At 74.8% G+C, this 45,887-nt stretch carries 34 protein-coding genes, 1 tRNA gene and 2 pseudogenes; 17 read left to right on the top strand and 20 right to left on the bottom strand.

Annotated features, from left to right (window positions below):
* Window positions 1-294: 294 nt before the first annotated feature.
* A tRNA-Met gene (locus D450_RS0127390) sits at window positions 295-371 on the bottom strand.
* Between the two features lie 126 nt (window positions 372-497).
* Window positions 498-3,518, bottom strand: a complete 3,021-nt coding sequence (locus D450_RS0127385) for a UPF0182 family membrane protein (protein ID WP_051063672.1) — start codon at window positions 3,516-3,518, stop codon at window positions 498-500.
* Window positions 3,519-3,770: 252 nt separating this feature from the next.
* Between D450_RS0127385 and D450_RS0127380 the strand changes: the two genes are divergently transcribed.
* Window positions 3,771-4,304: a PPA1309 family protein gene (locus D450_RS0127380; RefSeq protein WP_239647299.1), complete on the top strand. Its 534-nt coding sequence runs from the start codon at window positions 3,771-3,773 to the stop codon at window positions 4,302-4,304.
* Window positions 4,305-4,678: 374 nt separating this feature from the next.
* Here D450_RS0127380 and D450_RS0127375 read toward each other — a convergent pair whose 3' ends face one another.
* The 3 genes from D450_RS0127375 to D450_RS0127365 form a co-directional block, all read right to left on the bottom strand.
* On the bottom strand, window positions 4,679-5,740 hold the full coding sequence (locus D450_RS0127375; protein ID WP_026128798.1) for a YlbL family protein: 1,062 nt from the start codon (window positions 5,738-5,740) through the stop codon (window positions 4,679-4,681).
* Window positions 5,741-5,862: 122 nt separating this feature from the next.
* Window positions 5,863-6,306 carry a molybdenum cofactor biosynthesis protein MoaE gene (locus tag D450_RS0127370; protein WP_017541818.1) on the bottom strand — a complete coding sequence of 148 codons (444 nt, stop codon included), beginning with the start codon at window positions 6,304-6,306 and terminating at the stop codon, window positions 5,863-5,865.
* A 768-nt stretch (window positions 6,307-7,074) separates the two neighbouring features.
* Window positions 7,075-8,187, bottom strand: a complete 1,113-nt coding sequence (locus D450_RS0127365) for an NAD-dependent epimerase/dehydratase family protein (RefSeq protein WP_017541817.1) — start codon at window positions 8,185-8,187, stop codon at window positions 7,075-7,077.
* A gap of 145 nt (window positions 8,188-8,332) precedes the next feature.
* On the opposite strand from D450_RS0127365, the gene D450_RS0127360 reads away from it, so the two are divergent.
* Together D450_RS0127360 and D450_RS0127355 are read left to right on the top strand one after the other, a co-directional pair.
* A complete protein-coding gene (locus D450_RS0127360) occupies window positions 8,333-9,760 on the top strand; it encodes a zinc-dependent metalloprotease (protein WP_017541816.1) in 1,428 nt (475 codons plus the stop codon).
* Window positions 9,757-10,308, top strand: coding sequence for an NUDIX domain-containing protein (locus D450_RS0127355; protein WP_017541815.1), 552 nt, complete (start codon window positions 9,757-9,759; stop codon window positions 10,306-10,308). The genes D450_RS0127360 and D450_RS0127355 overlap by 4 nt, the downstream gene beginning before the upstream one ends.
* 171 nt (window positions 10,309-10,479) lie before the next feature.
* Here D450_RS0127355 and D450_RS0127350 read toward each other — a convergent pair whose 3' ends face one another.
* The 4 genes from D450_RS0127350 to D450_RS0127335 form a co-directional block, all read right to left on the bottom strand.
* The gene (locus D450_RS0127350; protein ID WP_017541814.1) at window positions 10,480-10,953 is read right to left on the bottom strand and encodes a hypothetical protein; all 474 of its coding nucleotides are present in this window, start codon (window positions 10,951-10,953) and stop codon (window positions 10,480-10,482) included.
* A 655-nt stretch (window positions 10,954-11,608) separates the two neighbouring features.
* On the bottom strand, window positions 11,609-12,169 hold the full coding sequence (locus D450_RS0127345; protein ID WP_204366448.1) for a M48 metallopeptidase family protein: 561 nt from the start codon (window positions 12,167-12,169) through the stop codon (window positions 11,609-11,611).
* Window positions 12,170-12,346: 177 nt separating this feature from the next.
* Window positions 12,347-12,517 carry a hypothetical protein gene (locus D450_RS34090; RefSeq protein WP_017541812.1) on the bottom strand — a complete coding sequence of 57 codons (171 nt, stop codon included), beginning with the start codon at window positions 12,515-12,517 and terminating at the stop codon, window positions 12,347-12,349.
* 75 nt (window positions 12,518-12,592) lie between these two features.
* Window positions 12,593-12,871 (bottom strand): WhiB family transcriptional regulator, encoded by a 279-nt coding sequence (locus D450_RS0127335; RefSeq protein WP_017541811.1) that lies wholly within the window; start codon window positions 12,869-12,871, stop codon window positions 12,593-12,595.
* A 245-nt stretch (window positions 12,872-13,116) separates the two neighbouring features.
* Between D450_RS0127335 and D450_RS34225 the strand changes: the two genes are divergently transcribed.
* Complete coding sequence (locus tag D450_RS34225) at window positions 13,117-13,506, top strand: hypothetical protein (RefSeq protein ID WP_193789697.1); 390 nt, start codon at window positions 13,117-13,119, stop codon at window positions 13,504-13,506.
* Between the two features lie 103 nt (window positions 13,507-13,609).
* Here D450_RS34225 and tesB read toward each other — a convergent pair whose 3' ends face one another.
* Window positions 13,610-14,530, bottom strand: a complete 921-nt coding sequence (gene tesB / locus D450_RS0127325; protein WP_017541809.1) for an acyl-CoA thioesterase II — start codon at window positions 14,528-14,530, stop codon at window positions 13,610-13,612.
* Window positions 14,520-16,709 carry an ATP-dependent DNA helicase UvrD2 gene (locus D450_RS0127320; protein ID WP_017541808.1) on the bottom strand — a complete coding sequence of 730 codons (2,190 nt, stop codon included), beginning with the start codon at window positions 16,707-16,709 and terminating at the stop codon, window positions 14,520-14,522. The genes tesB and D450_RS0127320 overlap by 11 nt, the downstream gene beginning before the upstream one ends.
* 392 nt (window positions 16,710-17,101) lie before the next feature.
* Here D450_RS0127320 and D450_RS0127315 point away from each other — a divergent pair, with 392 nt between their 5' ends.
* Both D450_RS0127315 and D450_RS0127310 read left to right on the top strand, forming a co-directional pair.
* Window positions 17,102-17,362 (top strand): mycoredoxin, encoded by a 261-nt coding sequence (locus D450_RS0127315; protein ID WP_017541807.1) that lies wholly within the window; start codon window positions 17,102-17,104, stop codon window positions 17,360-17,362.
* Between the two features lie 99 nt (window positions 17,363-17,461).
* Complete coding sequence (locus D450_RS0127310) at window positions 17,462-17,944, top strand: ANTAR domain-containing protein (protein ID WP_017541806.1); 483 nt, start codon at window positions 17,462-17,464, stop codon at window positions 17,942-17,944.
* A gap of 56 nt (window positions 17,945-18,000) precedes the next feature.
* Here D450_RS0127310 and nudC read toward each other — a convergent pair whose 3' ends face one another.
* Both nudC and D450_RS0127300 read right to left on the bottom strand, forming a co-directional pair.
* Window positions 18,001-18,981 carry an NAD(+) diphosphatase gene (gene nudC, locus D450_RS0127305; RefSeq protein WP_017541805.1) on the bottom strand — a complete coding sequence of 327 codons (981 nt, stop codon included), beginning with the start codon at window positions 18,979-18,981 and terminating at the stop codon, window positions 18,001-18,003.
* Window positions 18,982-19,032: 51 nt separating this feature from the next.
* On the bottom strand, window positions 19,033-20,409 hold the full coding sequence (locus D450_RS0127300; protein WP_017541804.1) for a dipeptidase: 1,377 nt from the start codon (window positions 20,407-20,409) through the stop codon (window positions 19,033-19,035).
* A gap of 665 nt (window positions 20,410-21,074) precedes the next feature.
* On the opposite strand from D450_RS0127300, the pseudogene D450_RS35800 reads away from it, so the two are divergent.
* The 4 genes and pseudogenes from D450_RS35800 to D450_RS0127285 form a co-directional block, all read left to right on the top strand.
* A pseudogene (locus D450_RS35800) lies at window positions 21,075-22,064 on the top strand (hypothetical protein); the annotation flags it as partial.
* Between the two features lie 560 nt (window positions 22,065-22,624).
* Entirely contained in the window at window positions 22,625-23,344 is a 720-nt protein-coding gene (locus D450_RS35035; protein WP_017541802.1) for a histidine kinase, read from the top strand.
* 9 nt (window positions 23,345-23,353) lie between these two features.
* Window positions 23,354-24,022: a response regulator gene (locus D450_RS0127290; protein WP_083932817.1), complete on the top strand. Its 669-nt coding sequence runs from the start codon at window positions 23,354-23,356 to the stop codon at window positions 24,020-24,022.
* Between the two features lie 2,104 nt (window positions 24,023-26,126).
* Complete coding sequence (locus tag D450_RS0127285; protein WP_017541800.1) at window positions 26,127-27,410, top strand: acyltransferase family protein; 1,284 nt, start codon at window positions 26,127-26,129, stop codon at window positions 27,408-27,410.
* A gap of 24 nt (window positions 27,411-27,434) precedes the next feature.
* Here D450_RS0127285 and D450_RS0127280 read toward each other — a convergent pair whose 3' ends face one another.
* Window positions 27,435-28,127: a GntR family transcriptional regulator gene (locus tag D450_RS0127280; protein ID WP_017541799.1), complete on the bottom strand. Its 693-nt coding sequence runs from the start codon at window positions 28,125-28,127 to the stop codon at window positions 27,435-27,437.
* Window positions 28,128-28,252: 125 nt separating this feature from the next.
* Here D450_RS0127280 and D450_RS0127275 point away from each other — a divergent pair, with 125 nt between their 5' ends.
* The 7 genes from D450_RS0127275 (at window position 28,253) to D450_RS0127245 (ending at window position 34,928) form a co-directional block, all read left to right on the top strand.
* Complete coding sequence (locus tag D450_RS0127275) at window positions 28,253-29,026, top strand: HpcH/HpaI aldolase family protein (RefSeq protein WP_017541798.1); 774 nt, start codon at window positions 28,253-28,255, stop codon at window positions 29,024-29,026.
* The gene (locus tag D450_RS0127270; RefSeq protein WP_017541797.1) at window positions 29,026-29,826 is read left to right on the top strand and encodes a carbon-nitrogen hydrolase family protein; all 801 of its coding nucleotides are present in this window, start codon (window positions 29,026-29,028) and stop codon (window positions 29,824-29,826) included. Before D450_RS0127275 ends, D450_RS0127270 begins: the two co-directional genes overlap by 1 nt.
* 2 nt (window positions 29,827-29,828) lie before the next feature.
* Complete coding sequence (locus D450_RS0127265; RefSeq protein WP_017541796.1) at window positions 29,829-30,941, top strand: C4-dicarboxylate TRAP transporter substrate-binding protein; 1,113 nt, start codon at window positions 29,829-29,831, stop codon at window positions 30,939-30,941.
* The gene (locus D450_RS0127260; RefSeq protein ID WP_017541795.1) at window positions 30,938-31,543 is read left to right on the top strand and encodes a TRAP transporter small permease subunit; all 606 of its coding nucleotides are present in this window, start codon (window positions 30,938-30,940) and stop codon (window positions 31,541-31,543) included. The genes D450_RS0127265 and D450_RS0127260 overlap by 4 nt, the downstream gene beginning before the upstream one ends.
* Window positions 31,540-32,955, top strand: coding sequence for a TRAP transporter large permease (locus D450_RS0127255; RefSeq protein WP_017541794.1), 1,416 nt, complete (start codon window positions 31,540-31,542; stop codon window positions 32,953-32,955). Before D450_RS0127260 ends, D450_RS0127255 begins: the two co-directional genes overlap by 4 nt.
* Before the next feature lie 55 nt (window positions 32,956-33,010).
* Entirely contained in the window at window positions 33,011-33,658 is a 648-nt protein-coding gene (locus D450_RS0127250) for an RraA family protein (RefSeq protein ID WP_017541793.1), read from the top strand.
* A 145-nt stretch (window positions 33,659-33,803) separates the two neighbouring features.
* Window positions 33,804-34,928, top strand: coding sequence for a type III PLP-dependent enzyme domain-containing protein (locus tag D450_RS0127245; RefSeq protein ID WP_017541792.1), 1,125 nt, complete (start codon window positions 33,804-33,806; stop codon window positions 34,926-34,928).
* 498 nt (window positions 34,929-35,426) lie between these two features.
* Here D450_RS0127245 and D450_RS0127240 read toward each other — a convergent pair whose 3' ends face one another.
* The 6 genes and pseudogenes from D450_RS0127240 to D450_RS31460 form a co-directional block, all read right to left on the bottom strand.
* Window positions 35,427-38,870 (bottom strand): ATP-dependent helicase, encoded by a 3,444-nt coding sequence (locus tag D450_RS0127240; protein ID WP_017541791.1) that lies wholly within the window; start codon window positions 38,868-38,870, stop codon window positions 35,427-35,429.
* 502 nt (window positions 38,871-39,372) lie between these two features.
* Window positions 39,373-42,514: pseudogene (locus tag D450_RS31465) on the bottom strand (ATP-dependent helicase).
* Between the two features lie 160 nt (window positions 42,515-42,674).
* Window positions 42,675-43,004 (bottom strand): MGMT family protein, encoded by a 330-nt coding sequence (locus D450_RS0127230; protein ID WP_017541787.1) that lies wholly within the window; start codon window positions 43,002-43,004, stop codon window positions 42,675-42,677.
* A gap of 97 nt (window positions 43,005-43,101) precedes the next feature.
* Window positions 43,102-43,497: an SPW repeat domain-containing protein gene (locus D450_RS0127225; protein ID WP_239647297.1), complete on the bottom strand. Its 396-nt coding sequence runs from the start codon at window positions 43,495-43,497 to the stop codon at window positions 43,102-43,104.
* Between the two features lie 172 nt (window positions 43,498-43,669).
* Window positions 43,670-44,848 carry an adenylyltransferase/sulfurtransferase MoeZ gene (gene moeZ, locus D450_RS0127220; protein ID WP_017541785.1) on the bottom strand — a complete coding sequence of 393 codons (1,179 nt, stop codon included), beginning with the start codon at window positions 44,846-44,848 and terminating at the stop codon, window positions 43,670-43,672.
* A gap of 241 nt (window positions 44,849-45,089) precedes the next feature.
* Window positions 45,090-45,851, bottom strand: a complete 762-nt coding sequence (locus D450_RS31460) for an alpha/beta fold hydrolase (protein WP_017541784.1) — start codon at window positions 45,849-45,851, stop codon at window positions 45,090-45,092.
* Window positions 45,852-45,887 lie beyond the last annotated feature (36 nt).

The following is a 45,887-nucleotide window of genomic DNA, read 5'->3' as shown; positions in this document are numbered from 1 at the left end:
GGGTGTCGGTGCGGGCGGCAGGCAGTGCCCCCCGGGGGGGGGCGACCGGGGCCGACGATCGACAGCGGCGGAATCGCCACCATCGGCGGCCTGGCGCGGTTCCCCACCGCTCTCGATGCACACAGGGTCGCCCGACCTGCCGACGGCCCCGCACGGCCGACGCAAAGCCCGGCAGGCGCCCGAGGCGCCCAGTCGAACGCGCGGGGCCGGCCACGGGTCGGCCGGCGCACCACGCCCCGCTCAGGGGACACGAAAAAGGCCCGGTACTCGATCGAGTACCGGGCCCCTTCGTTCTGGTAGCGGGGACAGGATTTGAACCTGCGACCTCTGGGTTATGAGCCCAGCGAGCTACCGAACTGCTCCACCCCGCGTCGGTGTGGTCCCCACGTTAGCGCGGATTCCGACAGGGACCAAATCGGAGGCGCTCCGGCGGCCGGGCCGCTTCCCGAGGGCGGTGCCCTCGGGACGGCGCACGGCCGCCGGAGCCCCGGGCGGGGCTAGTCCCCCTCCTCCTGCTCGTTGCGGGCCTCCTCGGCGCGCTCCAGCGCGTCGGCCAGCTCCTCCTGGGCCTTGCCGTAGGCCTCCCAGTCGCCGTCCTGCAGCGCCTGCTGGCTGTCCTCGTAGGCCTTCGCGGCGTCGTCCAGGGCCTGGGACAGCGCGTCGCTGCCCCCACCGCCACCGCCGCCTTCGCCGGCGTCCTCGTCGGCGTCCTCGGCGCCCTCCTCCAGCGGCGCCTCTTCGCCCTCGAACAGGTTGTTCAGGGCCTGCTGGAGGTTCTCGCCGATGGCCACCTCGTCACCGAAGGCCACCATCACCTGCTGCAGCAGCGGGTAGCTGGCCTCGCCCTGGGCCTGCACGTAGAGCGGCTCCACGTACAGCATCCCGTCGCCGAACGGCAGGGTGAGCAGGTTGCCGTAGGTGACCGTCGTCGAATCGCTCTGCTCCAGCGGCAGCAGCACCTCACGGACGCTGGCCTCGGACTGGAAGGCGTTCTGCACCTGCCCCGGCCCGAGGATCACCTTGCTGCGCGGCAGCTCCAGCATCCGGATCCTGCCGTACTCCTCCGAGGCCGGATCGCTGACCACCGACATGAACGCCGCCAGGTTCTCCCTGCCCCGCGGGACGAACGTGGAGGTGAGGGAGAAGTGCGCGTCCTCGTCGCCGGGGTACCGGATGGTCTGCCGGTACGGCGGCTCGGGGTTGTCGCCCTCCTTGGTCGGGTCCGCCGGGATGTCCCAGAAGTCCTGCCCGCCGTAGAAGGCGTCGGCGTCGGTCACGTGGTACTGCTTCAGGATCTCCCGCTGGACCTTGAACAGGTCGTCCGGGTAGCGCAGGTGGCCTTCGAGCTCATCGCCGATGTCCGACCTGTTCGTCACCACGCCGGGGAACGCGTCCGACCAGGTCTCCAGGACCGGGTCGTCCTCGTCCCAGCCGTAGACGGTGACCGAGCCGTCGTAGGCGTCCACGGTCGCCTTCACCGAGTTGCGGATGTAGTTCACCTGGTTGCCCGGCAGCGCGGTGGCGTTGTTGCCGCCCTCGCTGAAGGTGTCCTCGGTGGCCTGGGAGAAGTCGATCGGCGTGGAGTAGGGGTAGCCGGAGCTGGTCGTGTAGGCGTCCACGATCCACTGCACGCGCCCGTCCACGATGGCCGGGTAGGGCTTGCCGTCCACGGTGAGGAACGGCGCGACCTTCTCCACGCGCTGCGACGGGTCCCGGTCGTACATGATCTTGGACTCGTCGGTGATGGCCGTGTTCAGCAGGATGTCCGGCTCGCGGTACTTCATCGCGTACAGGATCCGGTCGAAGAACGAGCCGAGCTGCACGCCCCCCTCGCCGTCGTAGTGGTTGGTGGCCTGGCTGCCGGGGTCCTCGCCGCCCTGGCCGCCGCCCTCGGTGGCCTCGGGCGAGGACTCCGGCGACTGCTCGGCGCCCTCACCGGAGCCCTCCTCCTGTCCGTCGGCGGGGGCGCGGGCCTCGTCGGCCCCGGCGCCCTCGCCGGAGCCCTCGCCCTCCACGTCCTCGGAGGTGGTGATGTCCTCGGTGCTCTCGTCGGCGTCGAGCGGGTAGTCGTACTCCGGCTCGGCGTTGACGATCGCGTAGTCGGCGCCCTGCTGGCCGTAGTAGATCCGCGGCTCGTACTCGCCGGTGACCTCGGAGAGCTCACCGGTCGGCGGGATGTTGTACTGCGTGAAGACCGGGCGGCCCTCGCCGTCGACCTGATTGCCGGCCGCCGCCACGACGCCGAAGCCGTGGGTGTAGACCGTGTGCCGGGTCAGCCAGTTGTCCTGCCCCTCGGGCGGGCCGTCGAGCTCGCGCGCGGCGATGACGGTGTCCACCGAGTTGCCCTCGGCGTCCTCGTAGCGGTCCACGTCCAGCACGTCGGGGAACTGGTAGAAACCGCGGACCTGCTGCATCTGCTGGAAGGTCTGCGAGACGACGGAGGGGTCGACCAGGCGGACGCTGGGGATGGTGGAGGCCTCTTCGGAGAGCTGCTCGGGGGTGAGCTCGGTCTCCGCGTCGTAGGTCTGCGTCTCGGCGTCGGTGATGCCGTAGGCGTCCCGGGTGGCCTCGATGTTGCGGGTGATGTAGGGGTTCTCCGCCCGCTGCTCGTTCGGGCTGACCTGGAACTGCTGGACCGCCGCCGGGTAGACGCCGCCGATCAGCACCGCGGACAGCACCAGCAGGCCGAGGCTGACCAGCGGCACCATCGCGTTCTTGAAGTAGATGTTGGCGAAGAACAGCGCCGCGCACACCACCGCGATGATCGCCAGCACCACCTTGGCGGTGAGCACCGCGTTCACATCGGTGTAGGAGGCGCCGTAGGTATAGCCGCGGTCGGAGAAGACCAGGCCGTACTGGTCCAGCCAGTAGGCGCCCGCCTTCAGCAGCACGAACACGCCCAGCAGCACCGACAGGTGCACCCGCGCGGCCGGCGTGGCCCGCTGGCCCTGGGTCTGCAGGCGGACCCCGCCGTACAGGTAGTGCACGATCACCGCGGCGATGAACGCCAGGACCACCGCGGCGAACAGGTACCCCAGCACCACGCGGAGGAAGGGGTAGGTGAAGGCGAAGAAGGAGATGTCGATCCCGAACTGCGGGTCGGTCTCACCGAAGGGGTTGCGGTTGGCGTACTGGAGGAAGGTGCCCCACTCCGCGCTGGCCGAGGCGCCGGTGAGCAGCCCCAGGCCGCCGGCGATCAGCCAGAAGAACAGCTTGCGGTGCGGGTCGATCGCCATCCGGTAGCGGTCCAGCCCCTGCTGCTCCAGGCTGGCGGGGCGGGTCAGCGGGCGGCTCCGGTAGGCGAAGTACACGCTCGCGCCGACGAAAGCGGTCATCAGGACGGCCGCGCCCACGAAGAGCAGCGCGCGGGTGCGGATCTCGGTCCAGAAGACCGAGGTGTAGCCGACCGAGGCGAACCACTTGTAGTCGGTTACGAAATTGGCGGCGACGAGCAACCCCGCGACTATCACGACGACGGCCACCGCGACAGGCGCGAGCAGCCGGTTTCGTCGAGGCATGCGCGCGGAAGGTGCGCCGGGCGTTCGGAAGCTCACGCCTCCCCCTCGTCATGTTCGTCATTGGACGGCGAGGGGCGGGGCCCCTCTGTATCGGCAACTTATTGTGTGCGCGCCGGGTTCCCGAAACCCCGCGCCGGAGGGATGACAACATCACATCGGCGCGGCATCGGCGGTGTATCGGTGCGTGGTGCCCCCTGACCCTACTCGGCGGGAGCGGGGGCGTCAGGGGGCCCGATCGGGCACCATGGACGGGTGACTCTCAATATCCGCGAAGCCGTCATGGACCTGGAGCGCCACGCCTCGGATCAGGGGTGGGACCAGCCGCCCCGGGTCTACGCCCTGGTGCCCACCGCCGAGCTGGCCCGGCGCGAGCCCGCGCTGGCCTCGATGCTGGGGCTGGACGCCTCGGCCGACCCGGCCGAGCTGACCCCGGTCGAGCAGGAGCCGCTGCCCGAGGGGGTGCCGCTGGAGGAGGCGCTGGGCCGGATGGCCTGGCCCGAGGCGGTCGCGGGGTGCGCGCTGGTGATGGAGCGCCTGGTGGTCAAGGGGTCCGACGAGACCCTGGACCCGCCGCGTGGCGACGGCGGCGCGGCCGCCGGCTCCCAGGAGAGCGCCGAGGAGGTCCGCATGGTGGCGGGGGTGCTCCGCGACGGCGGCCGCCACGCGGCCCTGCGGATGCGCGCCCATGACACCGAGGACCAGGTGCTGAACGGGCCCGACCTGGTGCCCGCCCTGACGTCGGCGCTGGAGCTGACCCTCCAGGAGGAGGACGAGGACCAGGGCTGACCCGTCCGGCGCGTGCGCGCCGGACGGGTGCGGCACCGCGGGCGCGGGGCCGCGGGCGCGGGGCCGATGCGGGCCGATGCGGCTGCAAGACGGGCGCCGGCCCGGTCTCCGGGCGCCCCAGGAAGAGGGTCCGGACCCGTCCGGCCCCTCGGTGCGGACCGCCTCTCCGGCGGCACACCCGCGCCAGGGAGCGGCCTTCGCCGCTGGATCGCCGTCCCCTGAAGCCCTCCTCACGCGGTCCTCTGCAGCCGGTCCTCTGCAGCGGTCCCTGAAGAGGGGCGTTGACGTGTTCCGGGGACGGTCGGCCGCGCAGAGGACCCGTGCCGGGCCGGCGGGCGGCCGGACCGCCCGGGCGCCGCGGTTCCGGCGGTGGTTCAGGCTCCGGGCTCGCATCGCGGCAGGTCGGACAGGCCCTCTCCGGTCTTGATGGCCTCCAGGGCGGCCACCGCGTCGCCCAGCTCCTCGACCTTGAAGACCTCCATGTCGCCGGTGGCCGCCGACTCGAAGGTCTGGGAGCAGCTCTCGTCGGCCACCAGGAAGTACTCGGCGCCCTCGTCCCGGGCGCTGACCATCTTCTGGGCCACCCCGCTCACGCCGCCGACCTTGCCCTCGGCGTCGATGGTGCCGGTTCCGGCCACGTCGTGGCCGCCGGTCAGCCCGTCGGGGTCCAGGCGGTCCATGATCCCGAGCGCGAACATCATCCCGGCGCTGGGGCCGCCCACGTCCTCGATCTGGAAGTCCACGTCGAAGGGGAAGTCGGGGTCGTCGGCGATCATGATGCCCACGACCGCGCCGCCCTCGTCGTCCTCCTCGGTGGTGACCTCGACCGTCTCCTGCTCGCCGTCGCGCTCGACGGTCAGCTCCACCGCGTCGCCCGGGTCCCGGTCGCCTACCCGCTCGGCGGCCTCGCCCTTGTCGGCGACCTGTTCGCCGTCCACCTCCAGGACCACGTCCCCGGCCTCGAGCACGCCGTCGGCCGGGGCGCCCTCGGTGACCCCGGCTACGACGGGCCGCAGGTCGTAGTCGACGCCCATCTCGGTGAGCGCGGCCGCCACCGCCGAGGTCTGCGACTCGTCCATGGCCAGCGTCTGGGACTCGCTGACCTCCTCCACGCTGTGGTCGGGCGGGAAGAGTGCGGCCTCGGGAAGCACCGCCTGGGTGGGCGAGAGCCAGGCGCTGATCACGGTGAGGATGTTCATCCGCCGCCCCGGGCCCCCGGCGTACTGGACCGTGACCATCGAGAGATCGCCTTCGTGGCGGTAGCTCTCCCGCCCCTCGACCTCGATGACCGGGTCCCCGTCGGCGTCGTCGCCGATGGTGTTCAGTGTGATGCCCGGTGATGCCACGAGGTAGGGCACCGGCAGGAATGCCGAGCCCACCGCGAGACCGACCAGCAGGATGACCGCGGTGATGAGCGTCTTGGCGCGACGGAGCATGGGCACCAGACTACGACCCCGGAACGTGCGCCCGTTTCCGGCATGCCGCACGCCCGGGGGCGCGCCGCCCAGCCGCCCCGCAGGCCGGACGGATCACGCGCGGGTCCCCCCGGGGAAGGGGATCAGCAGGCGCCGACCCATTCGGCGTCGCCCTCGGTGAAGCGCTGGTGCTTCCAGATGGGGACCTCGGCCTTGATGTCGTCGATGAGCCTGCGGCAGGCGTCGAAGGCCTCGGCACGGTGCGCCGCGGCGGCGGCGACCACCACCGCGTTGTCGCCGACCCGCAGGTCGCCGACGCGGTGCAGTGCGGCCACCCGCCACACCGGACGCCCGTCGCGGGAGGTGTCGGCCACGACCTTCTCCATGACGCGCCGCATCTCGGCCTCCGCGCTCGGGTGCGCCGAGTAGGCCAGCTCGGTGACGCCGCGGCCGTGGTCGTGGTCGCGCACGGTGCCGACGAAGAAGGCGGTGCCGCCCGCCTTGGGGTCGGCGACGGCCGAGACGACCTCGTCGACGGTGATGGAGGTGTCGCGCAGTCCTACGAGAGTGATGGCTTCCACATGCATGACCGTATCAACGCCCTACGACGGCGGGAGGAACGTCCAAGCAGCTCAGGGACGGCACGCCGGGCGCTTGGAGACCTCTACGACCCGGTCGGCCACGCCCCGTCGCCTCCTGCTGTCCCCTCCCGCGACCCGGTGGTGGCTGTGTTCCCGCATTAGACCACTGCACGAGCATGTGGTCCATGCCGTTGCACGTTCTGACGCATGTTCCGGACCGAACCGGCCCGAAATGGGCGGGCCACGCCTCTCGGCCTTCCTTCCTAGAGGAACGACCGGCCCGCACACCGGGCAAGTGGGGCGGGGCCCTCTGGCCGACACCGGCCAGGCACCGGTTCCGACCGCGCCCCCGGCACGTCCCCGGTCATGCCGGGGCCCACGCCCGCTGAAGCGGCGGGTGAAGGGGCGGAACGTCCGTCCACCTCGATCATCGAAGGGGTCGACCGAATCGCACTGACGGGGGTTTTCTGACGTGCCGCCGGGGGCGACGGTGGGCGTCCATGGCCGGTGGGCCGCTGCAGGCCCGAATGCCCGTCCGCGCTCCGTCTCCATCCGCAGGTCGAAGGGCTCCCTCGCACCCCGGACCCGCGCCGAGGAGGCCGCCCCCGCCCCCTCCGGTGCCGAGACCCGGCACGACCGGACGAGCGGCCCCCGACCGCCGACGTCCACCGTTCCCAGGTCGCCCGCCTGCCACCGGCGAGGCCGTCCCGCGGGATACGAGTGACGGGCGCGGTACGACGGCCCCGCCCCTCAGCCCCCGGCTCAAGGCCGCCCTCAGCCCTTCCGGCGCTTGCGCAGGTGGCGGACGGCGGCGGCCGTGCCGATCGCGGCGACGGCCGCGCCCGCTGCGCCGGCCGCGGTGACCGCGGCCTCCTTCTTGCCCAGGCGGCGGCCGACGATCGCGGTCGACTCCCCGCCCGCCTCCAGCAGCGCCCGCAGCGCCCCGGCGTTGTCGTAGGAGGGCTTCCACCCCGCCCCGCGCAGCGTCGCGCAGTCCACAACGCACGGGTACACCAGGTGCTTCAGGTCCCCGGCCGCGGCGGGGGTGACCCCCGCGCGGTGCAGCCGGCCGGTGGCGCCGAACGCGATGCCCGCGGGCACCTCGAACCGGCGCATCTGCGCGATCTCCTCGGCCTCCTCCTGGCCGAGCGAGCCCTCGCAGCCCACGGCCAGGGCGGTGTCGCCGCCGCCCGCGCCGCCCAGCGCCACCAGCTCCAGCGCCGAGGCCAGGTCCTCCACGTGGCAGAACTGCCAGCGCTGCTCCACGCCCTTGACCGAGATCAGCCGGGGCGCGGCGAAGTGCCGTCCGACCACGGTGTCCAGGTCCGGACCGACCAGCGGCGCCGGACGCACCACCGCCACCGACAGCCCGGGGTGGGCGCGGCGCGCCCGCTCCCCCAGCTCCTCGACCTCGGCGAAGTCCCCGGCCAGCCCGTCGGCGCCCTCGGTGCGCACCGGGGCGTCCTCGTGGAGCGGGACCGGGTTGTCCGGGGCGGCGCCGTAGACCGCGGTCCCGGTGACCAGGACCACCTGCGGCACCCGCTCGGCGGCGGCCGCGGTGAGCACGGTCTGGGCGGCCCGGACCGCGCGGGCGCGGCGCTCCCGGCGGGGGGTGTCGGCCGAGCGGTCGGTGTCGGCGTGCACCAGCACGTCGACCCCGCGCAGCCGGGAGGCCAGGGCCGGGTCGCACACGTCGGCCGAGCGCCAGTCCAGGCCGGGGGTTCCGGCGAGGCCGGCCAGGTCCTCGGGGGCCGGGCCGTCGTCGACGGCGACGACACGCGCGGGCGCCGCGCACCCCTGGACCGGGGCCCCGGAACCCGCGGCGGCCGCCAGTCGTTGCACCAGCAGCCGGCCGATGCCGGAGGCGGCCCCTGTCACGGCCACCACCGGCCCGTCACCCTGCGGACTGTGCTCAGGGCGAACCTGGCTGTTTCGGGTACTCACTCCGGCCTGCTCCCAGCTAACGTGACAGTGGAGACATTCCTATCCTGCCTGAGGTCTGATCGTGAGCGACCTGCCATTTGGTTTCAGCATGCCCAACGACCCCGACGACGAGTCGGGTCGCGGCTCGGGCGACACCGGCTCCGGGAGCGGCGGCCCAGGCGGGCAGACCCCGGGGATGCCCGGCGGATTCCCGCTCGGCGACCCGCAGCAGATGGCGCAGATGCTGCGCCAGTTCGCCGACATGATGGCCGCCCAGCCCGCACCCGGCTCCCAGGAGACGTCGCAGAGCGGCGTCAACTGGGACATGGCCAAGAACATCGCCCGGCACACCGTGTCCGAGAAGGGCGACGCCAGCGTCGGGCCCGTCGAGGGCGCCAAGGTCGAGGAGGCGCTGCGCCTGGCCGACCTGTGGCTGGACGGCGCCACCCCGCTCCCCTCCGGCGCGCAGACCGCGCAGGCCTGGAGCCGCTCGGAGTGGGTGGAGCGCACCATGCCCACCTGGACCCGCCTGTGCGACCCGCTGACCTCCCGCATCGTGGAGTCGATGGGCGCCAACATGCCCGAGGAGATGCAGTCGGTCGCCGGCCCGCTGATGGGCATGGTCCGGCAGATGGGCGGCATGCTGGTGGGCCAGCAGGCCGGGCAGGCCATCGGTGAGCTGGCCGGCGAGGTCGTCGGCTCCACCGACATCGGCCTGCCCCTGGCCGGCGAGGGGCGCGCGGCGCTCATCCCGGCCGGCGTCGAGAGCTTCGGCGAGGGCCTGGGCCTGCCCGAGGAGGAGGTGCGGCTGTTCCTCGCCGCGCGCGAGGCGGCGGTGCACCGGCTCTACGGCCACGTGCCGTGGCTGCGCTCGCACGTGCTCGGGCTCATCGAGGAGTACGCGGCCGGCATGTCCTTCGACATGAGCGCCCTGGAGGAGCGCCTCGGCGGGATCGACCTGTCCGACCCCGCGGCGCTGCAGGAGGCGCTGTCCGGCGGCGAGGGGCTGCTGCAGCCCCAGGACACCCCGCAGCAGAAGGCCTCCCTGGCCCGCCTGGAGACCGCGATCGCGCTGATCGAGGGGTGGGTGTCGGTGGTCGTGGACGAGGCCGTGCGCGACCGCCTGCCCCAGGCGCCGTCGCTGGCCGAGGCGGTCCGGCGGCGCCGCGCCACCGGCGGGCCGGCCGAGCACACCTTCGCCACCCTGGTCGGCCTGGAGCTGCGCCCGCGCCGCCAGCGCGAGGCCGCGCGGCTGTGGACCGCCCTGACCGAGGCGCACGGCGCCGACGGGCGCGACGCGGTCTGGGAGCACCCCGACCTTATGCCCACCAGCGCCGACCTGGACGACCCGGACGCCTTCGTGGCGGGCCGCGGCACCGACGGCGACCTCGACCTGGACCTGTCCCGGCTCACCGAGGACCTCGGCCGCGGTGCGGACTCCGAGGGCCGGACTGACGGGACCGACGGGAGCGGCGAGGACGGCGGCGAGGGGAAGACGGACGACGGGAGCGGCGGCCGCGGGGACGGGGGCGCATGAGCCTGGCCGAGGACGTCCGGGCCGCACTGTCGGCCTGGGCGGCGCCCGACGCGCGCAACGAGGAGCTGCGCCGGGCCTACCTGGAGCACATGGACGCCCACCCCGACGCGCTGCACCGATCGTGCGCGGCCGGGCACATCACCGCCAGCGCCGCCGTGCTGGACCCGAGCGGGGCCAAGGGCGTGCTGACGCTGCACGGCAAGGTCGGGCTGTGGCTGCAGACCGGCGGCCACCTCGAGGACGGCGACGCCACGCTGGCCGGTGCGGCCGCGCGGGAGGCCGAGGAGGAGAGCGGCATCCGCGGCGTGGTGATGCTTCCGGGGCCGGTGCGGCTGGACCGGCACTGGGTGGGCTGCTGCGGCGGCACCTGGCATCTGGACGTGCAGTACGCGGCGGTGGCCCCGGACGGCGCCGCCCTGACCATCGACCCGCAGGAGTCGTCCGACCTGGGCTGGTTCCCCGTCGACGATCTGCCCGAGCCCACGGACGACGCGTGCCGCGCCCTGTTCGCCGCCGCGTCGGCGGCGGTCCGCGAGCAGGCCGCCTGAACCTTCTCCGACGGCCGCCCGGCGGGGCTCCGGACAGGGCCCCACCGGGCGGTTGGCGGCGGAGGCGCCGGGAGCGCTCTTCAGACGTGGCGCCTCCGTCACCGTCGGTGAACACCATTGATCGTCATCGCCGCGTCGCCGCATGTGCGGCGGCGGGGTCGGGGGACGGGGTCAGTGGAAGACGAACTCGGCGTCCACCGACGCCGGGTCGGGGCAGAAGAAGCCGCCCTCGTGCAGGGGGATGTCGACGCTGGCCCGGTAGGTGCGGGTGTCCCCGTCGCGGTCGGCCGACATGTCCGCCGCCTGGTAGCGGCAGTCGACGCCGAGCTGCGAGACGGTGATGTCCAGCATGTCCGCGGTGATGGTGCCCGCGGCGTCGTCGAAGACGACGTTCGGGTCGTTGTTGAGGGTCGCGGTCGTGCCGTCGGAGCAGGACAGTCCGGGGTTGATGGTCGTTCGGTCGACGGTGAGGTCGTTGGGGGCCTGGTCGCTGGTGACCCCGTCGGTCCAGCTGCACTCCCGGCCTTCGGCCGAGATCGAGCCGTCCAGCGAGCCCTCGGCCGCTGCGGCAGGGCTCGCGGCCATGCCGACCAGGGTCAGGGCCCCCAGGAGGACACCGACGGGTGTGCGGGAGATACGGGTCACTGCGCCTACCTCCGTGTGCGGGGGATACCGGCCGGTGTTTCCGACCGTTACGCGAAGGTAATTTCGCGTCTACAGCGCGTCAATCCCCCGAAACCGTACGGATTCGCCCCGCGGCCTCCTCCGAGCGCCCGAACTGCACGGACGAGGCGCACAGAGCAGCCCCGGATCCACCCGAGCGACCGGAGCACACGGAGCGGCCTGACCCGACGGCCCCGCCGGGACGTCAGGCGCAGACCGGCCCCCGCCCGACCCGCGGAAGGCCTGCCCCCGGCCGGGGCCCTGAGCGGGGCACCTGCTGATGCGTCGTCGCCGCTGTCCACCGGTCGTGTCCGCTGGGGTGGTGGAACTCTCCGGACCCCGGCCGCCCGCATCGACACCCCCGTTGATCTCGGGCAAGTCGGGGTAATACTCGCCGGTATTACCCCGACTTCCCCGAGATCAACGACAAGGAAGGCGGCGCGCACCCGGGGCGGGGCCGCCGATCGCGCCGCAGCGGTCGCACCGCTCACAAGGACGCGGCCGAAAGCTCCACCACTCCAGCGGACACGACCTGTCCACCGGCCGTCCGCGCATGACGGCGCGTCGGGCGGCCACGGCCGCGACCGGTGATGGGGGCCGTAAGCGGAGGCGGAGACGAGCACGGGGCCGGATGCGGTCACTCGCCGAGGACGTCGTCCTCTTCGGCGGCCGCCTCCTCGGCGGTCCCCCCGTCGGCCAGGCGGGATGCCGCACTGACGCCCTCCAGGTAGCCCCGGGCCCGCTCGGCCTTGGGGTAGCGGTGCACCATCTCCCAGAACTCGGGGCCGTGGTGCGGGATCACCAGGTGGACCAGTTCGTGCACCAGCACGTAGTCCACCACCCACGAGGGCATGCCCGAGAGCCTGCGTGAGAGGCGGATCGCACCGGTGTCCGGGGTGCACGAGCCCCAGCGGGTCTTCTGGTTGTCCACCCACCGCACGCTGTCCGGAACGGCGAGACCGTCCAGGTAGCGCTCCCCCAGTTCGATGGCGCGCTCGTAGAGGGCCGCATCGCCCGGGCGGCGGCGCTCCTCTCTGGCCTCCAGCCGGTCCAGCATCCTGCTCACCCAGCGCTTTTCCTCTGCGCGGGAGAACGTGGCGGGGACGAGGACGACCGTCTTGTTCCCGTCGCGGTAGGCGGACACCGTCCGCCGTCGGCGGGGACTTCGCCGTACCTCGATCTCTGTGTTCTGAGGCACAACGTCACGGTATCCCAGAGTTGACTCATACCACAGGGGGAGATTGCTCTTTTTAGGGACTCGGCATCCCTAATCCCCTGGTTGCGCCCCTCGACGCCCTCCGCGTCCCGGGCCCGACACGCCGGGGGCCGGCGCCCCCGCAGGGACACCGGCCTCCGGCGAAGCGCCGTCGCGCCATCAACACAGGCGGGACCACCCTATTTCCATGAGCGCGCGCTCCATGCGCGAACGCTCGCGCATCTCGGCCCGCAGCTGTCGTGCCGACAGCCTGCGCCGTTCGCGGTCGCGTTGCTCGGCGCCCTCAGCACGCGGGGCGGTCTTCATCGTGGCCATGAGTTCGTTCAGCATCCGTTCGGGTTTCCTCTCGGGTTCTGCGGTGTTCCGGGATGTCGGGCTTGGTGCCGTGGCAGCGGCGGGCGCGGTTCAGGCCGCGACCGGCTGCGGGTGCTTGCGGGGACGGCCCCGCGGACGCTTGCGGGGGACGACCTTTCCGGCGACGAGCAGTTCGCCGCCCCAGACCCCCCACGGCTCACGGCGCTCAAGGGCGTCGGCCAGGCACTGCTCACGGAACGGGCAGGTCCGGCAGACGGCCTTGGCCGCCTCGACATCGGCCGGCGACTCGGCGAAGAAGAGGTCCGGCTCCCTCCGGCAGGGAACCTCGGCCTCACCGAGCCACGGAGTCTCCAGGACCGACGCGAGCATCGGTGTCCTCCTGATCTTTTCGTCTACGCGTTCGACGGTCGGATCTTCGATCCGGGGCCGGTGCCTCGGCCGCGCCCGCTGAGTCCGGATCCCCCACCGGACGGCGAGGACCCGCTACTGCGGAGACGAATAAGGCCGCGGCCCCTGTGCGGGGCCGCGGCCACGGAAGACTCGCTCGGCGTTCTCTACGCCGGTCTCCTCCATGGACACGCCCCCGCTGCGCCCTGCGGGCGCGGGGTTGCTGCGTGAACGAACCCGGGCAGTCCGCGTTCGGCGACCGGACGCACTCCACCCGTGGAAGCGGCTCCGACGCCGGCCGTGATCAGGCCGCCCCTCATCGAGCGGAGGCGCCGGACGCCGCCGCCGATGGCAAGGGACTGGTCGAAGCCCGTACGGGCGGAATAGCCGGTACGGCCGAACCGGTGCGCGCCGCGCTCGGTGCCCCGCAGATCGCAGGTGGACACCATGAAGCGCGCGGCATCGCCGGACTTGCCGCCGAATTCGCTCTTCATAACGATCATCAGATGGGACACCTCCTCTCGGTCAGGTACGCGGCTCTCGCCGCGGACCGTGCGCGGTCGCTGACGGGAGACAACATTAGACGCGGCCGCACAGAACCGGCAACCTATTTTTGACCTGCGATTTCGTCCGGATCCGGCCGTGGGCCCGGGGAATTCTCCCCCGGCCCCGCCCCGGCCGCTCCTCGTACGGGCGGGACCGTGGCGGACCGGGGCCGGCTCAGTCGCCGTCGCCGACCACTCTGATCAGCCCTTCCTGCACCACCGAGCAGACCAGCTCGCCCTCGCGGGTGTAGACCAGGCCGCGCGCCAGCCCGCGCGCCCCCTCGGCCGAGGGCGTCTCCTGGGCGTACAGCAGCCACTCGTCCGCACGGAACGGGCGGTGGAACCACATGGCGTGGTCGAGGCTGGCCATGGAGATGCCCTCGAAGGAGCGCCCGTGCCGGAGCAGGACCGTGTCCAGCAGGGTCAGGTCCGAGGCGTAGGTCATCAGGCACACGTGCAGCATCGGATCGTCCGGCAGCCGGCCGTCGACCCTGATCCACACCAGGTTCTCGGTGGTGCGCAGCGCCGGGTCGGCGCTGACCTCGAACGAGAGCGGGCCCACCGGGCGCATCTCGATCGGGTGCCAGTAGGCGAACCGCGGCACCTTGCCCAGCGCCTTCTCCAGCCGCTCGCGGGCGGTCGGCAGCTCCTCAGGGCCGGGCACCTCGGGCATGCGCACCTGGTGGCTCAGGCCCGGCTCGGTCGTATGGAAGGAGGCCGACAGGGTGAAGATCGCCCGGCCGTGCTGCACCGCGGTCACCCTGCGGGTGGTGAAGGAGCGCCCGTCGCGCACCCGGTCCACCTGGTAGACGATCGGGACCGCCGGGTCGCCGGGCCGGATGAAGTAGGCGTGCAGCGAGTGCACCGCCCGGTCCGGGGGCAGCGTCCGCCCGGCGGCGACCAGCGCCTGCCCGGCGACCTGGCCGCCGAACACCCGCTGGGGGCCGTGGTCGGGGCTGGACCCCCGGTAGATGTCGTCCTCGATCCGCTCCAGGTCGAGGATGTCCAGCAGGGCGGCCAGCGACTGCCCCTCCACAGGGCCGGCGGGTCCGCCCGCCCGCTCCCCCGCGGTCGGCGCCGCGCTCTCATCCGCCATCGCGCTCCCCCTCCTCCTCGGGTGCCGGGGGCTCCTCCCCGGCGCACAGGGCCAGCACCGCCTCACCGTAGCGTTCGAGCTTCACGGCCCCCACACCGGATATCCGCGACAGCCCGGACACATCGGACGGCTCCAGCTCGGCGACGGCCTGCAGGGTGGCGTCGGTGAACACCACATAGGCCGGGACGCCCAGGCGCTGCGCCGTGTTCCTGCGCCACTCCTTGAGCCGCTCCAGCAGCGCCTCGTCGTAGTCGGCGGGGCAGTCGGCGCACCGCGCGACCTTGCGCTCGGCGGCGTCGGTCAGAGTGTTCCCGCAGATCCGGCAGCGCACCGTGCGGCCGGGGCGGGCGCGGTCGCGGCGGCCGGAGGCCAGCGAGGGCGAGGCCGGGCGCAGCCCGTCCAGGAAGCGGCTGGGGCGGCGGCCCTTGCGCCCGCCCGGGGAGCGCGCCAGCGCCCAGGACATCGCCAGGTACTCGCGGGCGCGGGTGGCGCCGACGTAGAACAGCCGCCGCTCCTCCTCGACCTGCTCGTCGGTCTCGGCGTAGACGATGGGCAGCGTCCCCTCGGTGAGGCCCACCAGGAAGACCGCGTCCCACTCCAGCCCCTTGGCCGCGTGCAGCGAGGCCAGGGTGACGCCCTCCATCTCGGGGGCGTGCTCGGTGGCGACCCGGGCCTCCAGCTCCTCGACGAAGTCGTCCAGGGTGGCGGTGTAGGGGCGGCCGCAGGCGCACGTCTCGGGCAGCGGCCCCGCGGCGGGCCGGGGCGGCGCCCCGTCCGGCCCGGGGGCCGCGCAGCCGCCCCGGTGCCGCTGCACCGCGACGTCGTCGGCCAGCTGCGCCAGGGCCGACAGCGACTCCCAGCGCTCGCGCGCCTGCCGGCCCTCCGGGGCCTCGGGGGTGAGCCCGAGGGAGGCGAGCAGCGGGCGGACCGACCCCGCCAGCGGGTCGCCGCCCCCGCCCTGGCGGGCGCCGCGCAGCGTGTGCACGGCCTGGCGGATCTCCTGGCGGTCGAAGAAGCGGGTGGCGCCGCGCACGGTGAAGGCGATCCCGGCGTCGGACAGGGCCTGCTCGTAGGCGGCGGACTGGGAGTTGGTACGGAAGAGCACCGCGATCTCCCGCGCGGGGGTGCCCGCGTCGATGAGCGCGGCGATGCGCCGGGCCACCGCCGAGGCCTCGGCGGGCTCGTCGTCGTACTCGGTGTAGGAGGGGTCGGGACCGTCGGGGCGCTGGGCCAGCAGCTCCAGCGGCTGGTCGGTGCCTCCGGGGGCGGGGCGGCCGCGCTTGAGCACCTCGTTGGCCACCCGCACCACCTGGGGGGTGGACCGGTAGTCGCGCACCAGCCGCACCACGGTGGCGTGCGGGTAGGCGGCGGCGAAGCGGGTCAGGTAGGCCGGGGTGGCTCCGGCGAAGGAGTAGACGGTCTGGCCCGGGTCGCCCACCACGCACAGGTCGTCGCGGTCGCCCAGCCAGGCGTCCAGCAGCAGCTTCTGCAGCGGGTTGACGTCCTGGAACTCGTCGACGACGAAGTAGCGGTACTGGTCGCGCACCCGCTCGGCGATCTCGGGGCGCTCGGCCAGCATCGCCGCGGTCAGCTCCAGCATCGACTCGAAGTCCAGCAGGTTGCGCTCGCGGCGGATCTCCTCGTACCCCTCGAAGACCCGGGCCACCTCGACCGGGGCCATGGGGGCGGTGCGCCCGGCCTTGGCCGCCGCGCGCTCGTAGTCGGCCGGGCGGACCTGGGTCACCTTGCACCACTCGATCTCCGAGGCCAGGTCGCGCAGGGTGGTCCGGTCGGTGTCCACCCCGCAGTCCCGGGCGGCCCGGCCGACCACCTGGAGCTTGGAGTCGATCAGGGTGGGGGCGGGGCCGCCGACCACCTGCGGCCAGAAATAGGAGAGCTGGCGCAGGGCGGCGGCGTGGAAGGTGCGGGCCTGCACCCGGGGGGCGCCCAGGGCGCGCAGCCGGCCGCGCATCTCGCCGGCGGCGCGGGTGGTGAAGGTGACCGCGAGGATCTGCTGCTCGGCCGCGACCCCGGAGGCCACCGCGTGGGCGATCCGGTGGGTGATGGCGCGGGTCTTGCCGGTCCCCGCCCCCGCCAGGATGCACACCGGTCCGCGCAGGGCGCGCGCCGCCTCCAGCTGCTCGGGGTCCAGCCCCTCCAGCACGCGGTCCGGGTCCATGCGCATCCTCCGTTCCCTGATCCGTTCGGGGGTCCGTTCCGTGGGCGGCGCCGGCCGGGCGCCCGGGGCCGGGGCGCCGCCCGGCCGCGCCGCGGCCGACTCCGGCCACCGGCGCCCCACTCCGCCCGTCGAGTCTCTCAAGTATCGGGGGCGCCGGCGGACGTGAGCGCAGTTCGCGGGCGCACCTGTGGACGGCCGGCGCCGCGCGCGAAGCCCGCCGCGGCGGGCGTTCCCGTGGGAACCACCCGCATTCTGCGGGCGTCCCACGAGGTGACGGAGCCGATACGGGGAAGCTCGGGGAGGTGCGCCGCGTTGTCACTAGGCGGTGTTCTGATCGCCTTCGGGCGGCGTGCACCGGCGACGACCTGTTCGACGGAATGAGGAGAGGTTCGATGACCACCCCGAGCACCGATCCGATCACGATGTACACCACGCCCTGGTGCGGCTTCTGCAAACGGCTCAAGAGCCAGCTGGCGCGGGAGGGCATCACGCTCACAGAGGTGGACATCGAACAGGACCCGTCCGCGGCCGAGTACGTGATGCAGGTCAACGGCGGCAACCAGACGGTTCCGACCGTGCTGTTCGGCGACGGCACGGCGCTGACCAACCCGTCCGCCAAGCAGGTCAAGGAGAAGATCGCCGCGCTCGCCTGAGGCGGGCCGCCTCCAGGCGGCACCTCCCGGGCGCGCCGCGCCGCCCGGCCGGCCCGCACCGCACGGGCCGGCCGGGGCAGACACCACAAGGGGGACCACGTGGCAGCACACAGCCAGATCAGAGACGGCGACGAGACGACGGCCGAGGCGGGGGTCATCCGGCGCACGCCCGGCGGCTGGAGCGTGCAGGGCAAGGAGGTCCCCGACCTGGTCAACGCCATGGTCCTGGCCGACATCCTGGGGGCCGAGGAACAGGGCGCCGCCCCGGCGCCGCCGGCGCCGCCGCGCGCCAGCGACGACGCCACCGAGGTCGAGCGGCTGCGCATCACCGTGGCGCAGCTGGAGCACGCGCTGCAGACCCGGGTCGTCGTCGAGCAGGCCATCGGGGTGCTGGCCGAGCGCCACCGGCTCGCCCCGCGGGAGGCCTTCGAGCGGCTGCGCTCGGCGGCCCGCTCGCGCGGGCGCAAGGTCGCCGAGCTGTCCCGGGACGTGGTCTCCAGCTGCACCAACCCGCTCACCCCGCTGCCCGGCGAGCTCGCCGGCGCCGGGTCGGCGGCCGAGGCGGGCAACGGCCGGAGCTGATCCGAGCGCGGCCCGCGTCCGGGCCGCACACCGGCGTCCGGCGCGGACCGACCCGCTCACCACGCGCCGGGAAGGCGCCCGCCGTACCACTGCTCGATGAGCAGCCGGGCGATGGACACCCGGCCGGGCAGCACGACCCGTCCGCTCTCGGCGGCCGCGTGCAGCTCCCGGCGGGACAGCCACTGCACGTCGGTGATCTCCTCGGCGTCGGTGCGCTCGGCCTCGCCGACGGCGCGCGCCGTGAAACCGAGCATCAGGCTGCGCGGGAACGGCCAGGGCTGCGAGGAGACGTAGCGCGGGTCCTCGACGGCGACCCCCACCTCCTCGGCGACCTCCCGCACGACCGCCTGCTCCAGGGACTCCCCGGGCTCGACGTACCCCGCCAGCACCGAGTAGCGGTTCTCCGGCCAGGCGGGGTTGTGCCCGAGCAGGCACTGCTCCTCCCCGTCGCGCTCCCGGTGCACCAGCATGATCACCGCGGGGTCCATGCGCGGGAACTGCTCGGTGCCCTCGCGCTCGCAGATCCGCACGTGCCCGGCGGCCGAGGTGCGGGTCGGCCCCCCGCACATGGGGCAGAACGGGTGCGCGGCGTGCCAGTTGGCCAGGGCGACGGCGTGGGTGAGCAGGCCGGCCTCGGCGTCGTCCAGGACCGCCCCGGCCTCGCGCAGGGACGCCTCCCGCACGCCCGGCTCCCGCCCGGCCCGGTCGAAGGCGCCGCTCGCCCCCTGTGCCAGCACCGCGAAGTAGGCGCGCCCCTCGGCGTCGGCACCGAGCAGGAAGCGCTCGCCCGGAGGGGCCTGGGCGGTTCCGGTGTACACCAGCCCGACCCGGTCCCCCTCATCGCGCACCAGCGCCCGCGACTGGCGGGCCAGCAGGTTGCGCCACCCGTAGGTGGTGGCGTCGCCGCCCTCCAGGACCAGGACCCGGGTGGCGGGATCGGCCCACGCCTTGTCCAGCCACTCCTGGTCGCCGCGCCGGTGGCCGGCCATGTCGACGGCGCTGCGGGACAGCAGGGGCGTGGGGTCAGGCGTGTCCATCCGGGCCTTCCTGGGTCCAAGGGGTGCGTCGGGGAGGGCGGCGGGCGGGGGTCAGGCGCCGCGGGCCAGGTCCTCCCACAGGTAGGCGGCGCTCTCGGCGCCCTTGAGGAGGAGGGGGACCTCCACCTTCTCGTTGGGGGCGTGGATGCGGTCGTCGTCGAGCCCGACGGCGACGAACACCAGCGGGGCGCCGAGGATGTCGGCCAGGTCGGCCTCGGGGCCGCTGCCGCCCTCGCGGGTGAAGAGGACCTCGGTGCCGAAGGCGCGGGACATGGCCGCCCGGGCGGCCCGCACGGCGGTCGAGGACAGGTCCGAGGCGCAGGGGCGCACGCCGGGGCCGGAGAAGGACACCTGGGCGTACACGCCGTCGGGGACGTTCGCCTCCACGTAGGCGCGCACGGCCTGCTGGATGCGCAGCGGCTCCTGGTCGGGCACCAGGCGGAAGCTGAGCTTGGCGTGGGCGGACTGGGGGACGATGGTCTTGCCGCCGGAGCCGGTGTGGCCGCTCCACATGCCGTTGATCTCGGCGGTCGGGCGGACCCAGGTGCGCTCCAGGGTGCTGTAACCGGCCTCGCCGGAGGCGGCGGAGCTGGAGGCGGTGGCCAGCCACTCGGCCTCGTCGAAGGGGAGCCGGGCGATGAGGTCGCGCTCCTCCTCGCCGATCTCCACGACGTCGTCGTAGAAGCCGGGGACGGCGATGCGCCCGTCGGCGTCGTGCAGGCCGGAGAGCAGGTCGGCCATAGCGGCGGCGGGGTTGGGCACGGCGCCGCCGAAGGACCCGCTGTGCAGGTCGCGGTCGGGGCCGTACAGGTCGACCTGGCAGTCGGTGAGGCCGCGCATGCCCACGCACATGGAGGGGGTGTCGGCCGCCCACATCGTGGTGTCGGAGACGACGACCACGTCGCAGCGCAGGCGGTCGCGGCGGTCGCGCAGCAGGTCGGCGAAGTTCGGGGAGCCGGACTCCTCCTCGCCCTCGATGAGGAGCTTGAGGGTGACCGGCGGGGCATCGGCCCCGGAAGCGGCCAGGCCGGCGCGCACGCCCAGGGCGTGGAAGAGGACCTGGCCCTTGTCGTCGGAGGCGCCGCGGCCGATGAGCCGCTCGCCCTGCTCGACGGGGGTGAAGGGGGCGGTGTCCCACTCCTCGGCCGGGTCGGCGGGCTGGACGTCGTGGTGGCCGTAGACGAGCACGGTGGGCGCGGAGGGGTCGGCGGCGGGCCACTCGGCGAAGACGGCGGGCAGACCGGGGGTCTCCCAGACCTCGACCGTGGGGAACCCGGTCCGTTCGAGGTGGCGCACGAGCCACTCGGCGGACCTGCGGACGTCCCCGTGCCGGTCGGGGTCGGCCGAGACCGAGGGGATGGCCAGCCATTCCTTGAGGGCGGCGACGAACTCGCCGCGGTGCTCCTCGATGTATCCGCGTGCGTCCATGCGGCGGCACCGTTGCCTTTCCGTTCCGACTCCGGCCTTGTGGGCCGTTAACGAGGGTAGTCCTCCGATGATCCCCGCCCGACACGGGCACGCGAAGACCGCTCCCCGCCCGCGCCCCAGGAGCCCGGCAGGGCCCCCGAGGCGAACCCGGCGACCCCGCCCAGGGCCGGGACGCAGGCCCCGCCCCTCACGACCAGGCGGGGGCCGCGGGACGCCGTCACCGGGCCCGTACCTGCCGGAGTGACGTCGCAGTCAGAGGCGGCGCTGCCGTCCGCCCGATCCGACACGGCCGCCGCGCCCCGGTCGTGGCGCAGCAGGCGGCCTGCCCCGCCCGGAATCGAGCGGCCTACGGCCGCCCAGCGCAGTGACGACACGGGGCTGACGCTGACACGGACAACGGCACCGGAGGCAAGCACGTGGCGTGTTCCGGGCCGCGGCAGGGCGTCGTGCCCAGGCACCTTGATCAGACGCGGCCCTCCCCTCCACAGGGACGCCCCCGGGAGCGCACACGCGATGTCACGCCGTGGGGTGATGGCACCGTCTCCCGTCCCGGCCTAACGTTCGACGGGCACCNCTGTGCTTCGGGGCAGNCTGTGCTTCGGGGCAGCCTGTGCTTCGGGGCAGGGAACGGCGTGCACCACGAAGGCTTCACGGGCAGGAGCGGCATGGGCGAGGGCGCGGTCGGTGACGAGCGCGGGGCGGGCGCACCGTCCCGGTTCGGGAGGGCCTTCTACGACGCCCTGTGGCGGGCCCCCTCCGAGCTGGAGCGGATCCTGCCCGCCCCCGCGCCCGAACCGGTCCCCCGCCCCCTCGTCGGCGGCGTCTGCGCCGAGGCGGCCGCCCGGTCCGGGCGGCCGGTGCGGCGCGTGCGCCGGCTCTTCGTCCTGACCGTGCTCCCCGTGCTGCTGTACCCCCTGCTGTGGCTGGTGCACGCCGCCGGGCGGCCGCGTGCCCGCGGGCGTGCCGCCGCGAACCGGCAGCTCATCCTGGTCGCCGCGGCGCTGTTCACCGCCTGGGCGATCGGGCCCGAACTGCACGACCTCGGCGTCGACCGGCTGACGGCGCTGGCCGTGGGCATCGCCTCCGGCGCCCCCATGCTGCTGCTCGCGCGCTCTCCGCTGCTGACGTGGCGGCTGATGGTGCCCGCAATGGCCACGGCGTTCTTCCTTCCGCGCGACATCCCGGTCGAGACGGGCGTCCCCGACCTCGCCCTGCCGCCGCTGCTGATCGTGCTCTTCCTCATCGGCGCCCAGTACCACCGCGGGGTCGCGATCGTGGTCGGGGGCACCGCCGTCGTCTTCCTCGTGCAGGGGATGTTCTCCGGGCGCGACCTCTCCGACGCGCTGGTGTACGCCTTCACCGCCGTCGCCGCCCTGGTGGCCGGGGACAACGTCCGGGTGCGCCGCGAGGAGAGCGGTCTGCGCGCCGCGCCGTCCCCGCCGCCGCCCGACCGCTCCTCGATCCCGGTGGTGGACGGGGTCGTCGACGCGCTGTGGCGGACCCCGGTGCGCAGGCCCGGCGGCCCCATGCGGCTGCTCGGCGGGCCGCGGCGCCCCCGGGACACCCGGCTGATCGCGGGCGTGTGCGCGGCCTTCGTCCCCCACTCCCGGTCGGGGCGCATCGCCCTGCGGGCGGCGGCGGTGCTGCTGACGCCGGGCACGGCCGTGGTCGCGCTCGGGGTGTACGCGTGCCTGTGGCTGNTGATGCCCGCCGAGGGGGCCCCGCCGCCGGCCTCCGGCGCGCGGCCGGGGCCGAAGGTGCTGGCCCGCGAGTGGATCGCCTGGGGCGTGCTGGTCGCGGCCTCGGTCGGCGCTTCGGCGGTGGCCGGGGTGCAGCTGGCCCTGTTCCACCAGCTGCCGCACCCGTTGGCGTGGACGCTGGGGGCGGCGGCGGGGCTCCCGCTGGCGCTGGTTCCGGTGGCCCCTCTTCTGGCGTGGCGGCTGGGGCTGGGGGGCCTGGTCCTGGCGGTCGCCTCCATCGGCGCGTTCGGGGCCCCGCCCCACGACCTGTGGCCGTGGCCGGCGGCGGGGCTGGTGGCCATGGCCGTGCTGGTGTACGCGGTCGCCGTCGCGCACGGCGGCCGGGTGGCGGCGGGGGTGGCCGCCGCCACCTCGCTCGCCGCGTTCCNCCCGCCGCGCCGCTGGCGGGCGCCCCGCTGCTGCAGACACTGTGGCCGTGCGCCCTGGCCGCGGGCATCGCGGCGCTGGGGGCGAACGTGCGGGGGCGCCTGGCCGCCCAGCGGGAGCTGGCGCGCGAGGCGGAGCTGCGCCGCCGCGAGCACGCCCGGCAGGCGGCGCTGGAGGAGCGCTCGCGCATCGCCCGGGAGCTGCACGACGTGGTCTCGCACCACATGTCGATGATCGCCATCCAGGCCGAGGCGGCGCCCTACAAGTACCCGGGGCTGCCCGAGGGGGCCGCGGAGACCTTCACCACCGTGCGCGACGCCGCGCGCGAGGCACTGACCGAGATGCGCAGGGTCGTGCGGCTGCTCCGGGAGCAGGGCGAGGAGGCCGAGCGCGCGCCGCAGCCCGGGCTGGACCGCCTCGGCGAGCTGGTGGACGGCGCGCGGACGGCGGGCATGCGGGTGGAGCTGGACGACCGCTCGGGGGAGGTCGATCCGTCCGAGGCGGTGGAGCGCTCGGCGTACCGGATCGTCCAGGAGGCGCTGAGCAACGCCGCTCAGCACGCCCCCGGCGCCCGGGTCGAGGTCGCGCTGTCTCCGGTGGACGGTGCACTGGAGGTGCGGGTGGCCAACGGGCCCGCCGAGGGGGCGCCGCACGAGGACGCCGAGGGCCTCGGGCCGGGCGGGCACGGCCTGGTCGGCATGCGGGAGCGGGCGGCGGTCCTCGGCGGGTCGCTGCGGACCGGGCCGACGGCCGACGGCGGCTTCGAGGTGGTGGCCCGTCTGCCGCTGGAGGCGGGCGGTCCGCAGTAGGGTGGTCCGGTGCCGATCACCGTGATAGTCGCAGACGACCAGGCCATGGTGCGCGACGGGATCGCCGCGCTGCTGGACGCGGCCGAGGACATCAGTGTGGTGGCCCAGGCTGACGACGGCCGGGAGGCGGTGCGCCTGGTGGAGGAGCACCGGCCGGACGTGGTCGTCATGGACGTGCGCATGCCCGCGATGGACGGCCTGGAGGCCACCCGCAGGATCACCGCCCAGGCCCCGTCGCAGGACGGGGAGGACGCCGCCCGGGTGCTGGTGCTGACCACCTTCGACCTCGACGAGTACGTGTACGAGGCGCTGGGGGCGGGGGCCAGCGGGTTCCTGCTGAAGGACGCGCCCGTGGACGACCTGCGCGCGGCGGTGCGCACGGTGGCGCGGGGGGACGCGCTGCTGGCGCCGTCGGTCACCAAGCGCCTGATCGCCGACATCGCCGCCCGCCGCAGGGAGCGGGCGACGGCCCGCCCGGAGGCCTACGCGGACCTGACCCCGCGCGAGGCCGACGTCCTGAGGCTGGTGGCCAAGGGGCTGTCCAACGGCGAGATCGCCGATGAGCTGGTGGTCTCCGAGCAGACGGTCAAGACCCACGTGGGCCGGTTGCTGATGAAGCTCGACCTCCGGGACCGCACCCAGGCGGTGGTGTTCGCCTACGAGAACGGCATCGTCTGACCTCCCTCGGGGCCCGGACAGAGGCCAGGGCCGTGAACGGTCCGAGGCGCATCCCGTTCCCCTCCCTGCCGCAACGACCACCGCCCGCCGACCACCGCCCATCGTCCATCGCCCGCCGAAAGAGCATGGCTCGGCCGACGACGGAAAAGGTCGGCGCCCCTGACGGGTGGCGGAGTAAGGCGCAGGGCCTACGAATGGTCGCCGGTGAGGGCGGCGACAACGGAGCAGCGGGTACCCCGCTCGCGCCTGCTGGCCGGGCGGCGGGGCCCTTCGGTGCCAGAGGGAGGGCGGCGACGGCGCAGCAGGTCCCCCGCTCACTCGCCGCCGCCGGGCGCAGGCGTCCCGGCGGTACCAGCGATGAGCAGCAACAACGGGACAGCCGGTGCCCCGCTCACGCCTGCCTGCCGGGCGACAGGGCCCTTCGGCGCCAGGGAGACGGCGGCGACGACAAAGCGGGGCACTTTCCCGGTGTCGGCGGTCGGCCGCCGGGCCTCTCGCGGTCCGGGAAGAGCGGCGACGACGGGACGGCTGGTGCCCCGCTCACGGGCTCCGGCCGGGTGGCGGGCCGCCGGGGTGCCAGGGGGAGGGGCGGCGACGACAAAGCGGGGCGCTTCCCCGGTGATGCCGGTCGGCTGCCGGGCTTCTTGCGCTCCAGGAACAGCAGCAACGACGGGATAGGCGGTGCCCCGCTCGCGCCTGCTGGCCGGGTGGTGGGCCGCCGGAGTGCAGGGAGACGGCGGCGACGAAGAAGCGCGGCGGTTCCCCGGTCCTGGCGGTCGGGCGCCGGGCCTCCCATGGTCAGGGGCGAGGGGGACGGCAGGGGCCGTGCTCGCCCCGCCTGCCGGGGCTGGCCGGGTGGCCCGCCGCCCAGATTGCTCCCCCGTCTTCGCGTTCCGGGCACACCGGGCGCGCCAGGCGGCGGCAGTGCATCGATAGTGGTGGTATCGCCACGGAATGCGCAGTTGCGTGGCGATACCACCACTATCGATGGGGAACCGGCCCTTCCGGGCCGACGTCCGGCCGGGGCGGCCCGCCGGTCGTCCCGTTTGTCCGGATCGGGAGGGGGTGCGGGCCTCGCGCACGCCCGGAGCGGCCCCGCGGGCGGGGCGGGCGTGCGGTGGCGGCCAGACCAGAACGGGATTCGGTACCCGGCGCCCCTTCTACCGGCACACCAGACCCGATTGCGGCATTCTTCGTCACCCCGAGTAAGCGGAAAGGGGCCGAGGTCGGTGCGAGGCCCGGCACGGGCGGGCGCCCCGCCCCTCTCCTGGCGCCCCGCCCTCCTCGGCGAGCGGACGAACAGGGGCAATGAGGACACCGTGGCACCGAACCGCGTTCTGGTCTGGCCTCGATCGCACCCGGGAGCCGCCAGGAGGCGTCGATCAGCGCGCCCCCGCCCTCCCCACCCCTGTGACGGTGCGTGTTCACCCAGGTCACAAGGGTGCCCCTGGTCGGGGAGGGGCGCCCGGAGCGGGCCCGGTGGGTGCGCCGCGGGCGCGGGCGGACGCGACCGGGCCCCACCGCGCACCCGGCCCGGACCACGGGAGGCCCGGCGGCCGATCGGCGGCACCGGGGAACCGCCCCGCTTTGTCGTCGCCGCCCCTCCCCCTGGCACCCCGGCGGCCCGCCACCCGGCCGGTAGCCGTAAGCGGGGCACCAGCCGTCCCGTCGTCGCTGAAACGCCAGTACCGCAGGGGTCCCGCCGCCCGGCCGGCTGCCCGGAGCGGGGTACCTGCCGGGGCCGTCGCCGCCCCTCTACCCGGCACCCCGCCGACCCGTACCCGGGAACCGGGAGCGCCCTCGACGGGTGGTCCGTCGGGCGGCAGCAGCAGTGGTGACGGGCCTGGCCCATGACTCCTCCCCCGTTGCCAACGGCCCCGTTGCCGCCGACCCTCGCCCGCCCCTGGCGACACCGACACGGCAACGACCTGACCCGACCTGGAAACCCCCCTCCACCGCACGTGCCGGACCCCCGCCCCCACCCTCCGGGGGCATCCGGCACATCCCTCTCACGGGCGACGACGACGGCGCCCCCGGCGGGCATCAATGGAGATGAGGACGACGAGGGCGCCGAGCGGCACTTGCGACCGGTTCGGGGGAGGTCATGGGCGGTGGCAGGACGGCACACGCGTTCGCGCGCCTTCCGGTGCGCGCCGCCGCCTCGGTCCGGCGCTCCCTGACCAGGACCGCCGACCGGTTCGACGCCGCCACACCGCCGGACCGCGAACGGGCGCTCGACGGGCTGCGCGCCCTCGGCGTGTGCGGGATCGTGCTCGGCCACTGGCTCGTCACCGCCCTCGTCCTCTGGGCCGACGGCGGCCTGCGGATCTCCAGCCCGCTGCGCGACCTGCCCGGGCTCGCGCCCCTGAGCTGGGTCCTCCAGACACTCGCCCTGTTCTTCCTGGTGGGCGGCTACGTGTCGGCCCTCGCGCTGGACCGCGCCCGTGAGCGCGGGGAGCCCGAGCGCTCCTGGCTGCTCTCCCGGACCCGCCGGCTCGGCCGCCCCGTGGTGCTGGTCGCCGCCGCCTGGGGCGCCGGCGCCGTGCTCCTCCCGGTCGCCGGGGTCCCCGAGGCCAGCGTGCGGAGCCTGGTGCTGCTGGCGCTCCAACCGCTGTGGTTCATCGCCGTGTACACGGCCGCGACCCTGCTCACCCCGGTCGCGGTCGCCGTCGAGCGCCGCATCGGCCTCGGGGCCGCGGCCGCCCTGGTGCTCCCCGTCGCCGCCGTCGACCTCCTCCTGTACGGCCCGTGGACGACACCGGTCCCCGCCTGGGCCGGCCTGGCCTCGGTGCTGCCCGCCTGGCTGTTCGCCTATCTGCTGGGCATCTCCTGGGCCCGCGGCCGCCTCGCCCGCGGCCGGGCCTGGGCCCTGCTCGCCGGCGGCGCCGCCGCCCTCACGGTACTGGTGGCCGTCCTGGGCTACCCGGCGAGCGCGGTGGGCCTGCCCGGGGCCGACCGCTCCAACCTCAACCCGCCGTCGCTGTTCGTCCCGGCCCTGGCCGCGGTCCAGATCGGCGCCGCCGTCCTGCTGCGCGGCCCGCTGGAGCGGCTGCTGCGCCGACCCGCCGCGTGGGCGCCCGTGGCCGCGGTGAACCTCGCTGCGCTGACCGTCTTCTGCTGGCACCTGACGGCCGCGTCCCTGCCCGCGCTGGCCGCCGCGGCGGCCGGCCCACCCGTCCCCGGACTGACCTCGGCGCCCGACGGCGCGGGGTGGGTGGCCGCGCGGCTCGCCTGGCTGCCGGTGTTCGCGCTGCTCCTGGCCGCGTGCTCGATCGCGCTCCGGCGCTTCGAGGGCCCATGGCGCGGGATCGCGGCCTCGCTCCCCTTCCGGGCCGTCGTCGGCGCGGGCGCCGCCGCGTTCGCCCTGGCAGCGGTCCACCTGGCCTGATCCGGCGCCGCGCCCTGGTCCGCGCTATTCGGAGAAGGCCCGGACGAGCTCGGGCACCTCCCGGAGGTGGACCTTCAGCAGGTCCACGCTGCGCTCCCCGTCGTTCGCGGCGAGGGCCGCGGCGAGCTCGCGGTGCTCGCGCTCGATGACCGGCAGGCGCTCGGGGGCCTCGGTGATGGTCCGCACGGACAGCCGGACCTGCCGCGGACGCATCGCGTCGTACATCTCGGCCAGCACAGCGTTGCCCTGGTGCCGGACCAGGGAGGCGTGGAAGGCCTGGTCGAGCTGGGCCATCTCGTTCCAGTCGCGCCTGCGGCCGGCGGCCTCCATCGCCTCGATGAGCTCGGTGAACCCGGCGGGGGCGCCGCGGCCCCGCTCGCAGATCCGGAGCGCGGCGTCCGACTCGATGACGAACCGCGCCTGGTAGATCTCCTTCATCTCCTTGGCGTTGACGACCCTGACCTGGGCACCGCGGCGGGGGACGAGCTCGACGAAGCGCTCGGCCTGCAGGCGGTGGAGGGCCTCGCGCACGGGCGTCCGGGAGGTCCCGACCTCCTGGGCCAGGGCGACCTCGTCGAGGAACTGCCCCTCGGCGTACACCCCGGTCAGGATGGCCGAGCCGATCCAGTCGTAGGCGCGGTCGCGGGCCGAAGGCCGCGATTTACCGGTCGTGCCGCCGTTGCCGCTGTCCTTGCCGCTGTTCCTTTGGTCTGACACGGCCTCAGCCTACCTTTACAACCTCGGCATACTACGTGTATACATGTCGTCCACACCACGCGCACCGATGCCGCGCGTCACATCCGTCCGCATCCGCAAGCGCACGACCAGGGGGAACCCGCACCATGCCCGAGCAGAGCACGCCCCAACAACGGGACACCAGACACGCCGTCTGGCTGACGGAGCCCTCCGCCGCCGCCGTGGAGATGGCGCACCTGGCCGGGTACGGCACCGTCGTCCTCGACATCGAACACGGCCTGTTCGACCTGGCGGCCCTGGACTGGCTGATCCCGTTCGCCCGCAGCACCGGCATGGACGTCGTCGCCAAGGTGCTCGGCCCGGAGCGGGGACCCGTCCAGCAGGCCCTGGACTTCGGCGCGGACGCCGTGGCCATTCCCCACATCGAGTCCGCCGAGCACGCCAGGAGGGTCTGCGGCTACGCCAAGTTCCCCCCGCTCGGCGACCGCTCCTTCGCCGGGGGCCGGACCTCCGGCTACCGCGGGTTCACCGACGCCTGGGTCGCCGACCAGGACGCCGGCACGCGCTGCTACCCCATGATCGAGGACGCCTCGGCGTTCGAGGAGGTCGAGGCGATCCTCGCCCTGCCCGTCGTCGACGGCGTCTTCATCGGCCCCTCCGACCTGTCGCTGCGCCGCGGCCGCGGCGCCTACACCGTCGGCGGGGACGACCTGGCCGACCTGCGCAGGCTGGCCCGCGCCGCGCGGGCCGCGGGCAAGCCGTGGATCCTGCCCGCCTGGAGCGAGGCGGAGAAGCGCCTGGCCGTGGAGGAGGGGGCCGGGACCATCGTCACGACCATGCAGTACGGGGCGCTGCTGTCCGGGTTCACCGGCGCGCTCGACGCCCTGCGGAAGATCGAGAACGAGCAGAGGAGCCGTTGATGAGCCTGACCGCCGCCGTCGTCCAGTTCGCGCCCGGCGAGGACAAGGCCGCGAACCTGGCGTCGATCGAGGCGCTGCTGGGCGAGGCCGCCGCACGCGGCGCCCGCCTGGCCGTGCTCCCCGAGTACGCGGTCTTCACCGCGCCCGCCATGGACGACCGGTTCGTCGACAGCGCCGAGCCGCTCGACGGGCCCGCCGTGACCCGCCTCCGCACCGTCGCCGCCGGCCTCGGCCTCACCGTGATCGCCGGGGTCAACGAGGCGGCCGGCGACGGGCGCATCCACAACGCCCTCGTCGGCCTCCAGGACGGCGAGATCGCGGCCGTCTACCGCAAGGTGCACCTCTACGACGCGTTCGGCTACCGGGAGTCCGACCGGGTCATCCCCGCCGACCCGTGCGAGCCACAACTGCTGGAGGTCGACGGCTTCACCGTGGGCATGCAGACCTGCTACGACCTGCGCTTCCCGGAGACCTCGCGGGTCCTGGCCGACGCGGGGGCCGACGCCGTCGCCCTGCCCGCCGAGTGGGTGCCCGGCCCGCTCAAGGAGTACCACTGGAACACTCTGGTGCGCGCCCGGGCGATCGAGAACACCGTCTACGTGCTCGCGGCCGGCCAGAGCGGACCGGCCGGGGCGGGCAACAGCGCCATCGTGGACCCGATGGGCGTCGCCGTCGCCGCGCTCGGCGAGGCGCCCGGCATCGGCACGGCCGCCCTGGAGCGCGACCGGATCGACCACGTCCGCACGGTCAACCCCGCCCTGTCCCTGCGGCGCTACCGCGTGGCACCCGCAGGAGGCTGACCATGAGGCCACGTGCGCACCACCCCCGCCGCGGCGCGCGGCGGCTCACCGCGGCCGCCGCCGCGGGCACCGCACTGGCGGCCGCCGCGGCCGGACTCACCGCCTGCGGTACCGCGGACACCTACGTCCTGCACTACACGACCTACTCCAGCCCGACCTCCGACCAGTCGCGCGCGGCCCAGCGCTGGGCCGACGAGGTCGAGGAGCGGACCGGCGGCGGGGTCACCGTCCGCCTCCACTACTCGCAGAGCCTCGTCGACGCCGACGAGGCGGTCCAGGCGACGCTGGACGGGCGCGCCGACGCCGCCCAGGTCGGGTCCATCTACGCCGCATCGGACCTGTCGATGTTCACGGTGGTCGAGCTGCCGTTCGAGACCGGCAACCCCGAGGTGCAGATGAGGGCGATCGAGCGGCTCTACGAGGAGAACGCGACCTACCGGGAGGACTTCGACCGGCAGGGCGTGCGCCTGCTCTTCCCCCTCCCGCTGGGCCTCAACGCGATCGGCACGCAGGAGAAGGTGGAGAGCCTGGAGGACCTGCGCGGCACGAGCATCCGCTCGGGCGGGCTGACCTCGGAGGTCATGCTCGCCGCCGGCGCCAACCCGGTCGCGATGACGGCCACCGACATCTACGAGTCGATGACCCGCGGCGTCGTGGACGGCTACACCGCCCTCGCCCTGGCCAACCTGCCCACCTTCGGCCTGTCGGAGACCACGCCCTACATCACCGATCCCGGCATCGGGGCGTACTCGTCCTCGATCGTGGTCGTCAACGAGGACCTCTTCCAGTCCATGCCCGAGGGGTACCAGGAGGCGCTGACCGGCGCCGCCGGCAACGGCATCGCCAACGGACTGGAGGAGATGGACGCGCTCGGGGACACCGCGTGCCAGGAGCTGACCGCCGCCGGTGCGGAGTTCACCTCCCTCCCCGACGAGGAGGTCTCGGCCTGGAAGGAGGAGGCCGGGGTGGCCGAGGAGTGGGTCGCCCGCTACGAGGAGCGCGGCTACGACGCGCAGTCCGTGCTCGACGACTACCGGCGGATCATCGACGAGGAGACCGCGGCCTCCGACTACACCGCCCCGCTGGTCGACTGCATGGAAGGGGCGGAGCGATGAGGCGCCTGCGCATCCCCCGGGCGGCCGCCGCGGTCGCCACCGCGTTCAACCTCGCCGCCGGACTGCTGCTCCTGGCCCTGATGCTGCTGACCGTCGCCGACGTCGTCAGCCGCAACCTGCGGGACCAGTCGGTCCTGGGGACGGTGGACATCTCGACGCTGCTCCTGGTGGCCATCGCCTTCCTCGGCCTGGCCTCGGCGGAGATCGGCGGGCAGCACGTCTCGGTCGGCCTCGTCGAGATGCGGCTGGGCCTGCGGGCGCGCGCCGTCCTCTCCGGGGTCCGGGTGGTGCTCCTGGCCGCCCTCGGGGCCCTGATGGTCTGGGGGCTGGGCGAGGTCCTGGTCTCCGCGGTCGACCGCGGGGAGACGACCAACGACATCCTCCGGCTCGCCACCTGGCCCGCCAAGCTCGTGCTCTTCGCGTCCTTCCTGCTCTTCTTCGCCGTCGCGGTCGGGAAGGCGGCCCTGGAGCTGCGCGCCCTCCGCTCCGGCGAGGTGCCGGAGGCGGAGGGGGCCGGCGCCGCACCGGAGCGGCCCCGGACCGCGCACCACGACGACACGCACCACGACCACACGCACCGCGAGGAAGGGGGCGACCGATGACCGCCGGAACGCTCGTCATCGTCATCGCCGTCCTGGCGCTCTTCCTGGCCCTGCTCGCGATCCGGCTCCACGTCGGCATCGCGCTCATGGCGGCGGGACTGGCCGGCATCGTCCTGCTGCGGGGACCGGAGGCGGCGGTCAGCACGGTCGCCAACCAGCCGTTCTCCACGGCGGCCGACTACTCGCTGACGATCATCCCGCTGTTCATCCTCATGGGGGTGTTCGCCGTCCGGGCGCGGCTGGCGCAGGCGGGGTTCGATCTCGCCTCGCGGGTGCTGCGCCGCCTACCGGGCGGGACCGCGCTCGCGTCGCTGTCCGGGTCCGGGCTGTTCGCGGCGGTCACCGGGTCCAGCGTCGCGACCGTGGCGACCATGGCGCGGGTGTCCACCGACGCGGTCACCAGGGCCGGGCACGGGATCCGCCTCGCGGCCGGCGTCGTGTGCGCCGGGGGGACGCTCGGCGTCCTCATCCCGCCGTCCATCGTGCTCGTCCTGTACGGCGTGGTCACCGAGGAGAGCATCGGGCACCTGCTGCTCGCGGGCATCGGCCCGGGCCTGCTGACGGTCCTGCTCTACGCGGCCACCATCGTGCTGACGGTGCTCGTCCGCCGGCGCCGGAAGACCCGCGCGGGCGCGCAGGACGCACCGGGGACCCCGGACGCGCGGGGGGCGGAGGAGACCCCGGAGGCGCAGGAGCAGGCGCCCGCCGCCGGGGCCGGAGATCGGGCCGGTGGGGACGCTCCGCACCCCCGGCCGGACATCACCGGGTTCCTGTTCCTCGTGGTCATCTTCCTGGTGTCCGTGGGGACGATCTACCTCGGCCTGGCCACCGCCACCGAGGCCGCCTCCTTCGGGGCGCTGTCCGCGCTGGTCATCCTGCTCATCCGCACCCGCCCGCCCCGCTGGCTGCGCGCCGTCGGGGACTCCGTCGGCGAGGCGGTCGGGCTGACCGCCATGACGTTCCTGCTCATGGTCGGCGCCGGGGTGTTCACGTACTTCCTCGCGCTGTCCGGGGCGAGCACCGCGCTGGTCAACGCCGTCATCGGCGCCGATCTGGCGCCCTACGCCGTGCTGGTGCTGTGCCTGCTGCTGTTGCTGCCGCTGGGCATGTTCCTCGACGGGATCTCGATGATCCTCGTCGCGGCGCCGCTGCTGCACCCGATCCTCGTCGGGTACGGCTTCGACGGCATCTGGCTGGGCGTGCTCATCGTGAAGGTCGCCGAGATGGCGCTGATCACGCCGCCGGTCGGGATGAACGCGTTCGTGTACTCGGGGGCGGTCCCCGAGGCCGGCCTGGGCCGCATCTTCCGCGGAATCCTGCCGTTCATCGCCGCCGACGCGGTGGTCGTGGCGGCCCTCATCGCCTTCCCCGAGATCGTCACCCTCATCCCGTCCCTGTCGAGCGCACGGTAGCCCGCCTCCGCGCCGCCGTTCCCCTTCCCCCGTCCGCCCTTCGAAAGGAACCGCCGTGTTCACCGTCAACGACATGCCCCGGCAGATCGACGAGGACATCGCCGCCGAGCTCGGCGGGGTGTGCGTCTCGACCCTCGGCCACCTGCGCGACCACGGCTTCGCCCTCGGCCTGCAGCCGAACCGGCGCCCGCTGCGGTTCACCGGCACGGCCGTCACGGTGCGCATCCCCCACCTGGACTCCACCGCCGTCCACATGGCGGTCGACATGCTGCGCCCCGGCGACGTCCTCGTCGTGGACCAGTCCGGCGACCGCGCCCGCTCCTGTTTCGGGGGCCTGGTCTCGTTCACCGCCAAGGCCCGCGGCGCCGTGGGCGCGGTGATCGACGGGGCGGTCAACGACCACGACGAGACCCGCGCCTACGGCTTCCCGGTGCTCTCCCGCGGGTACAGCCCGCTGACCACCCGCATCGCCGGGATCGAGGGGGCGATCAACGTGCCGGTCACCGTCGGGGGCGCGGTCGTGCACCCGGGGGACGTCGTGTTCGCCGACTCCGACGGGGCCGCGTTCCTCTCCCCCGGGGAGGCCGTGGGCCTCGGGGCCCTCCTGAAGGCGAAGGAGGACGCCGAGGCCCCGGCGCGGGAGTCGATCGCGAACGGCGGCTCCATCGCGGAGTTCTCCGGCGCCGCGAAGTACCGCCCCTGAGGCTGCGCCGCAGGACGGCGGGGCCCGGCCCCGGGGAGGGGCGGGCCCCGCCGTTCGCATTCGCTCGGTTCGGGCCGAACCGGCCAGTATGTCGGGGCTCCCCGGGGTAGGACCTCACCAGCGACCGGCCATCGTTGGAGCCCCCATGATCGAGCTGCCGAAGCGCGTCCACGAGCACGCCCTGAAGCTCTCCCCTGAGAGCCTCCCGGTGTGCGTCCACGACCTCCCCCTCATGACCGGGCACGCCCGCGCGCTGCGGGCGCTCCTGCCCGGCGCGTTCGACCTCTACCTGCCCCTGCCCGACCCGCCGCCCGGTGCGGCCGGGGCCCTCGCCCCGCACACCACGGGTTTCCTCGTCGAGACGGTCCCCGCGCTGCGCACCGTGCTGCGCGAGTGCCCGGGGCGGCGGACCGTGCTCACCGGCGCGGGCAAGACCGCGGCCGACCTGGAGTCCGTGGTCGCCGACGCCGCCCGCGCCGAAGCGGTGGTGCTCGCCGACAGCCCGGGCGAGCTGCGCCTTCTGGAGCACTCGGCACGCCGCGCGGGGTACCCGGTCGGCGTGCTCCTGAGCGCCGACCCCTCCCCCGGGGACCGCGCCGAACCCGACCCCGACACCGCGCCCGGCGCCCCCTGGGCGGGGATGGACGCCGCCGCGCTGGTGGAGTGCGCCGAGGTGCTCGGGGCGGACCCTGCGGTGCGGGTCCTGGGGTTCGCCGCCACGGCACCCGTCGGGCGCCCTCCCGACATCGCCGCCCCTGTGGAGGCGCTGCGCCCGTGGAGCTCGATGTTCGGGATCTCCGCACCGGAATACGCCTTCACCGCGGCGCTCCCCGGTGCGCCCGACGCGGCCGGCGTGGGCCGGTCGCCGGTCCCGGTGGGACGCGCGCCCTCGGGGGAGCGGGTCGCGATCCTGGCGTCGGCGCCCGGCGCGGCCTGGTCCGGCTGGTTCCTGACCCCGGTGCTGGACGTGAAGCACCGCCGCGGCCGCGCCTACGCCCTGGTGGCCGCCGGGCGCTCCCCCGCCCCCGACGCCGCCGGGTTCGCGGTGGTGCCGCGGGACGACGTCTGGGACCGGCCGTGGAACCGCCCGGAGCTGGTGGACGAGCCGGTGACTGTGGCCTTCCGCGGGTCAGGCCCCGACACGGCGCGGTTCCCCCCGGCCCCGGTGGAACGCCTGCGCCCGGGCGACCTCGTGGCGTTCCCCGCGGCACCGTCCGACCCGGCCCCCCGCACACCGGGGCCGCAGGTCCACTGTCTGGGCACCGGCTGACGAGGCGTCCCCGGCGAGACCGTTCCCCGCAAGCTCCTCGACACCGGGCCCCCCAGGACCCGATCAGGACCGAACGGGCGCCCCGCCTCCACCACGCGGCTCCAACACCGGCGCTCGTCACATGCCTCCTAGGGAAAGGACCCTCCGGCCGTACCGGTCGGAACCCCACTCGTCCACCGACAGGACATGCCCGGCCTCCGCGCTGACCAGCGGACGCCTCCCCAGCGCCCCCTCCTCTCGGACTCCCGACACCGGAACCCACGGACCCGTTCAGCGACCAGAAGCACACCCCTGCCCACGCCACACGGCTCCGACACCGGCGACTCCTCTCGCGCTTCCGCGCCAAAGGGCCTTCCGGCCGTACCGGTCGGCACGCCGCTCGTCCACTGACGCCTGGCGGGCTCGGTCGGCTTCTCTCCCGGGACGGGCCTTCGGCGTCCCTCAGCAGGGACGGGGGCGGCGGGACCGCCGCCTCCAGCCGGGCGGGCCGCCCGGTCCTCAGGCTCCTTCGCCCGGGTCGGGGATGCGGTCCAGGAGGGCCGCCAGGCCGTCGGCGTCCGGCAGGTCCGACGGGCGGACCGTCTCGCCCGCGCGTACGTAGTGGAACGCCGCGCCGACCTCCTCCAGGGGGACTCCCGCCAGCTCCGCCCACGCCAACCGGTAGGCCGCCAGCTGGACCGCCACCGCCGCGCGTTCGCGGCCGCTCTCCGGGGGCCGCCCCGTCTTCCAGTCGACCACGTCGTAGCGCCCGGTCCCCGCGTCCCGGAACACCGCGTCCATCCGCCCCCGGACCAGCCGGTCGCCGATCACCGTCTCGAACGGCACCTCGACGTCCAGCGGCACCCGGCCGCCCCACTCGCTCTCCTCGAACCGGCGCCGCAGCTCCTCCAGGTCCTCGTCGTCCTCACCGGCGGTCTCGTCCGCGGCCCCCGGCAGCTCGTCGGGGCCCAGCAGGCTCTGCTGCCCGTGCCGCTGCTCCAGCCAGGAGTGGAAGGCCGTCCCCCGCCGGGTGTGCGGGGCCGGGGGCCGCGGCATCGGCCGCCGGATCCGGCGCGCCAGCGCCTCCGGGTCGCGCGCCAGCACCACCAGCGACGACACCGACAGGTGCGCGGGCAGCTCCACCTCCACCGGGTCCGGCCCCCCGGCCTCGGACGCCCGGTGCGCCAAGAGCAGCTCGGTGTCGCGCGCCCATCCGTCCAGGCGCCGGCGCGCCCGCGCCGACAGCGGCGACCGCTCCAGGGCCTCCGCCCACGCCGCGCCCTCCTCGGCCGCCCGCTCGACCAGCGCGGCCCCGGCCTCCAGGCCGCGGTGGCGCCGCGCCTCCGCGCCGGAGAGCTCCTCCGGCGGCAGCGGCCACTCGACCGGCTCCGCGCCCGAGGTCTGGGGGTTCTCCTCGCCCTCCTCCGGCGGCGGCGCCCAGGCGGCCACCCGACCGGCACCGGCCTCGCACGCCTCCCGGACCTCCTCCAGGAACGGCGACGGCCCGCGCTTGGAGGCGCTGTCCCGCCCCCACCAGTGCCCCGTGCACACCAGCGCGAAGGACGCCCTGGTCACGGCGACGTAGGCGAGCCGGCGCTCCTCCATCAGGTGGCGCTCCTTCTCGGCCTCCTTGAACGCCTTGACCGAGGCCTTGTCCACGTCGTCCAGGCGGGGCAGCCCCGCCGCGTCCCCCCGCAGCGGGTAGGGCAGCTGGTGGGCGTGGCGCACCCACCCCCCGGACTCGCGGGGGCTGGTCGGGAAGACGGACGAGCGCCCTCCTCCGCCGGCCAGTCCGGGCACCACCACCAGCGGCCACTGCAGCCCCTTGGCGGCGTGCACCGTCATGAGCTTCACCGTGTCGCCGGCGCCGACCCGTTCCCCCGGCTGCAGCCCCCGCTCGGCCCCCTCGGCCGAGCGCAGGTAGGTCAGGAACGCCGCCAGCGTGGGGTCGTCGCTGCTCCCGGCGAAGCGCACCGCCGCGTCCATGAACGCGTCCAGGTCCGCGCGCGCCGCCATCGGGTCGCGCCCGGGCCGCGCCGCGACCTCGATGTCCAGCCCGAGCACCCGCTCGACCTCGGCGATCAGGTCCGGGAGCGGCTGCCCGGCGAGCTTGCGCAGCCCGCGCAGCTCGGCCGCCAGCATCGCCAGCCGCTCGTACCCGGCCTCGGAGTACCGCTCGGCGGATCCCAGGTCGTCGAGGGCGTCCACCAGGCTGCCGCTCTCGGCGGTCAGGTCCAGCACGGTGTCCCGCAGCAGGTTCTCGCCGGGGGCCGCGCCCGGACCGGCCCCCTCGCCCGCCGCCTCCGCGGGCCCGTCGGCGCCGCCGCGCTCGGGCGCCCGGGACGCCGCACCGGTCAGGTCCCGCCGGGCCTCCCGCACCAGCTCGGCGGCCCTCTCCCCCAGCGCCACCAGGTCCCGCGGCCCCAGCCGCAGCCGCGGGCCGGTCAGCAGCCGCGCCAGCTCGTTGCCGGCCGACGGGTCGTGCACCACCCGCAGCGCCGCGATGACGTCGCGCACCTCGGGCACGGTCATCAGCCCGCCCAGCCCGACGATCTCCACCGGGATGCCGCGCGCCTCCAGGGCCTCGCGCACGGCGGCGAACTGGGAGCGCTTGCGGCACAGCACCGCGACCCCGCCGGGCGTCAGCCCGGAGCCGCCCTCGCCCTCGGGCCAGGGGCGCCCGTCCGGGGCCGCGCCCTGGGCGCCCTCCTGCATCGCCGACTCCACCGTCCGCGCGATCCACGCGGCCTCCTCGGTCTCGGTCGGCAGCAGGGCGCAGGTCACCGCCCCGCGCCCGCGCCGTGCCGGGCCGGGGTGCAGCACCGGCACCTCGGCCCCCTCGGCCCGCAGCGGCTCCGAGACCCGGGTGGCCACCGACAGGACCCGCTCGCCGTTGCGGAAGCTGGTGGCGAGCACGCGCACCGGCGCCGGGCGCCCCGGCCCCTCCGGGAAGTCGGTGGGGAAGCTCTTCAGGCTCCCGGCGCGGCCCCCCCCCCAGCCGTAGATGGACTGGCAGGGGTCGCCCACGGCGGTGACCGGGTGGCCGCCCCCGAACAGCGCGCGCAGCAGGAGCAGCTGGGCGTGGCTGGTGTCCTGGTACTCGTCGAGCAGGACCACCCGGTACCGGCTGCGCTCGGCCATGCCGACCTCGGGGTGGCGCTCGGCGATGCGGGCGGCCAGCGCCACCTGGTCGCCGAAGTCCATGGCCTCCTGTGCCGCCTTGGCCGCGGTGTACCGCTCCACCAGGGGAAGCAGCTGCTCGCGGGTGGCCTGGGCCGCCTCCAGGGCGCCGGTGGTGTCCTTGGTCCGCTCCCGGGCCGGGAGCACGGCCGCGCGCTCGCGGATCCAGCGCCCCACACCGCGCACGTCGTCGGGGGTGCGCAGGTGGTCGGCGAGGTCGCCGGCCAGGGCGAGCACCCGGTCGGTGACGGTGGCCGGGGCGACGTCGACCGCGTCCATCGGGCCGTCGTAGGCGGCGACGGCCTGGGCGGCCAGCTGCCAGCTCTGCCCCACGCTCAGCAGCCGCGTGGAGGGCTCGACCGCCTCGCGCAGCGCGTGGTCGCCGACCAGGCGGGCGGCGTAGGAGTTGTAGGTGGCCACCTCCGGTTCGCCGTCGAGGACCTCGGCCGGGACCTGGTCCACCGCGCGCAGCTGGTCCAGGCGCTTGCGCACCCGCTCGGCCAGCTCGGAGACGGCCTTGCGGGTGAAGGTCAGGCCCAGCACCTGCTCGGGCCGGACGTACCCGTTGGCGACCAGCCAGACCACCCGGCCGGCCATGGTCTCGCTCTTGCCGGACCCGGCCCCGGCCACGACCACCGACGGCCCCAGCGGGGCGGCGATGACCTGCGCCTGCTCGGCGGTGGGCTCGGGCTGCCCGAGCAGCCGGGAGATCTCGGCGGGCGTGAGGATCCGCCGCGGCCGCACCGGGGCCTCCGGCCCGTCCGTGTCCTGCGCGTCGCTCATCGCCGACCCCCTTCCCGTGCCGCGGCCTCCGGTGCCGTCGCTTCTGTCGGTGCCGCCAGTGCCGCGAGTGCCGCCGGTTCTGTCGGCGCCGTCGGCGCCGTCGTGTCGTCCCGCCTCGCGCCGTGCGCCCTGTGGATCCCGCACGCCCCCGGGCACCGGCCGCCGGGCCGTGTCCGCCGACGCGGTCTCAGCCGCGTCCGGTCCGCCCCCTCTTTCCGCTCGGCCGAGTGGCGGCCGCGACCGCAGGGGGGCACCGCTCCGGCGAACGCGAACGGGCCGTCCTCCCGGCGTCCGGCCCTCTGCCCTCCCGGGGCGGCGGCCACAGTGGCGGCAGGGGCCGCGCGACGACGCCGACCGAGGCGGCCGCGCCTGCTCCGCCACCGGCATCCGGCACGGCCGACCGACCGCCCCTCCTTCGCCGGCCTCCACCGGGCAGGGCGCACGGCCCCCGTCGACGGTCCAGGCGCCCCCGCCCCCGCAGGTTCTGCCGAGCGCACCCCGCTCACACCCGCCTCCCCTCGTCGTGGGCGGGGCAGCTGGACTTGACCGGGCAGGAGTCGCACCGGTCGTTGCGGGTCGCGGTGAACCGCGCCCCCGCCATGCCCTCGGCGGTCTCGCGCACCAGGTCCTCGGCCCACCCCGGCTCGCCGTCCTCGCCCAGGGCCGCCTGCTCCTGCTCGCGCGCCCGCTGGGCGAAGCCGCCCTTGCCGACGTGCACCAGCGAGGCCCCGCCCGGCTCGACCAGCCCCAGCCGGGAGAAGGCGCCCTTGAGCACGGCCAGCTGGTACACCCCCAGCTGCGGCAGGCGGGCGATGTCGTCCTTGTGCGGAGCCGACGCCCCGGTCTTGATGTCCACGACGAACCCGCGCCCCTGCTCGTCGCGCTCCAGGCGGTCCACCCGGCCGGTGATCTCCACCCCGCCGACGTCGACGGTGAACCCCTCCTCGGTGACGACCAGCTCCCGCGCGTCGGCGCGGTGCCAGTCGATGAGCCGCCCGACCATGCGGTCGGCGGCCTCGCGCTGCTTGCCCGCGTACCACCGGCCCCCGAAGTCCAGCTCCGACCAGACCTCGTCCATCCGGCGGTCGATCTCCTCCTTGGGCATCCCCTGGGCGACCAGCACCGCCACCGCATGGACGATGCTGCCCAGCGCCGAGGCGGTCTCGGCCGACGACGCCCCCGCCCCCTTCTCCAGCAGCCACCGCAGCCGGCAGGTGCCGAAGAGCTCCACCTGGGACGGTGAGACCCGGATCCCCTCTCCGTCCTCGGCCAGCGGCCGCGCGTCCGACCAGGGGGTGAGCCCGTGCCACTCGGCGGGCGCCGCCCCGCGCACCCCCTCCCGGGCCAGGCGGGCCAGGTGCACGGCGGCGGCGTGGCGCAGCGCGTCGGGGCGCTCGGGGTCGGTGACCACCGAGCGCAGGTCGGCCACGAGCGCCGGCAGCGACAGCCACCGCCGCCCCGTGCCGACCTTCTCGGGCTCGCCCACCCCCAGCTCGTTCAGGAACCGGGAGGGGCGCTCCTCGGTGTCCTCGCCTCCGACCGCGGTGACGACCAGCCGCGAACGCGCGCGGGTGGCGGCGACGTAGAACAGCCGGCGCTCCTCGTCCAGCATCTTGGAGGCGGCCGCCGCACCCGCGGCCGGGTCGCCGTCGCCGCCGAACCCCGAGACGGCGTCCACCAGCGCCTCCACGCCCAGCAGCGATCCGCGCAGCCGCAGGTCGGGCCATTCGCCCTCCTGTACCCCGGCGACCACCACCAGGTCCCACTCCAGGCCCTTGGACCGGTGCGCGGTCAGGATCCGCACCGCCTCGCCCTCCGGGGCCCGCTCGGCCAGGGTGTCCCCGGGGATCTCCTGGGCCTCCAGGTCCTCCAGGAACCCGTCCGGGGTGCCGGGCGGAAGCCGGTCGCAGTACCGGGCGGCGTTCTCGAACAGCGCCACCACCGCGTCCAGGTCGCGGTCGGCGGCGGCGCNGGCCCCCCCCCAGCCGGTCGCCGAGCCCGGCCGTGCGCCACACCTCCCACAGCACGTCCTCGGCGCTGCCCCCGGAGGCGGCGGTGTCGGCGACCGTGCGCAGCAGACCGGCGATGCGCCGGGCGGGCGCCGCCACCGCGGGGTCGACCAGGGTCAGCTCGCGGGGATCGCGCAGGGCGTCGGCGACCAGCACCGCCGAGGCCCGCGGCACCGCCGGGCCGCCGCCTTCCCGGTCCCCGGACCCCCCGGCGTCCCCGGCCGCGACCCGGTCCAGCTCCAGGCGGCGCAGCGCCCGGCCCAGCCGGCGCAGCCGCACCGTGTCGGCGTCGCCGAAGGGCGAGATGAGCAACTCGTGGGCGGCGTCGGCGTCCAGGGTGTCGGGGTGCAGCCCGCAGCGCAGGAGCAGCAGCNCCGGCGGCAGCTCGTCGCCGCCGACGGCCACCGGCACCCCGGCGGCCATCAGCGCGCGGCGCAGCACCGGAACCTGGCGGGCCGAGGAGCGCACCAGCACCGCCATCCGCGACCAGTCCAGCCCCTCGACCAGCCGGGCCCGGCGCAGGAGGTCGGCGATGACCGCCGCCTCCTGGGTGGGGCTCTCGGCGACCATCGCCCGGACCTCCCCCTCGGCGGCGCCGTCCAGGGGGGCGAGCTCGCGGTGGGCGTTGACCGGACCGCCGCCGGGGGCGGGGGCGGCCGGCAGCCGGCGGGCCACGCCCCGGGAGGCGCGCAGCAGCGCGGGGCCGCTGCGGCGGCAGGTGGTCAGGGCGACGACCGGCGCGGCGGCGCCGTCGGGGGCGGGGAAGCGCTGCGGGAACTCCAGGATGCCCCGTACGTCGGCGCCGCGGAAGCCGTAGATCGACTGGTCGGGGTCACCGACCGCGACCAGGTCGCGCCCGTCCCCGGCCAGGGCGTGCAGCAGCTCCTCCTGGGCGGGGTCGGTGTCCTGGTACTCGTCGACGAAGACGACCTCGCGGCTGGCCCGCTCGCGCGCCAGCACCTCGGGGTCGCTCAGCAGGTTGGCGGCGATGCGCACCAGCTCGGCGTAGTTGAAGGTGGGGACCGGGGCCACGTCGAAGCGGCCGGTGTAGCGGTCCATGAAGTCGCCGGCGGCCACCCAGTCGTCGCGCTCCCGCAGGCGCCCGAGCCGGTCCAGGTCCTCGGGGCCCAGTCCGCGCTCCTGGGCGCGCATCAGGAAGTCGCGCAGCTCCTCGGCGAAGCCGCGGGTGGACAGCGCGGGCCGGAGCCGGTCGGGCCACATCTCGGCGCCGTCGGCGTCCTCCCCGGCCAGGATCTCCCGCATCTCCATGAGCTGCTCGGGCCCGGAGAGCAGGCGCGGCGCCTGGTCGCCCATGCGCTGGAACTCGCGGCGGATCAGCGCGTAGGCGTAGCTGTGGAAGGTCATCGCCAGCGGTTCGCGGGTGGTGCGGCGCAGCCGGCCGGTGATGCGGTGGCGCAGCTCCTCGGCGGCCTTGCGGCTGAAGGTCAGCACGAGCACCGCCGAGGGGTCGGTTCCGCGGTTCTCGATGCGGTCGACCACGGCCTCGACGATGGTGGTGGTCTTTCCTGTGCCGGGTCCGGCGAGCACCAGCAGCGGCCCGCCCTTGTGCGCGACCACGCGCCGCTGGTTCTCGTCCAGCACCGGCGGCGGCGCCTCGGTGTGCGCACGCCGCACGAGACGGTACGGGGACGGGTTCACCCGACCCAGTTCACCACATGCCCACCCGCCTCCGGGAACGAGGACTCGAACATCCGTACCCGTTTTTTACGGGAGATGGCGCACACCGCACGCCCTGCGCGCACACGCGACCCCGGTCCGTCACCGGACGGCCCCCTCACACCGGGTCTCCGGGGCCGGGGCCCTCCCAGCGGGCCGCGGCCATGTCGACGCGGCCGGAGGCGCGCAGCGGCGTTCCCTCGGCCGCGTAGTGGGACCGCGCGCGGACCTCCAGGCCGGGCGCGGGCGTGCCGTCGGCGCGCAGCACCCGCCACCAGGGGACGCCGCCACCCCAAGCGGACATCACCGCCCCGGCCTGGCGGGGCCCGCCCTCCCCCAGGAGCTCGGCGATGTCGCCGTAGGACATGACCTTCCCGGCCGGGATGCGGTCGACCACGTCGAGCACCCGCTCGGCGTACTCGGTGGGATGGCTGTCGGGTCGGGGCATACCGGGGACCCTAGCGCCCCGGGCGCACAGGGGCGCTCCGGCCCGCTCCCCTCAAGGGCGGGCCGGAGCGCCTCCTTACCGGTCGGAACGGGACCGCTCAGTGCGGGACCGCGCGGTGGCGGTGCATCCCCGAGGCCTGGAGGCTGCCGACGACCCCCGCGATCATCGCGACCAGCCCGAGGCTCCACGAAGTCCAGGCGGCCGCGGTGTTCAGCGTGAACTCCATCAGCCACGGCAGCACGAACACCAGCGCGCCCAGGGCGAACACGACGGCCTCACTGGCCATCAGCCCGGGCCGGGTGATGGACATCGTCGCCGCGAGGACGATCAGCAGGCCCAGGACGAACATCGCCGCCCTGGGCGGGCCGACCATCGCGTCCCAGATCCAGCTCACCGACAGCAGCACACCCGCCGCGACCGCGATCCAGTCGGCCGAGCGCCCCTTGCCCTGCATGGCCGCACCTCCCTCACCGCCGACACCGCCGATCGTCACGTCGGCACTCGGTAGATACCCATGCGTGGCACAGATCACAACCCGCTCACCCCCAGTCCAGGGGCAGGGGCCCTGGACACGCCAAGGCCCGGCCCGCCGAAGGCGGGCCGGGCCCCTGTGGCGACGGGACAGCGCCCGACGGGACCGGTCGATCGGCCGGGTGGCCGGTCGGTCAGTAGGTGGGAAGGCTCGGGTCGACCTGGTTCACCCACGCCAGGACGCCACCGCCCACGTGGACGGCGTCGGAGAACCCGGCGCCCTTGAGCGCGGCGAGCGCCTCGGCCGAGCGGGCGCCCGACTTGCAGTGCAGGACGACCTTCTTGTCCTGGGGCAGCTTGGCGAAGGCCTCCCCGCTCAGGAACTCGCCCTTGGGGATCAGGACCGAGCCCGGGATCCGGACGATCTCGTACTCGTTCTTCTCCCGGACGTCCACGAGCTGGAAGTCCTCGCCGGCGTCCATCATCTGCTTGAGCTCGCCGGCGGTGATGGTGGACCCGGAGGCGGCCTCCTGGGCCTCGTCGGAGACGGTGCCGCAGAACTCCTCGTAGTCGATGAGCTCGGTGACCGTGGGGTTCTTGCCGCACAGCGGGCACTCGGGGTCCTTGCGGACCTTGACCGCGCGGTAGTTCATCTCCAGGGCGTCGTAGATCATCAGGCGGCCGACGAGCGGGTCGCCGAACCCGGCGAGCAGCTTGATGGCCTCGTTGACCTGGATGGAGCCGATCGAGGCGCAGAGCACGCCGAGCACGCCGCCCTCGGCGCAGGAGGGCACCATGCCGGGCGGCGGCGGCTCCGGGTACAGGCAGCGGTAGCAGGGGCCGTGCTCGGCCCAGAACACCGACGCCTGGCCGTCGAAGCGGTAGATCGACCCCCACACGTACGGCTTGCCGAGCAGCACGCACGCGTCGTTCACCAGGTACCGGGTGGCGAAGTTGTCGGTGCCGTCGACGATGAGGTCGTAGGGCTCGAAGATGCGGAAGGCGTTGTCGGAGTCGAGCCGCTCCTCGTGCAGGACCACCTCGACGTTGGGGTTCACCTCGCGGATGGAGTCGCGCGCGGAGACCGCCTTGGGGCGGTCCACGTCGCTCTGGCCGTGGATGATCTGGCGCTGCAGGTTGGACTCGTCGACCACGTCGAAATCGATGATGCCGAGCGTGCCCACGCCCGCGGCGGCCAGGTAGAGCAGGGCGGGCGACCCCAGGCCGCCGGCGCCCACGACCAGCACCTTGGAGTTCTTCAGGCGCTTCTGGCCGTCCATGCCCACGTCGGGGATGATCAGATGGCGAGAGTAGCGGCGCACCTCGTCGACGGTCAGCTCGTCGGCTGGTTCGACCAGCGGCGGCAGCGACACAGCGGCTCCTCATTGGTTCTCGTCGGCGCCACGGCGCCCGCGGTCCCTCCGGAAGGGGCCGGGAGCCGGCCGGAGGTTCGGTTCGGGCACGTGACGAGCTTGCTCTTATACCCAACCTACGGGGTGGGGTTTTGCATTCCCCGTTCGGGGACCCGGCTCGAACGGACTCACGCCGACGCGGGCGGAACGGAACGGGCGAGGTCGCGGGGGCTCCGCCTCGACCAGGGCGCCGGGCCCGCCGTCAGGCCGGCCGGGTACGGGAGGCGTCCGCCCCGGTGAGGAACGGGCGCACTTCCCGGGCGACCGCCTCGGGGCGCTCCATCATCGCCACGTGCCCGGTCTCCTTCATCAGCACCAGCCGGTTGCGCGGGAACACCCGCGCCGCCCGGCGGGCGACCCGCGGGTCGATGAACCGGTCGGCGGTGGCGTAGACGAGCAGGGTGGGCACGTCCACCCCGGCGGCCTGGCGCCACAGCGCGCGCGGGCCGCGGCGCAGGTACTCGGCGACCAGCCCGCGCAGGCTCTCCAGCACCGACTCCACGGCGTGCCCGTGGTTGTCCCGCTCCCGCTCGGCCTCGAGCGCCTCCATGACCCGCTGGGCGGGGGCCGAGGCGGGGTCGAAGTAGGTGGCGTCCAGCATGTCCTGGACCCGGACCTCGGCGGGGCGGCTCTGGATACGCGTGTAGACGGCCGGTCCGAGCACCGGGACGAGGGCGCCGACCATCTGGTAGGGCACCAGCCGGGGGCGCAGGTCGGGCAGGGCGGGCGAGATCAGGGTGAGGGTGCGGACCAGTTCGGGGTGGTCGGCGGCCAGGCGCACCGCCACGGACCCGCCGAGGGAGTTGCCGACCAGGTGCACCGGGTGGTCCCCGGCGCGGATCAGCGCGGCCGCCGCGGCGGCGTGGGCGTCGACGGAGTAGTCGCCGTCGTCGGGCGGCGGGGACAGGCCGAACCCGGGGAGGTCGGGCGCCTCCCCGTGGTGGCCTTCGGCCAGGCCGCCCATCAGGTCGGTCCAGTCGGTGGAGGAGCCGCCGAGTCC

The organism is Nocardiopsis halophila DSM 44494 (genome assembly GCF_000341245.1).
In the GTDB taxonomy this organism is placed as follows: Bacteria; Actinomycetota; Actinomycetes; order Streptosporangiales; family Streptosporangiaceae; genus Nocardiopsis_A; species Nocardiopsis_A halophila.
This window is presented reverse-complemented; position numbering and strand designations above follow the sequence as displayed.

What these genes read in the sequence shown, in the direction of transcription:
- D450_RS0127360 (WP_017541816.1), top strand. Translation starts at nt 8,333, where the DNA reads ATGCCCAACGACCCCGACGACGAGTCGGGTCGCGGCTCGGGCGACACC.
- D450_RS0127320 (WP_017541808.1), bottom strand. Translation starts at nt 16,709, where the DNA reads ATGGACCCGGACCGCGTGCTGGAGGGGCTGGACCCCGAGCAGCTGGAG.
- D450_RS0127385 (WP_051063672.1), bottom strand. Translation starts at nt 3,518, where the DNA reads ATGCCTCGACGAAACCGGCTGCTCGCGCCTGTCGCGGTGGCCGTCGTC.
- D450_RS0127255 (WP_017541794.1), top strand. Translation starts at nt 31,540, where the DNA reads ATGACCGCCGGAACGCTCGTCATCGTCATCGCCGTCCTGGCGCTCTTC.
- D450_RS0127240 (WP_017541791.1), bottom strand. Translation starts at nt 38,870, where the DNA reads ATGAGCGACGCGCAGGACACGGACGGGCCGGAGGCCCCGGTGCGGCCG.
- D450_RS0127285 (WP_017541800.1), top strand. Translation starts at nt 26,127, where the DNA reads ATGGGCGGTGGCAGGACGGCACACGCGTTCGCGCGCCTTCCGGTGCGC.
- D450_RS0127260 (WP_017541795.1), top strand. Translation starts at nt 30,938, where the DNA reads ATGAGGCGCCTGCGCATCCCCCGGGCGGCCGCCGCGGTCGCCACCGCG.
- D450_RS0127230 (WP_017541787.1), bottom strand. Translation starts at nt 43,004, where the DNA reads ATGCCCCGACCCGACAGCCATCCCACCGAGTACGCCGAGCGGGTGCTC.
- D450_RS0127375 (WP_026128798.1), bottom strand. Translation starts at nt 5,740, where the DNA reads ATGCTCCGTCGCGCCAAGACGCTCATCACCGCGGTCATCCTGCTGGTC.
- D450_RS0127315 (WP_017541807.1), top strand. Translation starts at nt 17,102, where the DNA reads ATGACCACCCCGAGCACCGATCCGATCACGATGTACACCACGCCCTGG.
- nudC (WP_017541805.1), bottom strand. Translation starts at nt 18,981, where the DNA reads ATGGACACGCCTGACCCCACGCCCCTGCTGTCCCGCAGCGCCGTCGAC.
- D450_RS0127300 (WP_017541804.1), bottom strand. Translation starts at nt 20,409, where the DNA reads ATGGACGCACGCGGATACATCGAGGAGCACCGCGGCGAGTTCGTCGCC.
- D450_RS0127245 (WP_017541792.1), top strand. Translation starts at nt 33,804, where the DNA reads ATGATCGAGCTGCCGAAGCGCGTCCACGAGCACGCCCTGAAGCTCTCC.
- D450_RS31460 (WP_017541784.1), bottom strand. Translation starts at nt 45,851, where the DNA reads ATGGGCGGCCTGGCCGAAGGCCACCACGGGGAGGCGCCCGACCTCCCC.
- tesB (WP_017541809.1), bottom strand. Translation starts at nt 14,530, where the DNA reads ATGGCGGATGAGAGCGCGGCGCCGACCGCGGGGGAGCGGGCGGGCGGA.
- D450_RS0127355 (WP_017541815.1), top strand. Translation starts at nt 9,757, where the DNA reads ATGAGCCTGGCCGAGGACGTCCGGGCCGCACTGTCGGCCTGGGCGGCG.
- D450_RS34090 (WP_017541812.1), bottom strand. Translation starts at nt 12,517, where the DNA reads ATGCTGAACGAACTCATGGCCACGATGAAGACCGCCCCGCGTGCTGAG.
- D450_RS0127270 (WP_017541797.1), top strand. Translation starts at nt 29,026, where the DNA reads ATGAGCCTGACCGCCGCCGTCGTCCAGTTCGCGCCCGGCGAGGACAAG.
- D450_RS0127275 (WP_017541798.1), top strand. Translation starts at nt 28,253, where the DNA reads ATGCCCGAGCAGAGCACGCCCCAACAACGGGACACCAGACACGCCGTC.
- D450_RS0127370 (WP_017541818.1), bottom strand. Translation starts at nt 6,306, where the DNA reads ATGCATGTGGAAGCCATCACTCTCGTAGGACTGCGCGACACCTCCATC.
- D450_RS0127265 (WP_017541796.1), top strand. Translation starts at nt 29,829, where the DNA reads ATGAGGCCACGTGCGCACCACCCCCGCCGCGGCGCGCGGCGGCTCACC.
- D450_RS0127335 (WP_017541811.1), bottom strand. Translation starts at nt 12,871, where the DNA reads ATGCTCGCGTCGGTCCTGGAGACTCCGTGGCTCGGTGAGGCCGAGGTT.